Origin of the sequence: Streptomyces sp. NPDC091649 (genome assembly GCF_044756785.1) — a bacterium.
Taxonomy (GTDB): Bacteria; Actinomycetota; Actinomycetes; order Streptomycetales; family Streptomycetaceae; genus Streptomyces.
Map to the genome: position 1 here is coordinate 272,812 of NZ_JBIVTR010000003.1, position 54,891 is coordinate 327,702.

Genomic DNA, 54,891 nt, shown 5'->3' on the forward strand with positions numbered 1-54,891 from the left:
ACCACGGAGCCGATGGCCGCCGACGTCCCGGGCCTGTCGCGGAGCATCCCTCGAAGCCGTACGGCCCCGGTCTCGAACTGGACTCTCCGGCTACCCCGACGGGAAGCAAGAAGTGCGACACCCGCCGCGCTCGGTTGCGCAAGGGCGCCGAGCAGTCGGAGGTCAGCGATCGGGACGCCGACCGGGCCGCGCACGAGACGCTCCAGAGCGACCCCGACTGGCAGAGCCGGGGCCCGCCTACGGAACGCGGCCGGCGCCCAGGGGCGAACGCACCGAGGGCACCGACTGATCGGGGCGGGCCGTTCAGGGTGGGGCGAGGTCTTCCCGAAGGCATCGTACGAAGGGCGTCCCGATGACGGGGTGCCGCACGGCGATGGCTGCATTCGAGGTGGGGCGCCGGTCGTCGGCGCCGGATCGCAGACCATCGCCCCCGGTCGGTCCTGTGTGATGTGATCGGTCGTGACCCGTCAGCTGCAACCCCTGAGGAGGCGGACGAACTGTCGACCGTGGTGCTCGTTCACGGCCTGTACCACCGTCCCGAGCACTTCGGCGGAGTAGCTGAACGCCTGCGGGACGCGGGAATCGAGGTTGTCGCCCCGGAGCTCCACCGAGGCTCGCTGCCCGCTGACACGGCGGCGGTCCAGGCTGCCGTCGACTCGCTAGCCGAGCCTCCGCTCGTACTCGGCCACTCCTACGGCGGTTCGGTGATCACCGGAGTGCGCGGGGCGGCGCGGCTGGTCTATCTGGCGGCCTTCGTGCCCGACACGGGCGAAAGCGCGGTCACCCTGGGCGGAGCGTCTTCGCGGCTCCGGGGTGCGATCGACTCCGTGCCCGACGGGTCGACGCGTATGCGGCCCGACCGGGCTGCCGACCTCCTCTACCACGACTGTGCCGCGCCTCTCGCCGCCTGGGCGGTCGGCCTGCTCCGCCCGCAGGCTCCCGGGTGCGGGCGAGGCGTTCCGCGGCACCACAGCTGGAAGGACACGCCCTCCACCTATGTCGTCTGTGGCCGGGACCGGGTCATCGCCCCGGCTCTCCAGCGGAGGATGGCCTCGCGCTGCACCGAGATGCGTGAGTGGCGGACAGGCCACTCCCCGTTCGTGGGGCGCCCCGACCTCCTGGTGGAACTCCTGCGTGGGCTGCTCGCCGCCGACTCCCCTCAGGGGCGGGGCGAAGCGGCTACGCCTCCGGTCGTCGGCGCGGTCGATGCCGTACTCGATGCCGTACTCGATCGCGTGGAGTGCCCGGGCCCCAGCCGTAGTTCACGATGACCCCATGGTGCACAGTGGAGGGCATGCCCACATACGAGCCGATGGCGTGCCAGCTGGAGACCGAGCGCCTGATACTCCGCCCGTGGGCCGAGTCGGACGCCGCTGACTTCTGCGCTCTCCTCGCCGAACGCGGCAAGGGAACGCCCCCGGTCGAGCGCATCCGTACGTCCATCACGGAGCTGCTCGCCGCGACGGAGACCACGGGGATCGCGCTGTTGCCCGTTCAGCGCCGCGCCGAAGGCGACTTCATCGGCTACTGCGGCTTGATCATCGGCCGCGCCACCGTGGAGGAGCCCGAGATCGCGTACGAGCTGTTCCAGCGAGCGCACGGGCACGGTTACGCCACCGAGGCGGCGGGTGCGGTGCTGAAAGCCGCTGTGGCTACCGGGCGGAAGCGGCTCTGGTCGACCGTCGGGGTGTGGAACACACCGTCGTTCCGTGTTCTGGAGAAGCTCGGATTCGAGCGGGACCACGTTTCCACGGAGGAGAACGGTGAAGTGGTGTGGCTCACCCGCTCGTTGCGGTGAGGCCGGGGCCGGGGCCGGGCTGCCCCGAAACACTGGCCCGCAGAGCCGCAGAGCCGCAGAGCCGCAGAGCCGCAGAGCCGCAGAGCCGCAGAGCCGCAGAGCCGCACAGCCCGCACCGGCCCACCAGGTCGCACGCCACGCCGGCCCGCGCAGCCGCACCGGCCCACTGGTCCGTCGCGGTCGCGGACCGCAGCGGCGTCCACGGAGGCGTCAGTGCCGACCGCCACGCTGCCAGCGCTGGGATGTGAGCGGCACCGGCCCGTCGGCGAGTCGGTCCGCCAGCGGCCGGACCAGGCTCTGCGCCTCGTCCGGCCGTGCTCGCACCACCGCGACCAACCCCGTCATGCGGACGCGATCCCGGTCGTCGACCAGGGCCGCCGCGAAGGCCAGCCGGCCGTCCGGTTCCACGGCCGACAACCACTGCTCGGCATCGCCCGGCGGGCGGGTGTGCGGCGACCACTGGGCGGTAACAAGCGTGTACAAGACGTCCGCCGCCGGCTCGCGGTGCAGCAGTACGACGATCGGGGCGGCCATGAACTCCCGGTAGAGACCGGCGCTCCAGAAGGGCTCCTCGGTCGCGAAACGCTCTGCGGCCACGCGGTCGTCGAGGTCGACGACATGGACGCTTCCCGTGTGTTCTTCCCCGTCGTCGGACAGGGTGGGGCCACGGAGGATCAGCCCGTCGGCGAACCCGTCCATGTAGGACCAGTGTTCCTCGCAGAGCTCCGCCAACTGGTCCGCGACATCCGGCTTGTCCTGTGCGTGAACGTAGAACGGCATGCCGAAACGGTACGCCCCGAAGATCGCGGGCGGGAGCGGCGGGCCGGCCAGGTCCGGCCGACGCCCGAGCCTACGGCGGACGTTAACCGGTCCGCCATGGCCCCTTCCGTTCCCTTCCGTTCCCGTCGGTTCTCCTGGAACATCCTGTTCGCTTCCGTCCCCCACACCAAGAGGCCCCTCACCCATGGCTGATATGAATCGGCGCCGCTTCTTCCTGGCAGCCGGCGCGACGGCGGGTTTCGCCGCTCTGTCGGGCAGCATCGACCGTGCCGCCGCCATCCCCGCCCACCGTGCCTCCGGGACGATCCGAGATGTCGAGCACATCGTCGTTCTCATGCAGGAGAATCGTTCCTTCGACCACTATTTCGGCGCCTTGAAGGGGGTGCGCGGGTTCGGGGACCCGCGGCCCGTGACGCTGCCGAGCGGGAAATCCGTCTGGCACCAGGCCGATGCGTCGGGCAAGGAGACGCTGCCTTTCCACCCGGTCGCGGACGACTTGGGGATGCAATTCCTCCAGGGCCTGAACCACGACTGGGCGGGAGGCCACCAGGCGTACAACGACGGGCGATACGACCGTTGGATCCCGGCCAAGACGCCGACCACGATGGCCCATCTGACCCGGGACGACATCCCCTTCCACTACGCGCTCGCCGACCGGTTCACCGTGTGCGACGCCTACCACTGCTCGTTCATCGGGGCCACCGACCCCAACCGCTACTACCTCTGGTCGGGGCACACCGGCAACGACGGCCTGGGCGGCGGTCCCGTCCTCGGGAACGAGGAGCGGGGCTACGGCTGGACGACGTACCCCGAGCGGCTGGAAGAGGCCGGGGTCTCCTGGAAGATCTACCAGGACATCGGGGACGGCCTGGACGCCGCCGGCGGCTGGGGCTGGATCGACGACGCCTACCGGGGCAACTACGGGGACAACTCGCTGCTCTACTTCGACAGGTACCGCGACGCGGAGCCCGGGAGCCCGTTGTACGACAAGGCGCGCACCGGCACGAACGTGGCCGGCGGCGACGGCTACTTCGACGGCATCGCCGCCGACGTCCGGGCCGGAACGCTGCCGCGGATCTCCTGGGTCGCCGCGCCGGAGGCGTTCACCGAGCACTCCAACTTCCCTTCGAACTACGGTGCCTGGTACATCGCGCGGCTGCTGGACGCGTTGACGGCCGACCCCGGGGTGTGGAGCCGGACCGCCCTGTTCATCACCTATGACGAGAACGACGGCTTCTTCGACCACGTCGTACCGCCCTACCCGCCGACCTCCGCCGATCGGGGCCTGTCCACGGCCGACACCTCGACCGAGGTGTACGCGGGCGGCACCTCGTACGGCCCCGGCGTCTACGGGCTCGGGCCGCGCGTTCCCATGCTCGTCGTCTCGCCCTGGAGCACCGGCGGCTACGTCTGCTCCGAGGTCTTCGACCACACCTCGGTGCTCCGCTTCATGGAACAGCGCTTCGGTGTGCGCGAGCCGAACATCTCCCCGTGGAGGCGTGCGGTCTGCGGCGATCTGACCTCCGCCTTCGACTTCGCCCGCACCGAGCCCGCCCCCGGCGACCTGCCGGACACCTCGGCCTACGAGCCCCCGGACCGCGAGCGGCACCCCGACTACCGGCCCACCCCGCCCGCCGTCGGATCCCTGCCGAAGCAGGAGCCGGGCAGCCGCCCCGCCCGGCCGCTCCCGTACGCCCCGTACGTCGACGCCGCCGTCGACCCCGGCACCGGGAAGATCGCGCTCACCTTCAGTCCGGGTACGGAGGCCGGCGCGCAGTTCTACGTCACCTCCGCGAACCGGACCGACGCCCCGTGGACGTACACCGCCGGGGCGGGCAGGACGGTGTCGGACGCGTGGAACTCCGCCTACTCCGGGGGCGCCCACGACCTCACGGTCCACGGACCCAACGGTTTCCTGCGTACGTTCAGGAGCGCGGGGTCCACCGCGGGTCCCGAGGCGACCGCCCGCCACAACGACGGAAGCGGCCATCTCGACCTGACGCTCACCAACCCCGGTGCCGCCGAGGTGCGTCTCAGCCTGGCCAACGCCGAAGCCTACGGGGGAGCGGAGCAGACGGTCACCGTCCGCGCCGGTGCCACGGTGTCGCGCACCGTGGACCTGAGGGCGGGCAGGCGCTGGTACGACGTGTCCGTCACGGCCGAGGGGCACCCGGAGTTCCTGCGCCGCTTCGCCGGCCATGTCGAGACGGGAGCCTCCGGTGTCAGCGACCCGGCCACGGCCACCGGCTGATCACGGAGACCGACCGGCCACGTCACTGGCTGATCGTGGGCATCCGGTCGAGGCGGGGTCCGGGTCGAGTCCGAGGAGCCGGGCGGCGGGGCGGGCCGAGGAAGGCGCGGGCGGGCACGCCAGCCCGGCCGTCCGGCGAACCGGCGGGGGCCGAACCCTCTCCGGGCCTGCCCGCGCCGGTCACGAGGTGCCGGTCGGTGCGGTTCAGACAGCTCCGCCGGTGCCTCCTCCGGCACCGGACGCTGCCTTGATGCCGCGGGTGATCTCGTCCAGGACGGACAGCTTCGGCGCGTCGTCGTTGATGTCGAACCCGGACCGGACCACGACGAGCATGCCCTTGGAGGCGGGAGAAGGGAACACCAGCGATTCCACGTAGCCGTCGTCGCCCTTCTCCGTCACCACCTTCCAGCGCACGACATAGCCCTTGCCGCCCGCCACCGTGACAGCCTCGGACTTCAGTTCCTCGTGCGAGGTGATCTTCCCGTAGCTCTTTCCGCCGTAGGACTCCTTGGCGTTGAGGGCGATGTCCTTCTTGGCCGCCGCCTCCGGTGTCGCGGCGGTGAGCTTCATGGCGGCCGCCGGCGCCGAGAACACCCCGCCGCGCACGCACGTCTCTTCGGTGTCGCCCGGGCACGGGTGCTGCCCCGTCGTCAGCCCGGCGCCGACCGCCCCGGAGGTTCCCTTCCACCCCTCGGGCACCGGAAGGCTGATCCCGGCGGCCAGGTCCGTGGCGTAGCCGGGCTCGGTCGGGGGAAGCGGCCCACCGGGGCCGTCGCCGTTCCCGCCGTCCCCCTCGCCGTCCTTCTCGTCGCCGTCCGGAGAGCCGGGCCGATCAGCGGGCGCGGACGGCGAGGAGGCCGCGGTGTCCGGCCGCCCGCGGTCGTCCTCGCCCAACAGGTACACGCCGCCCCCGACGGCGGCGAGCACCACCGCGCCGACCGTCACGCCGACGCCGACGCGGATCCAGCGCCGACGCGCCGCGCCGGGCGACGCGCGTACATGGCCGGTCCACTGCGCTCCGTCCCACCAGCGTTCCTGAGCGGGGCCTTTGCCTGAGTGCCCGGGGTCTGGGTGCCAGCCGGGCGGGGTCATCTGGGTCACGGGGGAACCCTATGCGGGCCGGGTGAGAATCACATGAACTGCCCGCACGAGCCGAGCCCGCCCCCGGAAGGGTGCTGTCCCCGATAGCGCGCCGAGACCCTTCTCGATGACCCTGAGGTCCGGGGCGGCGCGGCCCTTCGACCCGCAGCTGGAGGCGCGCACGGACGGGACTTCCCCAGGGCCCGCTGATCCCGCCCCCTTCCGCCGGTGCGCGGGCCCCGCTCGCCCACTGCCTTCCGCCGCGCAAGCACCCGTCCGGATCTCCGGCCCGCGCTTGCGCGCGCCGGACCTCCGGCCGAGAACTTCGCACCCCGGGAAGGAAAGCCGACCGCTGTGTGGTCCGACCACATGCCCGGTGTGACATAGGCTGCGTCTCCCGATCCGACCGACGCAGGGAGTGACGGATGCCCGTCGAATGGCAGCCCGTGCGGCAGTCCCGTACTCATGAGCTCGTGCTTCGCAGCATCGAGGAACGGGTCGTCGCCGGAGAGCTCCGGGCCGGCGACCGGCTGCCGCCCGAACGGGAACTGGCTCCGGTGCTCGGCGTCAGCCGCTCCGCCCTGCGCGAGGCGCTGCGGGTGCTGGAGACCATCGGTGTCCTGGTGGCCCAGCCCGGCCGGGGACCCGATGCCGGAGCCCGGATCGTGCGCAACCCGGACGATGCCCTGGGCAGGCTGCTCCGGCTGCACTTCGCCCTCGGCAGCTACAGCCTCCAGGACGTGCTGGAGGCCCGGGTGGTTCTGGAGCGGTCGAGCTTCGAGGCCGCCGCCTGCCACGCCTCGCCCGAAGTGCTGGACGAGGCAGAGGCGTTGGTGGTGGGCATGGCGGAACCGGGTATCGAGGTGAGCGCCTTCAACGATCTGGACACCCGCTTCCACGTCCTCATCGCCCACAGCTCCGGCAACGCCCTGACGTCCACGCTCACCTCCGCCGTGCGTGAGTCCGTGCGGCCGCTGATCCTGCGCGCCCTGGAAGCCGCCGAGGACTGGCCGGCCACCGCCCGAGCCCTCGACACCGAGCACGGAATTCTCCTCACGCTGGTACGGGAGGGGCGAGGCGGGGAGGCCGCGGACCTCGTCGAGCGGCATATCCGTGCGCTGCACGGAACGCTGGTGGAGGGTCCCGTCGAGCAGTCGTAGGGTGCAGACCGGCATCCCGTCAGGCACACCGCCGGGCGCGTCCGCGCGCCCGCCGGTGCGTACCCGTACATGTTCCTTGCGCGTCCGCGCGCCACCGATGCGTGGACGTTCCTTTTGCGTGAAAGCCCCCTTGCGCGGTCGTGCGCGAGTAGGGCGTGGACGTCCCCTCGCAACCGCCCCTCTCCACACGCCACCCGTGCACGGACGTTCCCCGTAAAGGCCCGCGCCTAGTATGGTCCGACCATAAAGACCTCGTAGTGAAACGCGGCGGGCCCGACCCCCACGGAGAACCCGACCGGGGAGGCCCCATGCGCATCGGACTCTTCGCCACCTGTCTGGGAGACACGCTCTTCCCCGACGCGGTGAAGGCCACCGCGATCCTGCTCACGCGACTGGGTCACGAAGTGGTGTTCCCGCCGGGCCAGACCTGCTGCGGGCAGATGCACATCAACACCGGGTACCAGCGCGAACCCGTGCCTCTGGTACGCGACTTCGCGGACGGCTTCGGCGACGCCTCGATCGAAGCGGTCGTGATGCCGTCGGGCTCGTGCGCCGGTTCCGTCCGGCACCAGCACCGGATCGTCGCCGACCGCTACGGGGACGCCGCACTCCGCGCCGGAGTGGACGCCGTCGCCGCGAAGACGTACGAACTCTCCGAGCTCCTCGTGGACGTCCTCGGCGTCACCAGGACCGGCGCGTACTTCCCGCACCGGGTGACGTACCACCCCACCTGTCACTCGCTGCGGATGCTCCGTGTGGGGGACAAGCCACTCCGGCTCCTGCGCGAAGTCGAGGGAATCGACCTCGTCGAGCTGCCCGATGCCGAGTCCTGCTGCGGATTCGGCGGCACCTTCGCGCTCAAGAACGCCGAGACGTCCGCCGCGATGCTCCACGACAAGACGGACAGCATCACGGCCACCGGGGCCGAGGTGTGCACCGCCGGAGACTCCTCCTGCCTGATGCACATCGGCGGCGGGCTCTCCCGGATCAGGTCCGGGACCCGCACCGTGCACCTCGCCCGCATCCTCGCCGCGACCCGCACCACGCCCGACGTCCTGACGGAGACCTCCGCATGAGCACGTTCCTCGGCATGCCCGACCCGCCGCCCCGCTCCCCGTACGGCACCGGCAACCTCCGCGGCGACCGCACGTTTCCCCGCGCCGCCCACGGTGAACTGCGCAATGACCAGCTCCGGCGCAACCTCGGCCGCGCCACCGGCACCATCCGCGCCAAACGCCTCGACACCACCGGCGAACTGCCCGACTGGGAAGCCCTGCGGGACGCGGGCTCCGCCATCAAGACCGACGCCATGAACCGGCTGCCCGAACTGCTCGAACAGCTGGAACGCCGGGTCACCGAGCGCGGCGGCACCGTCCACTGGGCCCGCGACGCCGCGGAGGCCAACGAGACCGTCGCCCGGCTCGTGAAGGCCACCGGCAGCGACGAGGTCATCAAGGTCAAGTCGATGGCCACCCAGGAGACGGGTCTCAACGAGCACCTGGAGTCGGTCGGGATCACCCCGTACGAGACCGACCTCGCCGAACTCATCGTGCAGCTCGCCCACGACAAGCCCTCGCACATCCTGGTGCCCGCGATCCACCGGAACCGGGACGAGATCCGGCATATCTTCCTCGACCGGCTCCCCGGCGTCGACCCGGATCTGGACAACGTCCCCGCCCACCTCGCCGCCGCCGCGCGCGGCTACCTCCGCGAGAAGTTCCTCTCGGCGAAGGTCGCCGTCTCCGGTGCCAACTTCGGTGTCGCCGAGACCGGCACGCTGGCCGTCGTCGAGTCCGAGGGCAACGGACGCATGTGCCTGACCCTGCCGGAGACGCTCATCACCGTGATGGGCATCGAGAAGGTGATCCCGCGGTTCCAGGACCTGGAGGTCTTCCTCCAGCTCCTGCCGCGCTCCTCGACGGGGGAACGGATGAACCCCTACACCTCACTGTGGTCCGGTGTGACGCCCGGGGACGGTCCGCGGAACTTCCACCTCATCCTCCTCGACAACGGACGCACCGCCGCCCTCGCCGACGCGATCGGACGCGCGGCCCTCAACTGCATCCGCTGTTCCGCCTGCCTCAATGTCTGCCCGGTGTACGAGCGGACCGGCGGCCACGCCTACGGATCGACCTACCCCGGCCCCATCGGCGCCGTCCTCACTCCGCAACTCGCCGGGATGCACGCGGCGAAGGACGACCCGAACAGTTCCCTGCCGTACGCTTCCAGCCTCTGCGGGGCCTGCTTCGACGCCTGCCCCGTGAAGATCGACATTCCGTCGCTGCTGGTGGAGCTGCGCCACCAGCACACCGAACAGACCGGCGGAACACCGGAGAAGCTGGCCATGAAGGCGGCTGCCGCGGTGATGGGCCGCCCCGCCCTGTACGCCGCCGCGCAGAAGGCGTCGTCCGTCCTCGGCAGGGGGCTCGCGGGGCGCGACGGGACGATCTCGCGGCTGCCGCCACCGCTCAGCGGCTGGAGCGGCAGCCGTGACACCGCGGCCCCGCCCCGCGAGACCTTCCGCTCCTGGTTCGCTTCCGACGAGGGGGCGGCCGCCCTGCGTGCCGCGGCCACCGAACGCGGCACCGAACACGGAACCGCCCACAGCACCGAACACGGAACCGCCCACAGCACCGAACACGGCACCGCCCACAGCACCGAACACGGCACCGCCCACAGCACCGCCGACGGCGACGAGGATGCGACATGAACGGCATGAGCGAGAAGAACAGCGCCCGTGACATCGTGCTGAGCCGGATCCGGGACGCCCTCACGCAGGCCCCGACACCGACCGTCGTCGTCCCGCGCGACTACCGCACCGGCCGGGTTCTGCCGGACGACGAACGCCTCGCCCTGTTCACCGGCCGGCTCCTCGACTACAGGGCCCGGGTGGTCCCCTGCACGGCCGACCGCACCGCCGAAACCATCGCCCAGGCTCTGCGGGACCACGGCGCCCACCGCGTCGGCGTGCCGGCCGGGCTGGACGCGCGCTGGCTGGCCGGATACGTCGGCGAGGTGCGGCAGGACGGCCCGGACGTCCCGCCCGCACAACTCGACACCCTGGACGCGGTGGTGACGGCGTCCGCGGCCGGCTGCGCCGAGACCGGCACGATCTTCCTGGACGGCTCGCCCGGCCAGGGCCGCCGGGCACTGTCCCTCGTCCCCGATCTGCACCTCTGCGTGGTGGACCTCTCCACCGTCGGGGCGGGCGTGCCCGAGGCGATGGCGCGGCTGGTCCCCGAACGGCCGACGACGCTGATCAGCGGACCGTCCGCCACCTCCGACATCGAGTTGGAGCGGGTGGAGGGCGTGCACGGTCCGCGGACGCTGGTCGTGGTGATCCGTACGGACGTATAGGTCAGCCTTACGGATGCGCAGGCGATCCGTAAGGCTGTAGGGATGTCCGGAATGCTCCAGCCGTCCATGCACTTACCATCTTTTCCGACATGGACACCATCACCCTCTGGCAACTGGCCGCGCTCGCGGCGGCATCCACTCTGGTCGGCTTCTCCAAGACGGCCGTCAGCGGTGCCAATACGATCAGCCTCGCGGTGTTCGCGGCCGTTCTTCCGGCCCGTGAATCGACCGGGGTACTGCTCCCGATCCTGATCGCCGGCGACCTCCTCGCCGTACATGTCTACCGCCGTCACGCCCACTGGCCGACACTGCTCCGGTTGTTCCCCGCGGTGGCGGTGGGCGTTGTGGCCGGCACCCTGTTCATGGTGTGGGCCGACGACGCGGCGGTCCGCATCTCCATCGGCGCGATTCTGCTGTTCATGACGGGCGTCACCCTGTGGCGTCGCCGGATCGCGGAGAACGGAATCGGAACCGAGAACGGAATCGGAACCGAGAGCGGGAGCGGAACCGAGAGCAGGAGCGGAACCGAGAACGGGAGCGAGACCGGGAGCGGAGCCGAGACCGGGACGGGGAGCGGTGGCGAGGCCGCCTCGGCCGCCTCCGGACGGACCGCCGCTCGCGGTTACGGCGTTCTCGGCGGGTTCACCACGATGGTCGCCAACGCCGGCGGGCCGGTGATGTCGCTCTACCTGCTCTCCGCCGGCTTCCGCAAGCTCGGCTTCCTCGGCACCTCGGCCTGGTTCTTCCTGATCGTGAACGTGTCCAAGGTGCCCTTCAGCGTGAGCCTCGGCCTGATCGACGCCCGTTCCCTGCTGCTCGACGCCTGTCTGCTGCTGTTCGTCCTGCCCGGCGCCTACCTGGGACGCGCATGCGTCGACCGCATCAATCAGAAGGTCTTCGACCGGATCGTCATCGGAGCGACGGTGGTCGGCGGACTCCAACTGCTGTTGTTCTGAATAGCGCCCGGCCGACGGCCCGCCGCTTCACGGAAGCAGCAGCCAGTCCGCTCCCACGGCTGCCAGCAGCCCCGCGCCCAGCAGCCAGCTGGCCAGCCGGGTGCGGCCGTTCCTGCTGAGCTCGATCACCACGCCGCACAGGATGAGCGCGAGCCCGTAGACGCCGACGACGAGCACCGACGAGCGGCTCGCGATACGCAGCGCCAGCACGACGGCCATCCCCGCCATGCCCACCGAGGAGAGCACGATGCGCAGGCGCCGAGCCTGGCGCGGGGTCAGCCTCTTCCCGTCCCGGCCATCAGGCGAATCCTGATCGTCCTGAGAATCCTGATGGCCCCGGCCGTCCTGATCGCCCCGATCGCCCCGGACGCCCTGGCCGGTCTTCGCGTTCCGGCCGTCCTCTTCGGCCTCGTCGTCCGGGGCCTCCGGTCTGCCCAAAGCTTCGTGCCTGCTCGGGGTTTCCCGCCCGTCCCGCCCGTCCCGCCCGTCCCGCCCGTCCCGCCCGTCCTGCGCTTCCGGTTCCTTCCGGCCGCCCGGGACGCTCTGCGCGCTCGGCGTACCAAGAGCCCCCGCTTCCGCCCGGCCCGCCGTTGTCGTGCTCTCCGTCGTGTCGTTAGCCTTGCTCTCCGCCTCCGCGGCGCCGGCTATCGGAGTGCCGGCGCCCCGGCCCCGGCCGGACGGCTCGCCCTGCTCTTCGTTCAACCCGCCCTCGCGCTGGTCCCGGTGCTGGTCCTGGTCAGAAGTGGTCATGGAGCCGGATCGTAGTAGCTGTGCGCAGCCTCGGTCCGCACAGCCCGGCCTTCGGGCCCGTGACCGGCTGGGAGGGCGCCTACGATCGCCGGCCGGATGCGGGGGTGCTGCCCGGTCGGACAATGCGAGTGCGGTCTTGTCGCCCCGGGTGCTACTCCTACCGACTATGGGCGATCTTGTGACAGCGCGGCTTGTGCTCCATCCGATGACCGTCAGCGAGGCTGAGCGAGTGGTGACGGGAGAATCGGACAGCGGTGCCCGCTGGGGCCCCGGATACCCCACCGATGGGGACGTGTCCGCCGCCAGGCGCTTCCTGGCCACCTGCGCGAACACCGGTGACCCCCAGCCGTTCGGTGACTATGAGATCCGTCGCCGCGAGGACGGTCAGGCGATCGGCGGCGTGGGTTTCCACGGACCTGCCGACGAGAACGGGAGCGTCACGATCGGCTACGGCATCGTCCCGTCGGCGCGAGGCAGGGGATACGCCTCCGAAGCCCTTCGCGGACTGCTCCTGTTCGCGCGGGCACACGGCGTCACCCGCGTGAAAGGCGACGCCGACCACGACAACATCGCGTCCCAGCACGTCATGACGGCAGCCGGCATGCGACCGACCGGAGAAGACGAACGCGTCAGGTACTTCGAGACCGCCTGGACCGACACCGCGGCGGATACCGACCACGCTCCTAGCCCAGCAGACGTGGTGCTTCGGCCGCCGCGTCCACCGTCGGGCCCGACTCGACCCGATCCGCCAACGCCCTTGCCCAGTCGGACAGTCCGTGGACCGAGATCCCGTGAGGCCCCGACCTCGAGAAGGGGGCGAGCGCCCCCGCCCCCCGGCGCAGCAGCCGCGCCCCGCCGGCGGTGTTGCCCCGGGCGGAGTGGGTCAGTCCCACCGCGAGCTGGGCCAGCCCCCGCCAGAGCTCGCGTTCCTCCTCCGGCCCCGACTTCCAGGCGTCCTCGAACACCTCGTGCGCGTGGAACGGCATTCCCGCATCCAGCAGCCGCTGCGCCTCCCGGAGCGTCTCCGCAGGGGTGCGGACGACTCCCTCCGGCTGTCGTTCGACACCGGGTGTCCCGTACGGCAGGGGGCGTCCCAGCCCGTCACGGGGGCGCGCGTTGCGCGCCCGGCCCTCGGCATCACGGTCTCTGCGCGTCTCGTTCACTCCTCGATTGTGCCCCGCACCTGCGGCGAATCACGCGAATCCTCTCGATGAGCACCCGCGCACGACTAGGCTCGACCGTCGAGAAGACTGCCTCTGTGGGAAGGGTGGGCATGAAGCCGTCCCGGCCGTTGTACGAGCGTGAACCGGAACTCGCCGCCGCTGCCGAGGCGGTGGACGCCCTGTGCGGTGCGCAAGCCGTGGGAGGGCTCCTGGTGTTCAGCGGAGAAGCGGGGATCGGCAAGACCGCGCTGCTCGCGGAGATCCGGGCGATGGCAGCCGACCGCTGCACCGTGTGGTCCGCCCGGGGAGGCGAGACCGTGACCTCCGTACCGTTCCATGTCGTACGGCAGTTGCTCCAGCCCGCCCTCGACCAGTTCCCGCCCGACGAGACCCGGGCCCTGTTCGGCGACTGGTACGAGACCACCGCCCCCGCTCTGGGGCTGGCCGAGCCGAGCGGCCCGCAGCCCGACCCGCAGGGTGTGCGCGACGGGCTGGACTTCGTCGTCGGCCGGCTCTCGTCCCGGCTCAGCCACCGGCCGTTGCTGCTCATCGTGGACGACGCCCACTGGGCGGACGGCGAATCCCTCGCCTGGCTGGCTTCGTTCACCGCCCGCCTCGGCGAGCTGCCGGTCCTGGTGGTGCAGGCGCACCGCCCGCAGGAATTGGCCGAACGCGACGCCAACTACGCGGCCGACCGCGAGGCCGAGCGCGGCCCCAACAACCAGGGCACGGTGAACCGCGTCGCCCTGCGGGCCCTGACCCCGGACGCCACCGCCGTACTGGTCCGCGCGGGCCTCGGCGATCACGCCGACGACCCGTTCTGCCGCGAGGTCTGGGCCGTCACCGGAGGCAACCCGTACGAGGCGGTCGAACTGGTCGCCAAGGTCCAGGACCGCGAACTGCCGCCGGTGGAGGAATCGGCGGGCGAACTGCGTGAGCTGGGCGCCTCCGCCCGGGGCAGCGGGCTCGTCGCCCGGCTGGAGCGGCTCGGCACGAACGCCAACCGGTTCGCCTGGGCCGCCGCGGTCCTCGGCACCGACATCTCCCAGGAACTGGCCGCCACCCTCGCCGGAATGAGCTCGGCTGAGGCCGCCGACTGCACGGCCCGGCTGCGCGACGCCCGTATCGTCAGCGGCTTCGATCCGCTGGAGTTCGTCCACCCGCTGATCGCGACCGCCGTCTACCGCTCGATCCCGCCGGCCACCCGCACCGCCATGCACGGGCGCGCCGCCTGGGCGATCACCCGGGCCGGCCTCGGTGCCGCGGCGGCCTCCCGCCACCTGCTGGAGGTCCACCCGGACGACGACCAGGAACTGGTCGCCCAGCTGAGGGAAGCCGCCGGCCAGCACCTCGCCGTCGGTGCGCCCGAAGCGGCCCGGCGCTGCCTGGAGCGGGCACTGGAGGAGCCGCCACGCCCCAAGGACCGGGCGGTCCTGCTGTACGAACTGGGCTGCGCGACCCTTCTGAGCTCCCCGCCCACCACGGTCCAGCACCTGCGTGCCGCCCTCGACATGCCGGGACTCGACGACGGGCTGCGGGTCGACGCGACCTTCCGGCTCGCCGCCGCGCTGGCCCACAACAACCAACTCAAGGACGCGGCTCTGGCGCTGGCCGCCGAGGCCGCGCGGACCGCGCCCGGCCCCGGGTTGATGCGCCTGCAGGCCGCGCACTTCATGTGGGAGGGCATGCAGGCCGTCGAGGACGACGGACCGACCCGCTCCCGGCGGCTCACCCGCAACGCCGATCACCTCAAGGGCCGCGACAACGCGGAGCGGGCGCTGCTCACGCTGCGCGCCTTCGACGCCATGCTGCGCGGTGAGAACGCCCAGCTCATCGTCGACCTCTGCGAACGTGCCCTGATCGACGGCAGCCCCGCCAGGGGCCTCGGCTGGACCGACGCCGAGTGGGGCTTCGAACTCCCCACCATGGTCGGCATCACCTACACCTTCGTCGACCAGCTGGACCGTGCCGAGAGTCTCTTCGGCGAAGCGGTCAGGGCCTTCGAGATCTCCGGCTGGAGCGGGGCCCACCTGGCGTTCGCCCACACCCTGCTCGGCATGGTCCACCGCCGTCGCGGCCGACTCGCCGAGGCGGAGGGCTTCCTGCGCGAAGGACTCCGCCTCGCCGACCGCGTCGGCTCCGGACTGCCCGTGCACTGGGACGCGGCCTGCCTGCTCATCGACACCCTGCTGGCCCGGGGACGTATCGACGAGGCCCGCCGCATCGCCGACCGCTACGACTTCGGCGCGCCCTACCCCAGCGCCATGGTGCTGCCCGACGCTCCGTGCGTGCGGGGCCGCCTGCTGCTGGCGGAGGGCCGCAAGGAGGAAGGGATCGCCGAGCTCGAAGCGGCGGGCGCCGCTCTGGAGCCGCGCGAGCGGTTCAACGGCATCTGGGCTCCGTGGGCCGGCGACCTGGCGCGGGCCCTGGCCGAGACCGACCCGGCCCGCGCGGCCCATCTCGCCGCCCGGAACCGGGTGCACGCCGAACGGTTCGGCACGCCCACCGCCATGGGCGAGGCCCTGCGCTGCGTAGCCCTCTTCGCACCCCCGGAACGGGCCACGCACCTGCTCGCCGAGGCGGTGGGGCACCTGGAGAAGTCCTCGTCCGCCTACGAGCACGCTCTCGCCCGGGTCGACTACGGCGTCGCGATCGGTTCGCACCGGGAGCTGGCCCGTGCCCAGAAGCAGGCCATGGCCTGCGGAGCCGAGGGGCTGGCCGCTCGCGCCCAACAGGCACGGGCGTCGATCCGGTCCGCCGAGTGAGGTAATGTTTGTCCTGCGCGGCCACCCGGGACAACCGGGAGGAAACGCGACGGGACGTGGCGCAGCTTGGTAGCGCACTTGACTGGGGGTCAAGGGGTCGCAGGTTCAAATCCTGTCGTCCCGACTGGAGGCAGTCGCAGATCAGGGTCGGTATCGGAGCAATCCGAAACCGGCCCTTGATCATTTTTGGGGACCGGTTGGGGACCAGCCGGAGGTCCGGCGTCCCTGACAGGGTCAGCGGGCCATGACGGCTGGGCCCGGCACTGAGCGTGGTGCGCGCAGCGCGCTGAAGTGGGCCGAGAGCGCCGCCCCGGCGGCCGTGATCTTGCGGACGTCCGGGTGCAGGTAGCGCTGGGTGGTGGTCAGTTCACACCGAACAGGTGCAAGCGGCGGGGTGCAGGAGGGCGCGGGTTACCCGTGTCCACTTTCGTGGGAAGTTGCCCCGGAACGGGAAATGATGTTTGTGCCGGGCGCTGGCCTGGTGTCGGTGAGCCGAGGTTCGCATGGTGTGGCGTACATGATCAGGCCCTTGGGCGTCGGTGTGAGTTCCAGGTTCACGCCGATCTTGCGGCCCGGCCGCGCCGGGCGCAGGGTGCGCGTGCTGGCCAGGGTCGCCAGGGCGACGGGCAGCATGGCATCGGCCGCGGCCGCGCCGGGGCAGTACCGGGGGCCGAGGCCGTAGGCGAGCAGCGCGGTGGGGGCCGCTGGCGGCTCGGCGTGGGGGAGCCAGCGCTGCGGGTCGAACACGTCCGGGTCGGGGTAGCGGTTCTTGTCGCGGCGCAGGGCCCCGAGGGGCAGGGTGACCACGGCTCCGGCCGGGATGTGTACACCGCCCTGGCAGGTCTGGTGGCGGGTGCGGCGGACCAGGAACGGGATGCCGTGGAGGCGGGTGACCTCGTGAACGAAGGCGGTCGCGAGCGGGAGCTGGTGTGCTTGGAGGCGGCTCGAATCGGGTGCGGCGTCGGCTTCGTTCTGGAGAGCCTGCTGGTAGTGGGGGTTGCGGCCGAGTTCGTAGCAGGCCCAGGCAAGGGTGGAGGCGCTGGTCTCCATGCCGGCGATCAGCAGAGCGCGAACGTCGCGCTGCACCACGTGGGGGTCCCCGGGAGCGGCAGCTTCGAGCAAGGACACCAGATCCTGGCCGTCGGGGTCCGGCCGGTGGCCGGCTCGCACCTGGCGGACGGCCTCGTCGAGTTCGGCGAGCGCACGGCGGCTGGCGCGGCGCCGGGGTACGGGCACCCAGGGCCAGGGTGCGAGGGCGTAGCTCCAGAAGAAGCCGCTGGACAGGGTGGAGCGGGCGGCTGCGATCTTGGACAGGGTGTCGGCAGTGAGCTCGCTGTTGAAGACACAGCTGACGAGGAGGCCGCAGGCGAGGCGGCTCATCTCCTCCCGCATGTCGAGCGGTCGGTCCGCGGGCAGGTCGGCGAGAAGCTCCCGGGTACGGGCCTGGGCACTGGGCCCGAGAGCGGTGAGCCGGGACGCGGTGAATGCGGGCCTCATCACGGCGCGTCGCTCCCGGTGGGCGGCGCCTTCGAGGCCGACCACCCCGTCCTCGGCGAAGTCGCGCAGGCTCGGGTCCGGGCCCCAGAACCGGAAGGTGTCCTCATCACTGCCGACCTTGCGCAGCAGTGCCGGGTCGTTGACCTGGAAGGCGGTCGCCGGGCCAGTCCTGGTGGGGACGACCGGGCCCGCCTGCTCGGGACGGGCCGCGAGGTTGGCCGGATCCAGCCAGAAACGCAGGGCGCGGGAGTGGGCGAGCACTCCCGCGCCGGGCGGCACGAACGGTTGTCCGGGGCAGGCTGTCCTGTCCACACTCATCAGCTCCGCTGTCCTGTCCACGTTGGTCGGCCTCCGCGGCTCCGGCCGCCAGTACCGGATGGGCAACGAGCGACAGCGGGTGCGGTCACGGGTAGGCCGGTCCTGTGGGAACCCTCGAGCGTCCGACTGGACCTGCCTGGTACCAGACACACGCCGTCGCCTACGCCCAGGAGGTAGGCCGCAACGGAGAGATCCTGGGCGTACCTGTGCCGCGAGACCGGGGCGTACCTGACCCCGTGGCACGGCCCGCTCAAGGCCGCCTACGTCGACACCCTCGCCGACATGGGTGCCACCAAGGGTTGCCGGCCTGCTGGCTGTTGAGGCGTACGTGTGTGACCCTTCAGGAGAGTGTGCTGCGCCGGGTGACGGGCGAGGGCCTGGACGCCGCCCGGATCACCTCGTTCTTCGTCAGCTGCTCGGGGGAGAGGAACAGGAACTCGGCGGCACCGTGCTGAACCTCCGACCAAGCGGCCTCCCTCTCCCTGGTCGACTGGGCGGAGTTGACGGCGACGGCGTCCGGAGCGTCGTGGCTCAGCAGTCCGGCGATCTGATCCCGTTGCAGGGCGATGAGCGGGGGACACCACGACGGCGGGTCCGGGCAGCGACAGCCCCGTCACCTGGTACGCCGCCGACTTGCCCGCACCCGTCGGCATGACCACCAGGGTGTCCCGGCCCGCCATGACCGCTTCCATCGCGGCCGACTGTCCCGGCCACAGCTCTCGCCGGCCGAACACGTCGGCGGCCGTCCGCTCCAGGCGGTCACGGACGCCGGGCTCCCGTTCCTTCGGCATGTTCGGCCTCACTCCTCGGCGTCGGTTCGCCCCGTCGACGTTCACGGCCGGGGGTTGGTGCGGTGCCATTGCGGGCGCGCGTCGCCGCCACGGCGTCCGGCGACCGAGGCGCAGCGCGGGCACACCCGCTGTACCCGGTCGGACGCGCCCCCGGACTCCGGGAAGGTGGCGGGCCAGGTGACGTGCGCGAAGCGGATCAGCTGAGAGCGGCTGAGGGACAGCCCGCAGACGGTCTGGTTCAGGCCCGGCTCCCAGGCGTGTACCTCACCGGCCGGCAGGCGGCGGCCCTCCTCCTCGTCCGTCCACGGCCCCGAGGCGGCCACGGCGTACTGCTTGGCGCGTGCCATGACGGGCTCAGACGGCGGATCAGCCGGTTGTGCTGGCGACGCACCGGATACGGGGGCGTGGGGGTGTTCTTGCGCACCGCCTCCCAGCCCGTGTGCGGGCGCCGCAGCTGAGCGGTGTCCACGGAGTCCTGCAACCGGGGCAGCGGCAGGTCCTCCTCGTCCCGGATGCCCTCCCGTATCAGGGCGAAGGCACGGCGCACCGCCAGTACGGTCGCAAGGTTCGGGCGATCGACGCAGGTGCGCGGCCGTGACCGGCAGGATGTTGTGTCCCGTGGGCCTGACGGCTGTGCGGCGAGTGGACTCAGCCCGGTGTTGCAACGCACGAAGTCCGCAGCTACCTCCGCCTCGGCGGACGCGCCGACAAGCGTCTGCACGAGGGTAGCCATTACACCGGCCCGGTCCCTTCCGATGCGCGGTGGACGCGCACTGACCCGCTACCTCGGCCCCCTCGGCGCGCAGGCGTCGTACCACCGCCGGCACAGCTCGCACGGATTGCTCGACCATCGACGGGTAGAGCTCCATCTACTCCTGCGGCCATCGCTGCTCGCTTGAACACCGGAACATGCGGGCATAACCGCCCGGCCGGAAGCCGTGCAGGGGGCGGCTGGTGTGAACGAATCGCTCGCCGAGCGAACATGCGAGGCGCATACGAATGAATGCCCGATTGTCCTACGAATTGCCCTGTGGTGGTCGGGGGCGCAGCATGTAAATCACCTCGGCGGGAGGGGGCCGGCCCAGCCGCTCGTGGGCCTCGACGACGGAGGACCTGGATGGCATCGTATTTCGAGAACGGTGAGGACACTCTGGTGCCGGGCGCCCTGCGGGGTTTCGCCCGCGCCCACGCGGATCTGCTCACGCTCGACGTCGGCCACGGGTTCCTCCGTGCCCGCGATTCGGCACCCACACGGAGGGTCGGTCTCCTCTCGGGTGGAGGATCGGGGCACGAACCCCTGCACGCCGGATACGTCGGGCGGGGCATGCTGGACGTTGCCTGCCCGGGGCTTGTCTTCGCCTCACCTCACAACCGGCAGGTGTACGAGGGATCCCTTGCCGCCGCCCGATCCCAGGGCGTGCTCCACATAGTGAAGAACTACACCGGCGACCGGATCAACTTCGGCATCGCCGCCGAACGGCTCGCCCACCGCGATGTCCCCTGTGCCCGGGTGCTGGTCGACGACGACCTCGCCACCGACTCCGAGGACATCGCTGCGGGCCGCCGGGGTACGGGAGGCACGGTCCTGATCGAGAAGATACTCGGGGCGGCGGCCGACACCGGCCTCGGCCTCCAGGAACTCCAGGAATTCGGCACCCGCCTGGCAGGGGGCTGTCGCACCCTGGCCGTCGCCTCGGCGGCCCACACCGCGCCCACGACCGGCAGGCCCGCCTTCCTCCTCGATCCGGACGAACTGGAGTACGGCATCGGTATCCACGGCGAGCGCGCCCCGAAGACCATCCCCCGGGGGCCCCTCGGCCCTCTCGTCGAGCGCATGGCCCTGGCGATCCTGGAAGCACTCTCCCCGGCCCGGGATTCCTCCGTTATCGCCCTGGTCAACGGTCTCGGGGCCGTCACCCCGCTGGAGCTGTACGCAGTCCACGCCGAGCTCGGCGACCTGCTCGACGACCAAGGCATCGAACTTGCCCGTTCCCTCGTCGGCGAGTACATCACTTCTCTGGACATGCGCGGTTTCTCCATCACGCTGCTCGTCGCCGACCCCCAGGTCCTGCGCCTGTACGACGCGCCCGTGCGGACCGCCGCCCTGCACTGGTGAGGCGGCGGCGGGCATGCGGCCGTACCCAAAGAGTTCCCCCGAGCACGGGAGGCCCACATGACGACCAGCACCTCCCCCGATGCGTTCTCCACCGACGCCTGGATGCGCAGGTTCGTGCAGTCCGCCCAAGCCGCGAAAGACCGCCTCACCGCATTGGACCAGGAGGTGGGAGACGGTGACTTCGGCATAAACCTCAGCACCGGAGCCCACTCCACCCTTCGACGTCTCGACGCGAACCCCACCTCCCGCAGCGAACCCGCCGCCCCCTTCCACGCCGCGGCCACCGCCTTCCTGGACGAGGTCGGTGGCACCAGCGGGCCGCTGTTCGGCCTGTTGTTCCAGTCACTCGCCGTCGCCGTGGCCGGTGCCGAGGCCGCCAGCACGCCGGCTCTCGCAGCCGGAGCGACCGAGGGGCTTGAGGCCATCCGCCGGGTGGGTGGCGCGGCGCCCGGCGACAAGACCCTCGTCGACGCACTGGGCCCGGCGGCCGAGGCCCTCCGGGCCGCCCCGACGGACACCTCGCAGGCAGAAGCCCTGGCCCGGGCCGCCGACGCCGCCTGGGCCGGCGTGAACGAGACAGCGCGCCTGCGCGCCCGGATGGGACGCTCCAGCTACCTCGGGGGACGCGCCGAAGGCGTTCCCGATCCGGGCGCGGTGGGCATCGGGCTGTTCTTCGCCTCCGCCCGAGCAGTGGACGATCTCAGCACGCGGCTGGACTGAAGGGCTGCCTGCCTACTCCCGGGTCCCGCAGGTCGGCCAGGACTCCACCCAGGCCGACAGAACGGAAGCGTTCAGGGCCGGCACCCACAGGTCGGCCCGGGCCGCGTCCTCGGGCCGCGGGCGGGGGCCCACCCCGAGCACGCGCAGCCCGGCCCGCAGGGCCGACTCGATTCCCGTCATCGAGTCCTCGACCGCGAGGGCCCGCTCAGGTGCCGCACCGCAGAGGCGGGCGGCTGTCGCATAGACGTCCGGCCAGGGCTTCGGGCGTACGCTTCCGGCTCCGGGGCCCTCGTCGCTCGGGACCACAACGTGCTCGAAGTGGCCGAGCAGACCGGCTCGGTCGAGGCTCGACTGAACGACCGCCAGAGGGCAGTTGCTCGCCACGGCGAGTGGCAGGTGGCCGCAGAGCCGGCGTACGAAGTCGGCGGATCCGGGCATCGTGACCGGATCCTTGGCGACCTGCTCCATGAAGTGGCGCAGCAGCGAGTCGGTCATTTCCGCTGCCAGCTTGGGCTTGTCCGCCTCCTGGGCCATCAGCCGGCCGCAGTCGATGTAGTGGACGCCCTTGGCCCGCTCGGCGAAACCCGGAGCGGGGTGGATACCGAAGTCCCGGAAGACCCGGTTGCGTGCGTCCTGCCAGTGGCGTTCGGTGTCCATCAAGGTGCCGTCGCAGTCGAAGACGACAGCCTCGGGAGACCAGTCGGTCAGGGCGTTGATTGTTTCGGTCATGGTGTGCCGCTCCTGAAGGAGGGAGGCGGTCAGGCTCGTGGCGGGACCGCGGATTGGTGGTTGTGCGTTTCCCCGAGGCGGCTCGGACGGCTTGTTGCGTCCGCCGGCCCAATCGACGTCCGGGGGCGCGTAGGCGTCTTCCCGTCCGCATCGTGAAACGTCACCCCGGCCACGCTAGGGAGGTGTTGTTGCGTAATGCAATCACTGCTTTGCGTGCTCGACCGCACCGGATTCGAGGTGTAAGGACCCTTTCGAATACTTTTCGCTAAAGGCTCTGATATTTGTGCCAACGCCGCCCCGTAGAAGGTAAGTTGCTGAGTGAGCGCGCGGGAAACATCGCTCAGGGTGTGGGGGAAATCGGTTCACCCATATGGCAAGCCGATCGCCAAAGATTCGTCGAATTCACTCTTGGGTGTACACGCTCGAAAGTAGATAACAATAAAGTGAGGGAACCGGCTATTTGCCACCGGCGTACGCGGGCGCACGAAATTCTCGCGTCAAACACGGAAATGCGCGGGCGCAGTGATCCGGTGTGCCGGGTCTGGTGCGCGTCCGGGAGTTGACCGTCGCGCCTTTCGAAGAGCAATAAACGGAGCGCGCTTACGCCGCCTCACTGCGGCCGCGCCAGCCGCTCGCGGACCGCGAGTCGAGCGTCGCCGGCACAGCTGTTCCCGCCCCTCGCCCACGCCCACGCCCCGCGATCATGGCGGGTCGCTGCTGCACTCGGCAGGATGGACCGGTGCCGAAGAATCCCCGGAATCGATGCAGCACCACCTGCGCCAGCGTCTGAACCGCCACGCCCGCGCACGCCTGCCCCACGCGGGTACCATCGCGGTCCGCTTCCGCGCAGGATTCGCCCACGTGGCCGCCGAGTTGTCCGGCGGGGGAGCCTGCCTCTGTGCCGCCTGTGCTTCCCCGGCGTGTGCCGGGTCCGGCTGCCTGGTTCTTCAGGCCGATGCGCTGCTCGGGGGCGGGGCGGATGCCACGGACAAGCCACGAGCGGCAGCCAGGGCTCTTGACTCGTCGCGAATGCCGGTGAGCACGCAGAGCGTGTAGAGCGTGCCCTCGATCCCGGGCTTGGCCGTGCTGTCCCAGTAGGACTCGTCGAGACTCTGCAGTTCGTCATAACGGTTGACCAGCTCGCGCAGGATTTCGGGATCGGCCTGCAGCACCATAGGTCCTCCTCTGTCCGGATCTTCTCTGGCTTCTCCCCTCTACGATGGTGCAGTGCACTACGCTGCGCCGCCACTGTGGGCGGTCGGCCGAGACCGACCGTCACGATCAGTTCGTTTGCTATGAGCCTGTAACACGATCATGTGCGGGTCTTCTTGAGGCGTCGCCAGCAGATCAGGCTGCGGCCCAGGGAGACGAAGGCGTCGTGGAGTTCGGTGCGGCGCTCCCAGCGGACGGCGAGACGCTTGAAGTGGTGGAGGAGCGCGAAGGTCTGCTCGACGACGTAGCGGAGCTTGCCCATCCCTTTGATGTTCGGCCAGCCCCGCACGACCAGGCGTTCCGCCTTTCACCGCAACGCCTCCACCTTCGCCGGCACCACGTCATGCCGAAGGCGGCGGTCATCTTCTGGCAGGTCAACGGGCCCTGGCCGAGACGGACCCGGTCCGCGAGCGCGGCCAGGACGCGCTGCTAGTCCGCCGACAGTGCCGTCCGGGGCAGCCCCTCGTGCCACACCGGGACCTGCGACTTCACCCTCGCCGCCGCGGGCGGTGGCGCCCGCACTCCGGCTTTCGTCTCGGCACCGCCCGGTCGTTCGGCGGCCACCGCGCGGGCTGAATCGCCGCCCGGCGCGGACAGCACCGCACCCACACGCTCGCGGGCAATCGTCCACTCCAGCGACTCCTGCTCGGCCGCCGCGAGCTCGGCCTGGAAGCGGTCGGCTTCCTCGTGCAGCCCATCCACTCGATTGACGGGCGGCAAGCTCGTGCTGTTCCAGCAGTCCGACAACCGACGGCATCCGCGACCTCGACGGTAGCGACGATCCATCACTCCCGAGCGACACCCGCCCTATCCCTGACCAGGGGAAACGCAGTATCAGACTCAGAAAGACCACAGGCTCCGAGCTTGGCCAGAGGGTGATCATTCCCGTCCGGCACCGCCCGGGCCGGGGCAAGAACGGTTTCCGTCGCCGCCCCATGCGGCACGGCACCAACGCTAATCGCTTCTGGACACCGCAACACCCTCGGTGTCATCTTCCACAACGCCCGCCGAGTCGGCGTCCGGCCGTATGACAGCATCCGAGGGCTGAAGACCTCGAACGCACCCAACTCCGTCTCCTTACAGGGAGCGGAGCGGCTCCTTCGCTCGGTCTCGACCCGTGGGACTGGTCAGGATCGCTCCGCAGCGGCGAGGAGAGCCAGGGCGGCCTGGCAAGCCAGCTCACCCACCCGCGCAGAGCTGTGATGATCGGCCACGACGGTGGCACCCTCCGCGAGAATGAGCAGTTGCAGCGCGAGGCGGTGCGGATCGTCGGCGCCGGCCCTCTCGGCGATGCCGATGAGCAGTTCGAGGTAACGCTCGACATGGCGCGCGGCGATGGCGCGGACGGCGTCAGTGTGGTGTTGCGTGGCGGCGTTGATCAACGCACAGCCGCGGAACTCAGGACCGTCGTACCAGCCCTGGAGAGCCCGGAAAAGAGCCGTGAGCTGGTCGGCAGGACGGTCTCCGCTCGATGAGACCGTATCCGTCAGCCAGTGGATGACCCGGTCGCTTCGCGTGTCGAGCACGGCGTGCACCAGCCCGCCCTTGGTGCCGAAGTGCCGGTAGAGCGTCTCCTTGGACACGCCAAGACGTGCGCAGAGTTCCGCCACCCCGATGCCGTCCAGCCCCCGCTCGTACAGCACCTGGGCAGCCGCGTGCACGATCGTGGCGCGGGTTCGCTCGGGGTCGATGGTCGAACCTTTGGCAACGGGCATGAGGTGATGGTACCAACCGGTTCGATCAAGGTGCTAGCCTCAGATGGTAATGGTCGGTTCGATCCTGGGAGTGGGTATGGCCACCGCCGTGCGGCTGGCGCTGGGGGCCGCGTCAGTGCTGGTTCTCGCCCGCTTCGCCTACGGACTGCTCGTGCCGGCGATGCAGGGTGATCTGGGGCGGACCCTGGTCGACGCGGGCGCATTGAGCACCGCGAAGGGAGTCGGTTACGTGGTGGGTGTGGTGCTGACTGCTGCCTTGGTGCGCCGGTGGGGCGCCGCCTCGGTCTTCCGTTGGGGAATGGCCACCACCGCGGTGACGATGGCGGGCACGGCGGCGAGTACGAGTTCGTGGTGCTGGTGGCGACGCGCGCCCTGGCCGGAGCGGCGGGGGCTGCGGTGTTCATCGCGGGTGGCGTGATTGCGGCCCGGCTGGCCGCTCGTGCCGGCTCCAGCGCCCCCGCCTACTTCGCTGGCACGGGCGCAGGAATCGTCCTGAGCGGTGCGGCGATCCCGGCCCTGGGTGATCACTGGCGGGCTGCATGGATTGGCTTGGTCATCGCGGCGGGGGTTGCAACGCTGATCAGCCGGTCGGCGACGGGCTCGGATGGGGAGAAAGCCACCGATGGAGCGGGGCGGACGCTACGCCCACTGCGGCGCGTGGCGCTGGCCTACCTCCATTTCGCGGTCGGCTGCATCACCTACATCACCTTCCTGTCCGTCTACCTCGCTGATCGACACGCCTCGGTCCTTCAGGAGATCCTGACCTGGACGGTGCGGGGAGCCGGACTCATGGCAACCCCGTGCCTGTGGCGCCGCGCGATGACCCGCTGGCCCGGCACACGTGTCCCGGCTGCCGTACTGGGCGGGCTCGCCGGTGGCGCGGCCCTGCCTCTGCCGTCACCTTCGGTCATTGCGGTGGTCGCCTGGGCGGCGGCTTACGGCGTGACGTTCATGGCAGTTCCGGCGGCTGTCACCGCCTGCATCCGTACCGTGCTCCAGCCTGTCGACTGGACCGCGACATCGGCAGCGTTCACGACCTTGTTCGCCGCGGGACAGACCGGGGGGCCGTGGCTGGCAGGCGTTCTCGCCGAACACACCACCACGCCGCGCCACTGGCGTGGACCGCCCTCCTGGGTGCCGGCGCGGCTGTGCTTTCGGCAATCCCGAGCAGGCCGGAACCCCGCACCGAGGGCGCCTTTTGGGACCAACGTCCAGAACATGGGTTCTCGACGATGAACAGCTCAGCGGTTCTCGCAGAACCACCGTAGGAGGAGAAGAGCCTATGACGACGAATCTCTCGCACTCGCGGCCCCAGTGGCACGAGGGTGAAGAAGCCGTGCACCGGCTTCTCAAGGTGCCGTACGGATTCAATCTCACGGCTCCCGGGCTGCCCATGGAGTACGTGCCCTGGATGACGCAGAGCCCTCTCATCGCACTGGGGGCGGTCGACAGAAACGGCCGCGTATGGACAACGGTGCTCGGCGGGCAACCAGGTACCACGCTTCCCTTGGCCAGAGGCGTGTTGAAGGTGACTTCGCTGGCTCACGTCGCGCACCAGCCCGGGGGACGAAGTGAGGGCACGCTCGGATATGACCCGGCACTGGAGGCGCTGTTCTCCGACGAGGACGGCCACATGCACCGAGCAAGCAGCGAGGAGCAGGAGAAGGATGAGGAAGGACGCGACCGCGACGGGATCCTCGTCAGGCACGAGGACGGGGGAAGGCCGGCCGCCGGCCTGGTGATCGACCTGGAAACCAGGACGCGAGTCAAAATTGCCGGGAGAGTGCTCGGCGGAGCGGTTCTGGCCAGCCCGTTGGAGATGAATACGGTGGCCGGGAGGGCTGGGGGGCCTGCGGAAGTGCAGGTGGCCCTCGCTGTGGACGAGACACTGGGGAACTGCCCGAAGTACCTGAACAGGAAAACCGTCCAGCCTCATGAAGCATCTCCTCACCTGGTCGGCGACCGGCTTCCGCTGCCGCCCGAGGCGGTGCAACTCATCGCCGAGTCCGACCTCTTTTTCATCTCGAGCAGGCACGGCGCTGAGAGCATGGACACCAACAACCGGGGTGGGGCTCCCGGGTTCGTGCGAGTACACACGAACTCCGATGCAGACGGTGTCGTTCTGGTGTATCCCGAGTATTCGGGGAATCGCTTGTTCCAGACATTGGGAAACATTAAGTCCGACCCTGCTGTGGGAATTACTTTTCCCGACTTCGAAACCGGCGACGTCCTCTACCTGACAGGACGGGCAGAGATCTTGGCCGGCGCCGACGCCGCATCCATGATCCCGCACAGCAAACTCGCTGTCCGAGTGCGGGTGGAGGCGGCTCGATTCGTGAAGGACGGACTGCCGTTCCGTGGACGACTGCTGGACCAGTCGCCCTACAACCCGCCGGTACGCAGGTTGGCTCACGAAATCAGCGGAGCGGAGTCCCGCTCAGCCGACAGCGTCGACGCGGACGGCCGACCGGTGGGGAAGGCTACGGCGACATTGATCCACGCACACCATCTGACGCCGACGATCTCGCGATACACCTTCCGGCTCGCCCCCGATCTGTCCACCCCACGGTCGAGTGCAGAGTTCCAGCAGCTCGAACCATGGCGCGCGGGGCAGCACGTCACCCTTGATTTTTCCGCCACGCTCGATCGCGGATGGTCACACATGCGCGACCACGACCCCCGCTCACTCAACGACGATTACATCCGGGCCTTCACCATCTCGAGCCCAACGCTTCCCACACCTGAAGAACGCACCGCAGGAACGGAACACCGCGGACGGCTGAATGGGGCCGAATTCGAGGTCACTGTCCGGAGGAACGGGCCAGTCACGTCACTCCTGGCCAAGTGGAAGCCCGGTGCGCCGCTTTCCGCCACCGTTTTGGACTTCGGCGGCGAAGAGGAGGTGAGGTACGCCGACGTAGCCAAGGGGTCGCGCACCGATGACGACATCATCGTGGTGGCTGCCGGAGTAGGAATCACACCTCTCATGGCGCAGGCGCAGCCCGTGCTGGAATCCGGCCGGAGGATGAGAATCCTCTGGAGCCTGAAAACGGATGACCTGCCGCTGGCGGTCGACGTCCTGGAAAAAGTCGACGGCCTCGGAGCGGTAACGGAGCTGTTCGTGACCCGATCGGTCGACGGAAAACAAAACGCAGAAATCGACAGGATCCGCCGGCTCGGCACAGTAGTACGCACCCGACGGATCCAGAAGAACGACGTTCTGACCAAGGGCACAGCGGCTCGGCGGCGATTCTATGTGTGTACAGGCCCCGGCCTGAGGGCGTCGGTCCTGCAATGGGCGGCAGGGGAATACGTGCAGTTCGAGAAGTTCGACTACTGACGTAGGCCCGGTCAACCTCCCCCGGAACCCGTCCACTGGGGGGTGAGGCCAGTTGGCGCCTCGCCCTGACCCATCCCGGGGACACCGCAGGTCCCATTCTCGAAACAGCAGAAGGGCAGAGGTGAAATGACTATGTCGTCGCCGCAGCCGGGAGCCCGAATCATGGGCGTAGGCCACTACCAGCCTCCGCGGGTGGTGAGCAACGACGAGATCGCGCGCATGGTCGATACCAATGACGAATGGATCAGACAGCGCGTCGGGATCGTCAGTCGGCGCTTCGCGGACACTGAGTCCGTCGCCGACATGGCGTCCGAGGCAGCCCGCGCTGCTCTCGCTGATGCCCGTGTCCACGGTGAAGAAGTCGACCTGGTGAATCGCGAGTCGAGGACATGTCGGCAGGCTACGCGCGGGCACTGACAGTCCGCCGGTCAATCTGCCCTCTCCACCCTGCGGTGACCAGAGACGCCAGAGCGATCCTCACCGCCAGGACAGCGATCCTGGGGACCGATGAGGACCGGTTGGGGCGGGCAGGGCCGGCGGCGCGTGCGTACCTTTCGTACGCGACCGTGCGAGGTGTTCGCAGGGCCATGTCGACCAGGCCGACGCGGCGTCCGCGCCGGTGGGACTGACGCCGTGGGGGCAGGGACGTGGCGGGGCACAAGGGCGACGCCGGGGCCGCAGCCGAAGAGGACGCAGCCGGGCAGGACGCCGGAGACATGGGCGCACGGCTCCATGAAGGTGAGCAGTACCGTGCCGGCGCTCGCCAGGACCGGCCCGGGGACCATCACTGTGCGGAGTCGCAAGCGGGCCGACGCCCAAGAGCGCGCAGGCGAGGCCGGTCTGGAGGGCGGAGCAACCGCAGGACCGTCCGGAAGTGGTAGGACGAGAAGAGGAAGTCACAGTCCGTCGGCTGCCTATTGTTGTCGACATGACTTCTCAGCTTCCGGAGCCTTCTCGGCGCTCCGCCCCATCAGGAGGGCTCCGCGCCTCTCACGACGACCGCGAAGCAGTGGTGGAGCAACTGCGAGATGCGGCAGCCGAGGGGCGAATAGACCTCGATGAGCTGGACTCGCGCCTGGAGCAGGCGCTGACATCCAAGACCTACGCCGAGTTGGCCGTCCTGACCGCCGACCTGCCGGGACCGAAGGCCCTTGAGGACCAGCGGCCGCTCGTCCTCAAGGGCGGCATGTACGGCGCGTCCCGCGGCCCCGGGCGCTGGGAGGTTCCCGGGCATGTGATCGCTCGCGGAGGCGTGGGGGGTGTGAAGGTCGACTTCACCCGGGTCGAGTGCCGCCTCTCGGAGGTCACGGTAGAGGCGTACGGCGAGGCAGCCGGCGTCACGATCGTCGTTCCCGGCTCCTGGGCCGTGGACACCAGCGGCATGGACCCCGGCATCGGCGGCCTGACGGACAAAACCACGCCCGACCGGCTCCCGGGAACTCCGCTGATCCGCCTCACAGGGTCCGGAGGCATGGCGGGAGTGGTCATCCGCCACCCCAACCGTCGAGAGCTGCGCAAGCTGGACAGCAACCCGAAGCGAGACTGAGGGCCGCATGTAGTGCGCGACGTGGTGGTGGCCGACGACGGCATCGAGGAGCCGGTCCGCGCCGAGATCAGCGACCTGCCGCGGAAGCTCTTTCCCCGTCGGCCGGGGTGAGCGCCGCACCGACGGAAAACGCCTCGACAGACGCGGGGCGCGGCTCCCTTCACCGGGAGTGGCCCCGGACCAGGCTCTGCGGGCAGCCACGCCGAGGCACCGGTCGGGCTCGCGGGTGGTCCACCCCGCTGGTGCCGCCGGTCATGAGGATGGCCCTGCCGGGGAGGCGTTTCATGCCGGCGTTCCCGTCAACGTGCGGGTGAGGTGGTCGCCGAGGTGGGGCAGCCAGTCGGGCCGCGCGTTGCCGAGGAGGTGGTCGCCGTGCGGGACGGACAGGTAGCGGCCGCGCGGTGCCAGGCGGGCCAGGGGCTCGCCGTTCGTCACGCCGGGGATGATGTCCCGGCCTCCGTCCACGACCAGCAGCGGGGCTGCGATACGGGATGCCAGGGCGGCGAGGTCCACGTGACGTGCGAATGCGTGGGCCGCGTCGGCGCCCCCCGCGCGTTGCGCCATCAACTCTTGTACGGGAGGGGGCAGTTCCTCCCAGTCGAGGCGGAAAGGGCCGCTGACGGTGGCGACGCCCGCCACACGCGGCTCCAGCGCCGCGGCCCGGCCCGCGAAGTAGCCGCCCAGACTCAGGCCGACGAGCCCGACCCGTGCGACGCCGAGGGCGTCGATGACCCGGCCCACGACCCGCTCGTAGTCCGGCACGAAGGCCGTGGTGGCCGCGAGCACGCCCTGTCCGGGGCCGTCCATCGCGAACACGGCCAGCCCTCTGGCCAGCAGCGCGGACGCCAGATCGAGGAACTCCTCCTTGGCCGAGTTCAGGCCGGGAACGACGATCACCGTCCCCGGCGCATCGGACGGGCCACGCAGCCACCCGGTGAACCCCTCGCCGCTCACCCGCCGCGCACCGGGCTCCAGCAGCGTGAGCCCCCTGCCCAGAGCGTGGTCCGCCGCGAAGGCGGCACGAGGCGCCTCCGCGTAGGGCGCCAGGGTGGCCAGGTGGAACCACCGGGCCGCGGTCAGCAGGTACTCACCCGCCGAGCGGGGCGACCCCGCGTCCTTGGCGCGCTGGAGGTAGCCATGTCCGGTGCGCACGAAGGACGGGCCCCAGTCGGCGACGGAGGTGAGGCCCTCGGTGACGCACCGGTACTCGTTAGGGTCCACGCCTGTGCCGATGGCGCGTGTCCACTGGCCGGCTGTGAAGTGGGTGACGCTCATCGCGCTCCTCCGGTCAGCGGGACGGCCGTGCCGCGTACCCGGCGCTCCCGGAGGCCGACGAGGGTGTCCGCGAACTCCGCCCGGTCGGTGACGCGGCCGATCTCCGGGTGCGGGCGGCCGTGCTCCACGAGGCTCGCCCATACGGAGAGTTCGGAGCCGTACGGGGCTCCGGCGTAGGGGAAGCCCTGGATTCCGGCATGCTCGGGCCCGCCGAGGAGGTGGAGGGCTTCCCCCGTGGGAATCAGTCTGTGCATGGAGAGGATGCAACCCCCGCGGCCACCCCGCGATCCAACAACGAACAGGCAAGGCCGACAACTTTCCGTTGTCGCCTATGGTGGGAGCCATGGACCTCGACGTGGCGCAGTTACGTGCCTTTGTGCGCACCGCCGAGGAACTGCACTTCGGGCGGGCGGCCGGGACTCTCGCCGTCTCCCAGCAGGCGCTGTCCAAGAGGATCGCGCGGCTGGAATTCCTGCTCGGCACCGAACTGTTCCAGCGCGACGGCAAGGGCGTACGCCTCACCGAGGACGGCCGGCGGTTCCTCCTGCCGGCCCGGCAGACCGTGGCCGCCGCCGACGCCGCCGTCGCGGCCGTGCTCGGCAGGGAACGTCCGCTGCGCGTAGACGTCTGGGGGCACCTGTACGCGCCGACGCGGACGCTGGCCCGGGTCGCCGGGCCGGCCGGAGAGCTGGCGCTGGGGCACGGGCGCGATCTGCCGTCCGTGACGACGGCACTGCTGCATGGCGACATCGACGCCGCTTTCGGCCGGGTCCACCCTCCACTGCCCGCCGGGCTGGCACATCGCCTCGTCCGCCTCGAACCGATGGACGCCGTGCTGTGCGCGGACCATCCGCTCGCCGCCGAACCGGCGCTGCGGCCGGACCAGTTGCGCGACAGCGTGCTGTGGGCGCCCGGTGCGCTGGACCGGCTCGACTTCCTCCGTCGGTTCGCCGACCGGTTCGGCATCCAGAACACGGCCACGCGCCTCAACCTGGGGCTAGCCCATTTCCTCGGCGGAGTGGCGCAGGAGCCGCGAGGCTTCTCGTTGCTGCCTGCCGATGTGCCGCTGCCGGAGGTCCCCGGATTGCGCTCGGTCCCCCTGGTCGACCCCACGCCGCTGTACGCCTGGTCGCTGCTCTGGCGCACGGGCAACGGGCGCGCGGGGCTGCACGACCTCGCCACCGCCTGTGCCGAGGAAGCGGGGCGAAGCCGATGGCTGGAGTACGACCCGGCCCGTGACTGGCTGCCTGAGCCGCCCGCGGGCCGCCCCGGCCCCCCACCGGGTTGACCCCGCCGAGCCGGGCGGAGCCGGCCCGGACGCAGCGCCGTCGTATGTCATGGGCGGTCTCGCGACGAGGGTGCTGAGGGGCGGTGGAAGGGAGAACGGTGCTGCAGGAGTGTCGTATGTGGGTGCAGCGAGTGATCGAACTGACCGGGTGGGAGCCACTCGGGGTCTCCGTCGACTGGGCGGCGATCGAGGCCGAGCTGGGCGTTCCGCTGCCGGCGGACTACAAGCAGCTCTACGAGACGTTCGGCGGCGTCTTCAGCGACTCCGGCTACTTCCTGGGGCGCGACGAGGCCGTCGTGTTCGACTTCCTGGCACAGTGGCGGGTCGCGCTGTCGGTGGACGGGGGCAGCGGCCTCGGAGGCACCTCCGCCGTCGCCTCCTACGCGATCTACGCACCGGGCGGCAAGGGGCTGGTCGGGTGGGGCTCCACCGAAAGGGCCGACGAGTACTTCTGGCTGGTCGATGCCGAGCGGCCGGGCGATCACCCCATCCTCGCCCGGTCCCAATCCGGCGGCGCAGGGGACCGGTACGACATGTCCACCTCTGAGTTCCTCCACCGCGTCCTGGCCGATGCCGATTTCCTGCCGTTCGGGATCGCGCGGTACAACCTCGGCACGCTGTTCGAGGCGGGCTCCGGCGGCCGTCCGCTCTGACCGGGAGGCCGGGCGTCCTGCGTTCGTGGACACGACCATGCCGTCGCTTCTCACCGGCAAGGGCGAGCCGGGCAGTCACCCACTGCCCCCGCCCCCCGTCGTCGAACGCTCCTCCCGGAGATCACCGAGGCCAGGGTGCGTCAGCTGCTCCGGTAGTTCATGAACCAGTGCGTGTCGAAATAGCGGGCCATCGTGAACGGGTGGTGCGGGTCGACAAGGACGCGGCAGACGAACTGCGCGGCCCGGTAGTCGAAGGGGATGTCCCCGTTGTCGCAGGACCGGACGACGACGGGCCATTGGTCGGGGTCGCCGCCGTCGACGCTCCAGCAGTACAGGTCCTGGTGTTCCGTGCCCGCCCAGATGAGCAGCCCGTCCTTTCGGAGATGCGTCCACGGTTCCCGGTTCAGGCTCAGATACGCGTCGAAGGCGCCCTCGCCGAACGTTTCGACCATGCGCTTGTAGTCGGTCGGCAGCGTGGTGCCCAGGCGTGCCTCCACCTCCGCCCAACGCGCGTCCGGCTGCTGGGCAGGCTGTGTCCAGCCGGTGATCCGTATGAGTCGAGCCACCCAGTCGACGTCCTCGTCCGGAGCGATGGCCGAAGGTTCCGGCACCCGCCTGTGAGCGACCGCCAACACCGGCCGCTCGACGCCGTCGCCGTCCCGCGCGGTGCCCGTCCCGACCCACTGGTCCCCATGGGCCCATGCCCGGATCGTCACGGCCCGGTCCCCGAGAGGGGCGAGGAGGGCCGCGCCCCTGAGCTCGTCCACCGTCGGATCGGTGAAGCCGTCGAGGACGAGGGTGCGTGGAGCTCCGTACCTGTCGGCGAGCAGGTCGGTCAGGGCCCGGGCTTCCCAGCCGCTGGGCAGGTACATGAAGCCGTCCGACGGGCCGAGCCGGGCCAGAAGATCGTTGACGGTCGTCTGCGTGAGGTTCATGGCGGACAGTGAAGCGCACCGCACCGACAACGAGGGGACCCCGGGGGGAGCCCGCACCGTCCCCCTCGGACGGCCTACGCCCACTCGTGAGGGTGGAGACGCCGGGTGAGGGTGGCACTGGCCGTGTTCTGCGGACCGGGCCTTCATCCGTCGCCTCGAGGGAGTTCGAGATGTCTCAGAAGACCGATGCCAAGCCCGCCGAGCAGGCTGTCGCGCAGGCCAACGAGACGGTCCGGCGGAACTACCCCTTCGGTGACGAACGGGATCTGCGGGACGCGCGGCGCGGCTTCATGGGCACGCCGAAGGACCATGTGATCCGTGATGCCGAGGGGAGCGCGGTGTGGGACCTGGACGCCTACGGGTTCCTCGACCAGGAGTGCCCGGACACGGCCAACCCGAGCCTGTGGCGGCAGAGCCGGCTCTGCTCCGACCACGGCCTCTTCGAGGTGACCGAGGGCGTCTACCAGGTGCGCGGCTTCGACCTGTCGAACATGACGGTCGTCGAGGGCGAGCGCGGGGTCCTGGTCGTCGACCCGCTGCTGTGCGCGGAGACGGCCGCCGCCGGCCTGGCCCTGTACCGAAGCCACCGCGGCGACCGGCCGGTCACCGGGGTCCTCTACACCCACAGTCACGCCGACCACTTCGGCGGAGTGAGAGGCGTCATCGGAGACGAGGACGTCGCCGACGGCGTACCGGTGATCGCCCCGCACGGCTTCCTGGAGCACGCCGTCAGCGAGAACGTCTACGCGGGTACGGCCATGAACCGTCGCGCCGCCTACATGTACGGCGCCGCCCTGCCCAAGGGGGTCCGCGGGCAGATCGGGGCCGGTCTCGGACAGACCCTCTCCACCGGCGCGGTCGGACTGATCCCCCCGACGGTGGACATCACCCGTTCCGGGCAGACGGAGACGGTCGACGGCATCCGGATGGTCTTCCAGCTCACCCCCGGCACGGAGGCTCCGGCGGAGCTGAACATCCACTTCCCCGACCTCGCGGCGCTCTGCATGGCCGAGAACGCCACCCACAATCTGCACAATCTGCTGACCCTGCGGGGCGCGGAGGTGCGTGACCCCAGGGTCTGGGCCCGCTACCTGACCGAAGCGGTCGACCTCTTCGTCGACTCCACCGACGTCGCGTTCGCCTCCCACCACTGGCCGGTCTGGGGCCGCGACCGCGTCCTGACGTTCCTGTCCGAACAGCGGGATCTGTACGCCTACCTGCACGACCAGACGCTTCGCATGCTCAACCAGGGCCTGACGGGAGCGGAGATCGCCGAGGAGATCGCGATGCCTCCGGCTCTGGAGCGGGCATGGCACACCCACGGCTACTACGGCTCCGTCAGCCACAACACCAAGGCGATCTACCAGCGCTACCTGGGCTGGTTCGACGGCAACCCGGCGCACCTGTGGGAGCACCCGCCCGCCGAGGCCGCCCGGCGGTACGTGGAGTTCATGGGCGGCGCCGACGAGGTGCTGAGGCGTGCGCGCCGGTCCTACGCCGAGGGTGACCTCCGCTGGGTGGTCCAGGTCGTCAACCACGTGGTCTTCGCCGACCCGGACAACGCCGAGGCACGGAATCTTCAGGCCGACGCGTTGGAACAGCTCGGATACGGCAGTGAGAACGGGACCTGGCGCAACTTCTACCTCATGGGCGCGCTGGAGTTGCGCCACGGATCGGTCGGCACCCCCACCTCCACCGTCGCACCCGACCTGCTGGCCGTCCTGACACTGGAGCAGCTGTGTGACGCCCTCGCCATCCGGGTGCACGGGCCGAGGAGTTGGGAGGCGGACATCACCGCGCGCTGGACGCTCTCCGAGGGTGGCGAGCCCCTGACGATGCGGCTGCGCAACGGCGTCCTCACCCACGTCAGGGGAACCGGGCCGACGGCGGCGGCCCCGGACGTCGAGATCCTGCTCAAGGAGGCCGAGGTGCGGGCCGTGCTTCTCGGCGCCCTGGCGCCGGCCGACCTCACGGCCCGCCCGGGAGTCGAGATCACCGGGGACGTCGGCAAGCTGACCGAACTCCTCGGGCACCTCACCGACCCGGACCCGGACTTCGCGATCGTCACCCCCTGACGCGGAGGCCCCGCTTCGGCGGGCACGCGGTGCCGGGCGTCAGGACCTGGGGGCGGTGGACCTCCCCGCGCGGTCTCGGCGTCGCGCCGGGTCGTCCGGAGCGCCGGCCGGGCGGGATGCGTACGAGGGCGCGTGGCGCCTGTTGAGGACCTCGGGACGCGGGCCCTCTCCGTGGCGAACCCCTCGTCGGTGAGCAGCCCTTGAACCTTCGGACCGGCGAGCCGGGTCAGTCGGGAGACCTGGCCGGCGCCCGTCGGGGCCGGAGCCGGGGGAGCGGGCCGGGCAGGGGCGCCGGCGTGCGGGGTCCGGGCGGCGGCCCGGCGCCGCGGATCACGCCGCTCCACGCGGTTGGAGACCGCGGTGGCGGTGCCCGAGATGACCGCGGTGCGGGCGACGGCGCCCAGCAGGCCGGGCCGTCCGAATCGTTGAGGCATGGCCGGCCGTCTCCTTCGTCTGCGTCAGTTGCCGTCGAGTGCCGCGATCGCTTCGACGGCGGCGTCCCGCGCGATGCGTTCCAGCGTCGCCGGCTCGCCCTCGGCTGCCCGTACCGCCGCCGGCCGTGCCGCCCAGGTGTTCTCCCGGGCGACGACGCGTGCGCAGGACCCATCGCCGGGGGAGTCGGACACCGTCCGCAGGCCCTCGTCGCCGAGCGGGTCGAACCGGACGTCCGTGACCGCACTCTGCTGTAGCTCCCGCAGGGCGACGGGGACGACCCGGCCCGGGCATGGGCCGGCGGCCCGTAAGCACCCCGAAAAATACCCCCGGGGGTAACCGTGTACGGTGGTTTGTATACCCCGGGGGGTAATTTTCGAAAGGAGAGTCCACGTGTTCTTCATCGACACCATCACGGTGGAGGGTCTCGGGAACCGCGGCTATCTGGCCGGCGGCGAGCATGCGGCCGTCGCGGTGGATCCGCCGCGCGACCTTGACGTCGTCCTCGCCGCCGCCGCACGGCGCGGGGTCCGCGTCACGCATGTGGTCGAGACGCATCTGCACAACGACTACGTCTCCGGCGGGCTTCAGCTGGCTCGGGCCACCGGCGCGGAGTACCTGGTCCCGGCCGGGGCCGGCGTCTCGTTCCCCCGTACGCCGGTCGCGGACGGCGACACCGTGGGGATCGACGCGCGCCTGACCCTGGCGGCGGTGGCGACTCCCGGGCACACGCCCCACCACACCGCCTACGTCCTGCGCGACGGCGAGCGGCCGGTCGCCGTGTTCACGGGCGGATCGCTGCTGATCGGCACGGTGGGCCGGCCGGATCTGGTCGAGCCCCGGCTCACCGAGGGGCTGGCCCGTGCCCAGCACGCCGCGGCCAACCGCCTCGCGGCCCGGCTGCCGGACGAGACCGCGGTACTGCCCACGCACGGTTTCGGCAGCTTCTGCTCCTCGGCCCCGTCGGACGGCGATGCCTCCACCATCGGCAGGGAGAAGGCCGTGAACCCGGCGCTCACCGTGGATGTGGACACGTTCGTCGCCGGCCTGCTGGCCGGGCTGGACGACGTGCCCGCGTATTACGCGCACATGGGTCCCGTCAACGCCGCCGGCCCCGCGCCCGTCGATCTGACGCCGCCCGCGGTCGCGGACGCGGAGGGGATCGCGGAGCGGCTCGCGGCGGGCGAGTGGGTGGTGGACCTGCGCAGCCGGGTCGCTTTCGCCGAGGGGCATGTGGCCGGCACGTTCAATTTCGAGGGAGAGGGGCAGCCGGCCACCTATCTGGCCTGGATGATCCCGTGGGGCAAGCCGGTCACCCTGCTCGCCGCGTCGGCGGAGCAGCTCGCCGCCGCCCAGCGCGAGCTGGTCCGCGTGGGAATCGACCGGCCCGCGGCCGCCGCCACCGGCGGGCCCTCCGCATGGGTGCGCGAGGGGGACGCCCCCGCGACGTTCCCCCGCTCGACCTTCGCCGGCCTCGCGGAAGAGGACCGGAAGCGGATCGTCGTCCTGGACGTGCGACGGGACTCCGAACGCGTGGACGGCTGGGTCGAGGGGTCGGTGCACATTCCGGTCCACCAGCTGCACCACCGCATCGGCGAGGTGCCCGAGGGTGTCGTCTGGGTCCACTGCGCGGGTGGCATGCGTGCCGCGATCGCCGCTTCCGTGCTGGACGCGGCCGGACGCGAGGTGGTCGCCGTCGACGACGGGTTCGACGCCGCCGTGGACGCGGGCCTCACCGTCCACCCCTGAACCGTCCGCAGAGCAAGAACCACCGAGCGAAAGGCGCAGTGCCCCCATGTTCCCGTTCCGGAACGCCCTCCGACGCATGCCCGACGAGGGCCCCGACCGTACCGGCGCCGGATCACGCGCGTGGGCGGGCGCCGCGCGTCCCGTCACCGGTGAACGCGGGAACGACGGCTCGACGCCGTGAGCGCCCTAGTCCTGGCCCTGCTCGCCGGGGCCGTGATCGGCCTGGCTCTCGGCGCCCTCGGCGGCGGGGGCAGCGTCCTCGCCGTTCCGGCGCTGATCTACCTGCTCGGCTTCAATCCGGCGGCGGCCACCTCGGCCGCCCTCGTCATCGTGGCCGTCACCTCGGCCACCGCCCTCTACGCCCATGCGCGCGACGGGGCCGTCGCCTGGAGATCGGGCGCGCTGTTCGCCGCGGCGGGCATCGTGCCCGCCCTCCTCGCCGGAAGCGCCGCCGGACGCCTTTCCGACGCCGTGCTCACCGTGGCGTTCGCGGCCGTCGCGGCGCTGGCGGCACTGCGGATGCTGCGGCCCTCCGAGGCCGGGCCGCCGGACCGGATCAGCCCGGCGAGAGCGGCCGGAGCCGGCGCCGGGCTGGGGGCGGTCACCGGGCTCCTGGGAGTGGGCGGCGGATTCCTGGCCGTGCCGGCCCTGGTGAGCGTCCTGGGCCTGCGGATGGAGCGAGCGGTGGGGACCAGCCTGCTGGTCATCACCGTCAACTCGCTGGTCGCCCTCACCGCTCGTACGGGAACCGGCGAGGAGCTGCGGTGGGAGGTGATCGCGCCCTTCGCCGGAGCGGCGGTCCTCGCCGCCTGGGACGGCAAACGCCTCGCGGCGAAGATCACCGGAGGCACGCTGCGGCGGATCTTCGCCGCTCTGCTGCTGGTGGTGGCGGCGCTCATGCTCGCCGACGCCCTCCTCCGGGCGTGAGCGCCGCACCGGGTCAGGCCAGCGAGAGGAACAGCTTCTCCAGCCGGGCGCGCATCCGGTCCCGGTCCTCGCCGGAACGGCGCCCGTCCTCCGTCTCGGTCATGCACTGCTGCAGCCCGGTCGCGATGACCGCGAAGCCGGCCCGGTCCAGCGCACGCGACGCGGCGGCCAGTTGCGTGACGACCTCCTCGCAGTCCCGCCCCTCCTCGATCATCCGGATCACCCCGGAGATCTGGCCCTGCGCCCGGCGCAGCCGGTTGAGGACGGCCTTCAGTTCGGCACCCGCCAGTTCCAGTTCCATCACCGCTCCTCATCGCATACCCCCAGGGGTAAATGTACTCCCCTCGGTGAGGGCGCCATCGACGCGTAAGGATGACATCCGCCATGACCACGCCCACGCCTCTCGGAGCGGCAGAGGCCCGCACCCGGCTGCACGAACTGACCGTCATCGACGTACGCACGCCCGGTGAGTACGCGAGCGGTCACCTCCCCGGAGCCCTCAACATCCCGCTCGACCACCTCCGGCGCGTCCTGCCCGGCCTCCGTCACGCCGCGGACCGCGGGGACATCCTGGTCGTCTGTGCCTCCGGCGCGCGCTCCGCCAACGCCTGCGAGCTGCTCGCCGGGAACGGCATCCCCGCCCGCGGCCTCGACGGCGGCACGGGAGCATGGGCGGCCGCCGGCCACGAGCTGGAGCACCCCACGCACCGGAGCCGTTCCGGCTGGGCCATGGAGCGCCAGGTGCGCCTGACGGCGGGCACTCTCGTCCTGTGGGGTCTGCTTCTCGGGGGCCTGGTGCACCCCGCCGTGCGACTGCTGTCCGCCGGCGTCGCCGCCGGCCTGGTCGTCTCCGCGCTCACCGGCACCTGCGGCATGGCCGCCCTCCTGGCCAAGCTCCCCCACAACCGCCCCCGCGCCGACGCGCTGGAGCACACCCTGGCCGCCCTGCGGGACCGTTGACGCGGCGGAAGGGTCGGGGGAGGTGCCGACCTGGCCCCTCCCCCGACCCTTCCGCCGCCCGCCGTCCGGGTCCGCTCACGCGCCACCCGCCCCCGGGGCCCGCCCAGGCTCCCGCCGAGGCGGCCTCAGGCCAGCAGCTTCGCTTTCGCCCGCTCGTACTCCTCGGCGTTGAGCGCGCCCTTGTCCTTGAGCTCGGCGAGCTTCGCCAGGTCCTTCACGTGGTCGCTGCCTCCGGTGCCGCCCTGGCCGGCCGCCGCGTCGCGTACGTAGCTGCGGAACGCCGCCTCCGAGTCCCTGGCCAGCTTCTCGTCGCGTTCGTGCATGCTGCGTCCCCGGACGACGAGGTAGACCAGTACGCCCAGGTACGGCAGGAGGATGACGAGGACCAGCCAGCCCGCCTTGGCCCAGCCGTTCAGCGAGTGGTCCCGGAAGAGGTCGGTGATGACCTTGAACAGCAGGAAGAACCACATGACCCACAGGAACAGGTACAGCATGGTCAGGAAGACGTTCAGGAGCGGGTAATCGTCCATGGGTCTCCTTCGATCGCACGAATAGTCCCTCATTCATACAGCTGGTCCGATTGGTCCGCATCTGTACGCGTAAGGGCTATGTGCGGGCGGAGGGGACCGTGCGCCAGGCGCTGTTCCCGGCCCGGGTGGTCCGCGGCACGTGCGCCCGGGGCCGGCGGGTGTCGGCCTGCGGTGGTTTCCGGACTGCCGGCCTCTGTGCCGGCGGACCGATCGGCGGGTCCGGCAGCTCGCGCCTTCGCGCGGTCTCGCCGGGGCCGCCCTCATGTCACCAGGCGCAGCGACGTCTCCGCGATGCCGAGTCGTACGCTCTGGCCCCAGGTCAGCTCCAGGGCGTCGGACTCCATCCCGTCCCCGAAGACCACGAGCCGGTCCGACTCCAAGGTCAGGCGCAGCCGCCGGCCCCGCTCCAGTTCGCCCGCCACCCTGGACGTCCCGGTCGCCGGGGAGGGCCACGCCTCCCGAACGAACCACAGGAGCCGTGCGTCGCACGGCGTGGGGAGCGGTACGGTGCCGCCGCGCTCCTGCCACAGCGAGCGGAGCCAGCCGGTGGCGCCGGTGCCCGTGCCGACCAGTACGCCGGATGACGCCTGGGCTTCCCCGGGGTCCGCCTCGCCGTCGTCGCCCAGGCGGTAGCGGGCCGTCTGGTGGCCGGGCGGCCCGCAGTAGATCTCGTTCAGCGCGAGGAGGCGCTGCGTGTCGTCGGCGACGGCCTCGACCATGGTCAGCTCCTCCGCCCCGCCGCCCGCGGCCGTCGCGGCGCGCAGCAGGGCCGCCGCGTCGGCGTGCCGGTGACGGACCAGGACGCCGGGGTTGCGGCCCGGGTCGGTGTCGATGCCCACCACCGGCTGCCCGGTCAGGTACTTCGCGGTGTTGGCGACCAGCCCGTCCTGACCGACCACGACCACCACGTCCTGGGGAGCGAACAGGAAGCGGTCCAGGTCCGCCCGCTCGACGCGGGAGCTGCGCCAGGTGAGCGGCACCGCCGCCGCCACCTCGCGCAGCGCCCGCCGGGTGTCCTCGTGGCGGCGGGCCACCGCGTCGATCGAGCGGCCCCGGCTGGACAGGAAGAACGCGGCCTGCCCGTGCGTCCCGTGCCGGGCGAGCAGCTCCTCGTACTCGGTCCGCCGGTGGACGAGCACGGCCCGGGGGGCCAGGCTCACGCGCCCGCACCGCCCGCCGGGCCCCCGAGCCTGGCGAGCAGCCCGGTGAGGACGTCGGGGGACAGGGTGACGCTCTCGATCCGCGGCAGGTTCTCCGCCAGCCGGGTCGCCGCCAGGGCGTGCAGTGTGGCCGGTTCGACCTCGCCGTGCACCGCCAGCCACGCGGCCTGGGCCTCGGCCCGCGCCGCGCCCGTCTCGCGCGCCGCCTCGGCCTCCGCGCGGGCGATGCGCACCGTGCGGGCCGCCTCCGCCTCGGCCCGTACGCCGTCGGACACGGCCTTCTCCTCGGCCTCCCGGCGGGCGTTGGTGCCGCGCTGGTCGACCAACTGCTCCTCCCGTCGGGCCAGTTCGATCTGGCTGGCCAGCTCGTTCTCGGCGATGGCGCGCTCGCGCTCGACGGCCACGGCCCGCCGTTCGTAGGTGGCCCGGTCCGCTTCCTGCTGGATCTGCTCGCGGGCCGGGGTGCGCAGGGCGCGCTCCACCTCGGCCTCGGGGCGGATCGCGACGACGCGCACGGCCACCACGTCGATGCCGGTGGCCGGGAGCCGGGGCTCCGCGGTGAGACCGGTGGCGACCCGTTCCCGTACGGAGGCCACGCCGTCGACCAGGGCCGTCGCGAGCGGGGTGCGGGCCAGCACGTCCAGCGTGTGCTGCTGCGCGGTCTCCGTGAGGAGGGTCGCGATCTGTTCCAGCGGTGCGCCGCGCCAGCTGCCGGTGTCGGGGTCCACGGAGAAGTCGAGCCGGTTCGCCGCCTCGGCCGGATCGCTGATCCGGTAGGTGACGGTGGCCTGCACGGTGACGTCCTGGAAGTCGGCGGTACGGGCGTGGAACGCCATGGCCAGCTCCCGGTCGTCGACCGGCACTTCGGAGAGGGCGGCCGACAGCGACCGGTACCAGAAGCTGAGCCCCTGCCCGTCGTGGGCGAGCCGGCCCCGGTGGTGGTGGCGGATGTGGGCGGTGGGCGCTGAGCGCAGGTGGCGCCAGCCGAAGCGCCGGGTGATGTCGGCCATGATGGTGACCCCCTCCATGTCGTCACTAGGACGATAAGGGGCGGTGTCGGGTATCGTCAAGTTGACGAAAAGGGGGGTCGTCCGGTCGGCGGGCCGCGTGCCTGGCCGGGATCTCGCCGCCCCCGTGCACGGCGAGATCGGCGCCGTTGACGTACGAGGAGAGGTCGCAGGCCAGCCAGAGGCAGGCCCGCGCCACCTCGCCCGGTTCCGCCAGCCGCCCCATCGGAACGATCCCCGCCACCGCCGCCCCGTCGTCCTCGCCGTACCGCCCGGTGGCGTTCTCGGTGCGGATGAGGCCCGCGGTGATGTGGTTGACGCGGACCCGTGGCGCCCATTCGAGGGCGAGTGCCCGGGCCAGTCCGAGCAGTCCCGCCTTGGCGGCGGAGTAGGCGGCGGTGCCCGGCTGAGGGTCGTGGGCGGAGACGGACGGACGCTGCCGATGTTGATCACGCCCCCGCCGTCCGGCTGCTCCCGCATCACCAGGTTCGCCGCCTGGGCGGTGTGCAAGGGGGCGAGGAGGTTGAGGGCCACCACCTTCTCGACGAAGCGCGGCGAGACGGTCGCCGCGTCGGCGTCCGGGGAGCCGCCGGCGTTGTTCATCAGTACATCCAGTCGCCCGAATCGCTCGGCGGTCGCGGTGACGAGGTCCGCCGCGGCTGCCGGGTCCCGCAGGTCGGCGGCCCGGAACGACGCCGTGCGCCCGCCCGCCGACGGCGCTGCGACCGGTGTGCCCCGCCCGCACACCATGACGTGCGCGCCGCTCGCCAGGAAGGCTTTCGCTATCGCGGCGCCCAGGCCCCTGGTGCCGCCGGTGACGAGTACCGCTCGCCCGGTGAAGTCCATCGCGTGGGACAGGTCCATGGTTCGCCTTCGCTCGTGGTTCTCGGAGCGCCCCGCGGCCCGGCCTCGCCTCGGCCCGCCCCTCGAAGCTACCAAGCGCTTGTTAGGTGCGATGGGGGTGGCCCGTGCGCAGGACTGGTCCGTGCCGGGAAGGTGCGGACACACGGGCGGCCGGCGGCCTCCACGGAGGTCGCCGGCCGGCCAGGTGGTGCGCCGCCCCCGTCCCCACGGTGCGGCGCGGGTGGACCGTCCCATCCGCCGGGGCGGGCGGTCCACGTCTGTCAGGACTGCGGCGTGCCCGCCGCGAGTCCGAGGCCCGGGAGGATCGCCTTCTCCACGAACCGGGTCAGATAGGCCGCGTCGGCGTAGCGGCCCTCCAGCAGCGGCCGGGCGCGCATCACACCGAGCAGCTGGGCCGCCACGAACTCGGCCGCCGGGAGGTCCGCCGCGATCTCGCCGCGCTCCTGGCCCCGCCGGACCATCGAGTCGATCGCCGCGATCTCGGGCATGATCAGTGCCTCGCGCAGAGCGGACAGCAGCTCCGGGCTCTGGAGCGCGGCATGGCTGAGGGCGTGCATCAGCGGGGTGTCGCGCCCCGACGCCTCGCCGATGGCCCGCGCGGCCGCCAGGAGGTCCCCTGCCAGCGTCCCGGTGTCGATGTTCGGCAGCCGCATCCGCCGGGTGCCGCGCAGGGCGGCCACGACCAGTTCCGGTTTGGAGCCCCACTGCCGGTACAGCGTCGACTTCCCGCACCGGGTGCGGGAGGCGACCCCCTCCATCGTCAACGACTCGTAACCGCTCTCGCGCAACAGCTCCAGCACAGCCGCGTAGAGCTCCTGTGCCCGCTCCGGGGTGATCTTCGACCGGCGGGACGCGGGGGCCGGTTCCGGTGCGGAATCGGGCGACGGCATGGGCTGTACCTCCAGCGGCGGTGCGGTGAGGTTCTCGATACGCCAGTGTACCGATACGCACGTGTACCGATACGCCGCCGTATCGGTACACTGGCGTATCGATACGGCGTGGAAACTGACCGGGCCGTCCTGACACCGCTTCGCATCCAAGGGGGCACCGGGTGACACCCGCCCGCACCGAGCCCACGGACCAGGAGCCGGACATACGTGCCCGACCGCCCCTCGTCCGCGAGTTCCTTCTCGTGGCCGGACTCTTCCTGGCCTACAAACTCGGCCGCCAGGCCGCCAACGGCCATGTCGAGGAAGCGTTCCGCAACGCGGGGCACGTATGGGACCTCGAACGCGCGCTGCGCCTCCCCGGCGAGGGCGCCGTCCAGGGGCTGCTGCTGCACAGCCAGACCCTGATCCAGGCGACGAACACCTACTACGCCGCCGTGCATTTCCCGGCGACCGCCCTCTTCCTGGTCTGGCTCTACTGGCGCCGCCCCCGCCACTACCTCTGGTCGCGCCGCGTTCTCGCCGCGCTCACCGCCGCCGCCCTGGTGTTGCACCTGCTGTTCCCGCTGGCCCCGCCCCGGATGCTCCCGGCCGCCGGGCTCGTCGACACCGGTCAGGTCTACGGGCCGACGGTGTACGGACAGACGCCCGCGACCGACACGATGGCGAACCAGTTCGCCGCGATGCCGTCGCTGCACGTCGGCTGGGCCGTGATGATCGCCGTCGGGCTGATCGTCGCCACCCGCTCCCGGTGGCGCTGGCTGTGGCTGCTCCACCCGGCGATCACCCTGCTCGTCGTCGTGGGGACCGCGAACCACTACTGGCTCGACGCGATCGTCGTCGCGGCACTGCTGGCCGTCGCCCTGGCGGCGGTACGGCTGCCGATGTCCGCGCGGACCGTGCCCGCGCACCGGCCCCCGCCCGGCCCGCGGGGGAGCGGAGCAGGATCTCCCGTACCGGCGCACGCGGCGGCCGCCGTACCGGAGTCCGCGGGCGACGGGGGAGCCGCGGTCTTCGCGTACGCCGGTCCCGCGCAGTCCTCCGGCGGTTCCGCCACCGGAGCGACGGGCGACCCGTCAGGGTCGGCCGCGTCCGTCCCCGGGGCGGAGACCGGATCGCGGGTGCGCACCCGGGCCGGGGTCCCGCGATGAACGCCACCCTGCTCGCGGTCGGGCTCTCCCTCGTCTCCGCGGCCGCCTACGCTGCCGCCGCCGTGGCCCAGTCCCGGCTCGCCGGCCGCACCGAGCCCTCCACCGGAGTCCTGCGGCTGCTCGGCCGGGGCGCCTGGTGGTCGGCGGTCGGCCTCAACGCCGCGGGCGCGCTGCTGCATGTCGCCGCGCTCAACTACGGCCCGCTCACCCTGGTCCAGCCGCTGGGCGCGCTCACCCTCGTCGTCGCGGTCCCGCTCGGGGCGCGCGCCGCCGGACGCCGGGTCGGCCGCGTCGAGTGGCGGGGTACGGCCCTGACCCTGCTCGGCCTCGGCGCACTGCTCCTGACCGCGGGCGGCTCCGCCCCGCACGAGACCCTCAGCCTCCCCGAGGCGCTCGGCGTCGGCGCGGCCACCATGGCGGTCGTCGCCGGGCTCAGCAGGCCGGGGGCCCGCCCGGGGCTGCGGCACGCGGCGGCCTCCGGGATCACCTCCGGCGTCGCCTCCGCGCTGACCCAGACCCTCACCGTCGCCGTCACCGACCACTCCGGCGGCCCGCTGTTCAGCTGGCGGCTGCTGACGGTGGCGCTGCTCGTCTCCGCCTTCGCCATGGGCGGCCTCCTGCTGTCCCAGACGGCCTACCGGGGCGGCCTCGGCGCGCCGCTCGCCGTGGTCACCCTCGCCAATCCGGTCGCCGCCGCCGCGATCGGCCTGGCCCTGCTCGGCGAGCGCCTCCAGGGCGGGCCGGTCAGCCTGGTCGCCGCGCTCCTCGGCGCGGCGGCGGCCGTGCGCGGGGTGATCCTCCTCAGCCGGGCCCAGGCGAGGAACCCGGGCCCGGGTGACGCGCCCCAGGGCCCCGCTCCGAAGGGCCCGGCCCCCTCCAGGGTCGTCATAGGCGGCCCCCGGCGCACCGGCACCGCGTCCCCGGGGGACGAGCCGGCGGTCGGGGCGGAACCCCTCACCGCGCACGCGCGCGGCTGACCCGTCCGGGGCCGACCGCCGGGCGACCCCGTCCGGAGGGGCGAGCCAGGCTGTACCCGGCCCCGGACCGCGCCCTTGTCGTCGGTGGTCGTCGGTGAACGACAGGACCGTCCCCCCTATGCCTGTCTGACAAATGATCACCCGTGGACTCGCGGAGCCAGAGGATCAAGGAAGCCAGGACAACTCCGGCACGGTAGCGGTCGCCGAGCTTGTCGAACCGGGTCGCGATCGCGCGGAACTGCTTGAGGCGGGCGAAGCATCGTTCGACGACGTTGCGGTCGCGATAGGTGACCTTGTCGAAGGCCGGCGGCCGGCCGCCGAGGGCTCCGCGTCGGCGGCGGTTCGCCGCCTGGTCGCGGCGCTCGGGGATCGTGGCAGCGATGCCCCGGCGCCTCAGCAGATGACGGATGGACCTGCTGGAATACGCCTTGTCACCCAGCACACGATCCGGTGTCGTGCGCGGGCGGCCCGTGCCGAGGCGCGGGGCGCGGATGCCGTCGAGGACCTGGCCGAACGCCGTAGCGTCGTTGACGTTGCCGGGCGTGAGCACAATCGACAGGGGCAGGCCCCGGCCATCGACGGCGAGATGGACTTTGGTGGTCAGTCCGCCTCGGGAGCGGCCGAGGGCCTGGCGCGCTTGCGAGCGGCCCGGATCTTCCAGTTCGTCCCCGTTCGCATCCCCTTTTTGCGGGAGCCGACTGCGTGCTGGTGGGCTCGGTTGATGGTGGAGTCGACGGAGACCGTCCATTCCACCCGGCCCACCGCGTCATCGCGGACCTGAACATGCTCCAGCAACCGTGCCCAGGTGCCGTCCGCCTCCCAGCGGGCGAACCGCTCGTAGACGTTCTGCCACGGCCCGAACCGGTCGGGAAGATCCCGCCACGGAGCCCCGGTCCGCAGCCGCCACAGCACCCCGTTGACCACCTGCCGGTGATCACGCCACGGCCGGCCCCGTCCGTCCACCTGAGGCAAAAGGGGCTCTATCCGCCTCCATTCCGCGTCCGTCAGCTCACCTCGACCTGCCACAAGATCAATTATCAGACCGGCTATAGAGTCCTGCCCGTGGCGAATCATCAGGACGAGACCAGGACGGCCTACGACGGTGTCGTTGAGCTGTACGCATCGCTGTTCGCAAACCGGCTGGAGACACAACCTTTCTCCCGGGCCATGATCGGCACCTTCGCCGAGCTGGTGCGCGCGACGGGCAACCCGCGGGCAGCGGACGTCGGGTGCGGGCCCGGACATCTGACAGCCATGCTGCACGAACTCGGCCTGGACGCCTTCGGACTCGACCTTGCCCCCGGCATGGTCGACCACGCCCGGCAGGCCCATCCGGCGCTGCGCTTCCAAGAGGCGCGGATGGAATCCCTGCCGATCGAGGACGCCGCGCTCGGCGGCGTACTGGCCCACTACTCGATGATCCACACCCCTCCTGGAGAACTACCGGAACTGCTCACCGAACAGGTGCGCGTCCTGGCGCCGGACGGTCTGCTCCTGGTCTCCTTCTTCGGGACCGACGGACAAGAACCGGTCCGGTTCGACCACAAGGTGGCGCCCGCCTACAGCTGGCCGGTGGATTGCTTCGCCGAACTGCTGGGCGATGCTGGGCTCGACCCCTTCGCCCGGCTGCTCCACGATCCAGCCTCTGATCGGGGCTTCCTCGACGCCCATCTACTGGCCCGCCGTTCGTAGCCACTGCCCAGTCCCCGGCCGCTCGGCGCACCTCCAGATTGCCAGCTCAGCCGAATCTCGCTGATCAGACTGGAATTGTCAGACAGGCCCCAGCACTGCCGTCCCACGCGGCGCGGACGGCCGCCTCCTCGCCGTCCTCCACGGGTGGGCTCCAGCAGCGGACGGCGGCCTCCGACCACATCAACATCACGAAGCTCACGGTAGGCACCGCGGCGTCGACGAACCCGGGGCGTGCACGGCGGGCACGGCCGCGTCGACGGCCGTCGCCTTCCGACTCCGGTCGCGCTCGTCCGTGGCGCGCCTTCCCCGCCGCGGATCACGGCCGCCCAACGCAGCGGCGAGGTGCCCCGGTCGCCGACGGGACGCCGGATTCAGGCCGAGCCGGGCCCCGCTCCGGCGGGCCCGCCCACCACGGTGAGCAGATCCACGACGAAGACCAGCGTCGAGCCCGCCGGGACCAGCGGAGAGGGCGACTGCCTGCCGTAACCGAGACGCGGGGGGACGATGATCTCGCGCCGCCCGCCGGCCTTCATGCCCCTCACCCCCCGGTCCCAGCCCTTGATGGCCCTTCCCCCGCCCACGGCGAACTTGAACGGCCTGCCACCCTCCCAGGAGGAGTCGAACTCCCTCCCGGACGCGAACGTCACCCCTACGTAGTGAACCCGGACGACCCTGCCGGGCCGCGCCTCGGGTCCGTCCCCGACCACGATGTCCCGGATCGTCAGTTCGGTGGGCGCCTCGCCCTCCGGAACCTCCACGCCGGGTTTCGTCCGTTCGCTCATCGCGGTCCCTTCGCTCGCCACCGCAGTCCCTTCGCTCGGGCCGGCCGGGCAGCACCCGGCACTCCGTACGGCAGGCGATCACGCTACCGGTTACGCGCATTCCCGAGGTACGCCCCCGCACCGGGAGCAGGGCGTTCGCGTCCGGGGTTCGCCGCGTACCGGGAGCAGGGCGTTCGCGTCCGGGGTGCGCCGCCTGGCGGACGGGTCCTGCCGGGCTCAGTCCGCGGTGCTCCCGCCGCCCGGGGACCGTTTTCCCAGCCGGCGGTAGAGCGCCAGCCCCGGCGCGGTGGTGACGCCGTGGGCGACGGTACTGGCCACGACGACCAGGGTCCCCGCGGCCAGTACCGTCGGGTCGACCCCGAGCCGGTGGGCCTCCATGGTGAGGTAGAACAGCGCCGAGACGCCGATGGGCCCGAACCAGCCCAGGAAGAGAGCGTCCCGCCAGGTCAGCGACAGGGGGCGTTTGAGGGCGAGCAGGACCGGCAGACGGCGCAGCACCAGCGCCCCCAGGACCAGGAGCGCCCCACGCCACCACCCCAGCTCCTCCCAGGCGCGCCAGGGGAGCATGGCGCCGAGTACGACGAACAACGGCAGGACGACGAACCGGTTGACGGCCTCGTCGATCCTGTTCTCGTCCCTCCGTTCCTTCCACGAACTGGTCGCGTTGAAGGCCAGACCGGCGACGAAGACCGCCAGCACGCCGTCGACGCGCAGCAGCCCGGAGACTCCCAGCACCAGCAGGGCCAGCAGCAGCGTGTAGACCAGCAGCGGGCCCGACTGCATGATCCTGTGCCTCTCGGCGCCCGAGAGCACCCTGCCGCCCAGCCACCCGGCCACGACCCCCAGGAGAGCGGCGCCCAGTACCTGCCGGAGCGATTCCAGCAGCGCTTCGCCACCGCCCGGCGGCCCGGCGATCGCGATGGCGACGAGCACCAGGGGCAGGGCGAGACCGTCGTTGGCTCCCGACTCCAGGGAGGCCAGCCGCCGGGTACGGGCGGCGACGGTCCTCTCGGCCGGCTCGCCGGAGACCACGCTGGAGGCGAGCACCGGATCGGTCGGGCACAAGGCCGCGCCCAGGAGCGCCGCCGCGCCCAGGCCGATGCCCAGCGTGGCCGCCGACACCGCCGTCGTGACCACCGCCATGGCGGCCATGGCCCCGATCAGCAGCACGGCCGCCGGCCGAGTCAGCGCCCGCACGTCACGGAACCCGTAACGCAGGGCCACGGCCATGACCGAGACGGCCAGGAGCAGACGGGAGAACTCGTGCAGTTCCTTGTGCCCCTCCATCACGGTGGGCAGATCGATGACGCCCAGCACCTCGGGGCCGAAGACGACCCCCGTCACCAGAGCAAGGAGCGGCGCGCTCAGCGGCGCACGCTGGACCCATCGGGAGAGGGCCGCGACGACGAGGGCCAGTGAGCCGACCACGGTCAGCAGAACATCGAGCATGACGGAGCGGCTACCCGGTCCGGAGTCATGGGATGTCCTCCTCGTGGCCGGGTACCTCCAACAGCCCAGTCCGGCCCGGCTCGGTCCGGCCCGGCCGGAACCCCGTCCGGCAGGCGTTGCGGTATTCGGGGGCCCGTCCCGGCGCGGCTCACCACGGCGACGGCGCGGAGCGGCTGATCACCGGGCGCGTCCCCCTCGAACGTGCCGCCGAGGCGTTCGAGTCCCGGCCGGACGACGTCGAGGTGTTCATCGGCCCGGAGCGTTAGCCTGATGCGATGGCGCAGGACGAGAAGGCTCCGCTGGTCGTGGTGATGGGTGTGTCGGGTTCCGGCAAGACGACGGTGGGCCAGTATCTGGCGGGATCGCTGGGCGTGGTGTTCGCCGAGGCCGACGATTTCCACCCTCCGGAGAACGTCGCCAAGATGCGTGGGGGGACTGCCCTCGGTGACGAGGACCGGCACCCCTGGCTCGACGTCGTCGCCGAGTGGCTCCGGGAGCACACCTCCGACGGCGGCGTCATCACCTGCTCGGCTCTGAAGCGGTCCTACCGCGACCGCCTCGTCTCGGCGGCTCCCCAGATGTTCTTCGTCCACCTCGACGGACCCGCCGAGCTCATCGCCGAGCGGATGGCCGCCCGGCGAGGACATTTCATGCCCGTCGAGCTGCTCCGGTCCCAAGTGGACGCGCTCGAGCCACTGACCGTCGACGAGCGCGGAGCGGTCGTTCCCATCACCGGCACGGTGGAGGAGACGACCCACTCCGCGCTCGCCGCCGTCCGCGACCGCTGACGCCCCGCCGGGCCTTTTCCTGCGCGGCGGTCGCCCCGGCTGGTCCGGACCCTGGCGGGCAGCCCACCGGCCCCGGCCTCGGCCCGTGGATCACCGATGGCAGGATGTGCGGGACATCCACGCGGGGCCGTACGAGTGACCTGCGTTCCGGCGGGCAGACGTTCCGGGTTGAGTTTTCTCGGACGGGGCAGAGTGACCGGCCGGCACCGACGCCGGTTCGGTCGATCGACAGCGGGGAGCGCGTCAGGTGGTCTTGGTCATCGTCTTCGGTGTGGCGTTGTTGGTGGCCGTGCTGCTGTCCGGGCTGGCCGCCCGGTCGGTGCTCTCCACATCGCTGCTGTTCCTCGTGGGCGGCGCGCTCGTCAGCGACGGCTTCCTCGGGCTGATCCACATCACCCCGGGCAGCGACATCGTCAGGGTCACGGCCGACCTGGCGCTCTTCGCGGTGCTGTTCACCGACGGCATGCACGTCTCCTTCCCCGCGCTGCGGCAGGCGTGGCGCAACCCCGCCCGTGCCCTCGGTCTCGGTATGCCCCTGGCCTTCATCGGCGTCGCCCTGCTGGCCCACTTCCTGGTGGGCCTCGACTGGACGACCTCCTTCCTCGTCGGCGCGGTGCTGGCCCCGACCGACCCGGTGTTCGCCTCGGCCATCGTGGGCCGCCAAGAGGTCCCCGCCCGGCTACGGCAACTGCTCAACATCGAGAGCGGCGTCAACGACGGACTGGCCCTGCCGTTCGTCCTCGTCTTCATCGCGGCCGCCGCTCCGACCGGCCACGCCGAGGACGTCGGCTTCGCCTCGATCGGCGGTGAACTCCTGCTCGGGCTGGTCTTCGGTGTGACCCTGCCGCTGCTCGTGCACTGGCTCGTCCGCTTCCGGCTGCTGGGCGCGGAACCCCGGCTCCAGCCACTGCTGCCGCTCGCGGTCGCGGTCATCCTGTACGCGGCCTGCCACCTCACCCACGCCAACCCGTATCTGGCCGCCTTCTCCGCCGGTGCGGTGATCGTAGCGGTCGCGCCCGAGGCCAAGACCGCCTTCGAGCCGCTGGGCGAAGCCCTCGCCGAACTCGCGAAGTTCGCGGCACTCCTGGTCTTCGGAGCCCTGCTGACCCCGCACCTCTTCGGCGAGCTGCCGATCGGCGGCTACGCGGTGGCGGTCCTGGCCATCTTCCTCATCCGTCCGGCCTCGCTGCTGCTGTCCCTGGTGGGCACCGACTTCGACCGCAAGGAGAAACTCACGGCGGCCTGGTTCGGCCCCAAGGGCTTCGCCTCCGTGGTCTACGGATTGCTGGTGCTCCAGGCCGGCATCCCCCAGGGCGAGGAGGCGTTCACCCTGATCGCCGTCACCATCGCCTTCTCCATCGTGGCCCACAGCAGCACGGACGTCCCGATCGCCCGGCTCTTCGACGTGGAGAGGCTGGTGGGCATTCCCGACGACGACAAGAAGGCGCGCGCGGGGACGCCGTCCCGCGGCGCGGAGAGCGCAACGGGCGGCGACGGCGACGGGGGGAGCGGCGGCCGCCCCGGCTGAGGTCCGGCCGCGCTGCGCTCCCGTGCCGTTCAGAGGTCCGCGGCCAGCTCCGTGCCCTGCCGGATGGCCCGCTTCGCGTCCAGCTCGGCCGCCACGTCCGCGCCGCCGATCAGGTGGACCGGGCCGCCCGCCGCGCGCAGCTCCTCGTACAGCTCCCGGCGCGGTTCCTGGCCCGCGCAGAGCACCACGGTGTCCACCGGGAGCACCCGCCGCTCGCCGTCGACGGTGAGGTGGAGGCCGTCGTCGTCGATCAGGTCGTAGGAGGCGCCCGCGATCATCTCGACGCCCCGGTGGCGCAGTTCGGTGCGGTGGATCCAGCCCGTCGTCTTGCCGAGGCCCGCGCCGACCTTGGTGGTCTTGCGCTGGACCAGGTGGACGGTGCGAGGCGCCTTCGGACGCTCGGGGGCGCGCAGACCGCCGCGGTCCGCGTAGGAGGTGTCCACCCCCCACTGCCGGAAGAACGTCTCCGCGTCCAGGCTCGCCGCGTCGCCTCCGTCGGTGAGGAACTCCGCGACGTCGAAACCGATGCCTCCGGCGCCCACGATCGCGACCCGGTCGCCCACCGGCGCCCCGTCACGCAGGACGTCCAGATAGCTGACGACGTTCGGGCGGTCCGTGCCGGGGATCGCGGGGGCACGCGGCTCGACGCCGGTGGCGAGCACGATCTCGTCGAACCCGTCCAGCGTCCCGGCGTCCGCCCGGGTGGACAGGCGCAGCTCGACGCCCAGCTCGGCCAGCCGCGTACGGAAGTAGCGCAGCGTCTCGTCGAACTCCTCCTTGCCCGGCACCCGGCGCGCCACGTTCAGCTGCCCGCCGATCTCGTCCGCCGTGTCGAACAGCGTCACCGCGTGGCCCCGCTCGGCCGCCGTCACCGCGCAGGCGAGGCCCGCCGGACCGGCCCCGACCACGGCGACGCGCTTGACGGCCCTGGTGGGGCTCAGGACCAGCTCGGTCTCGTGGCAGGCGCGCGGATTGACCAGGCAGGAGGTGATCCGGAGGCTGAAGATGTGGTCCAGGCACGCCTGGTTGCACCCGATGCAGGTGTTGATCGCGTCCGCACGGCCCGCCGCCGCCTTCGCGACGAACTCCGGGTCGGCCAGGAAGGGCCTTGCCATGGAGACCAGGTCCGCCCGGCCGGAGGCGAGGACCTCCTCGGCGACCTCGGGGGTGTTGATGCGGTTGCTCGTCACCAGGGGTACGGAGACGGCGCCGCGCACCCGCTCGGTCACCCAGGTGAAGGCGGCGCGCGGCACGGACGTGGCGATAGTGGGGATGCGCGCCTCGTGCCAGCCGATGCCGGTGTTGATGATCGTCGCGCCCGCCGCCTCGATCTCCTTCGCCAGCGTCACGACCTCCTCCAGGGTGGAGCCGCCCGGCACGAGGTCCAGCATGGAGAGGCGGTAGATCAGGATGAAGTCGCTGCCGACCCGCTCGCGGACCCGGCGCACGATCTCGACGGGGAACCGGACGCGGTTCTCGTACGAGCCGCCCCAGCGGTCGGTGCGGTGGTTGGTGGCGGAGACGATGAACTCGTTGATCAGGTAGCCCTCGGAGCCCATGATCTCGACGCCGTCGTAGCCCGCGAGGCGTGCCAGCTCGGCCGCCCGCACGAACTCCTCGATCGTCTCCTCGACCTCGTCCCCGGTCAGGGCCTTCGGAGTGAACCCGCTGATGGGGGCCTTGAGCGCGCTCGGTGCCACCAGGTCCGGGTGGTGCGCGTACCGTCCGAAGTGCAGGA

Annotated in this window: 51 protein-coding genes, 1 tRNA gene and 8 pseudogenes (1 of these 60 only partly in view); 32 read left to right on the forward strand and 28 right to left on the reverse strand. The window is 71.5% G+C overall.

All coding sequences use genetic code 11. The features are described from left to right. Positions 1-497 precede the first annotated feature (497 nt). Together ACIQMU_RS08720 and ACIQMU_RS08725 are read left to right on the forward strand one after the other, a co-directional pair. Positions 498-1,160, forward strand: a pseudogene (locus ACIQMU_RS08720) (alpha/beta hydrolase); the annotation flags it as partial. 134 nt (positions 1,161-1,294) lie between these two features. Further along, positions 1,295-1,798, forward strand: coding sequence for a GNAT family N-acetyltransferase (locus tag ACIQMU_RS08725; protein WP_352238768.1), 504 nt, complete (start codon positions 1,295-1,297; stop codon positions 1,796-1,798). Between the two features lie 210 nt (positions 1,799-2,008). Here the strand turns inward: ACIQMU_RS08725 and ACIQMU_RS08730 are convergent, their stop codons facing one another. After that, the gene (locus ACIQMU_RS08730; RefSeq protein WP_352238767.1) at positions 2,009-2,578 is read right to left on the reverse strand and encodes a YciI family protein; all 570 of its coding nucleotides are present in this window, start codon (positions 2,576-2,578) and stop codon (positions 2,009-2,011) included. 184 nt (positions 2,579-2,762) lie between these two features. On the opposite strand from ACIQMU_RS08730, the gene ACIQMU_RS08735 reads away from it, so the two are divergent. After that, positions 2,763-4,829, forward strand: coding sequence for a phosphocholine-specific phospholipase C (locus ACIQMU_RS08735; protein ID WP_352238766.1), 2,067 nt, complete (start codon positions 2,763-2,765; stop codon positions 4,827-4,829). 204 nt (positions 4,830-5,033) lie between these two features. Here the strand turns inward: ACIQMU_RS08735 and ACIQMU_RS08740 are convergent, their stop codons facing one another. Continuing rightward, positions 5,034-5,921 (reverse strand): DUF2510 domain-containing protein, encoded by an 888-nt coding sequence (locus ACIQMU_RS08740; RefSeq protein ID WP_402688584.1) that lies wholly within the window; start codon positions 5,919-5,921, stop codon positions 5,034-5,036. A gap of 413 nt (positions 5,922-6,334) precedes the next feature. Here ACIQMU_RS08740 and ACIQMU_RS08745 point away from each other — a divergent pair, with 413 nt between their 5' ends. From ACIQMU_RS08745 to ACIQMU_RS08765, 5 genes are all read left to right on the forward strand, one after another. Beyond that, positions 6,335-7,069 (forward strand): FadR/GntR family transcriptional regulator, encoded by a 735-nt coding sequence (locus ACIQMU_RS08745; RefSeq protein ID WP_402688513.1) that lies wholly within the window; start codon positions 6,335-6,337, stop codon positions 7,067-7,069. Positions 7,070-7,377: 308 nt separating this feature from the next. After that, positions 7,378-8,145: a (Fe-S)-binding protein gene (locus ACIQMU_RS08750; protein WP_352238764.1), complete on the forward strand. Its 768-nt coding sequence runs from the start codon at positions 7,378-7,380 to the stop codon at positions 8,143-8,145. Further along, positions 8,142-9,779: an LUD domain-containing protein gene (locus ACIQMU_RS08755; protein ID WP_402688514.1), complete on the forward strand. Its 1,638-nt coding sequence runs from the start codon at positions 8,142-8,144 to the stop codon at positions 9,777-9,779. Before ACIQMU_RS08750 ends, ACIQMU_RS08755 begins: the two co-directional genes overlap by 4 nt. Beyond that, a complete protein-coding gene (locus ACIQMU_RS08760; RefSeq protein ID WP_352238762.1) occupies positions 9,776-10,426 on the forward strand; it encodes an LUD domain-containing protein in 651 nt (216 codons plus the stop codon). The genes ACIQMU_RS08755 and ACIQMU_RS08760 overlap by 4 nt, the downstream gene beginning before the upstream one ends. A gap of 89 nt (positions 10,427-10,515) precedes the next feature. Next, on the forward strand, positions 10,516-11,382 hold the full coding sequence (locus ACIQMU_RS08765; protein ID WP_402688515.1) for a sulfite exporter TauE/SafE family protein: 867 nt from the start codon (positions 10,516-10,518) through the stop codon (positions 11,380-11,382). Positions 11,383-11,409: 27 nt separating this feature from the next. Here ACIQMU_RS08765 and ACIQMU_RS08770 read toward each other — a convergent pair whose 3' ends face one another. After that, positions 11,410-11,820: a hypothetical protein gene (locus ACIQMU_RS08770; RefSeq protein ID WP_352239004.1), complete on the reverse strand. Its 411-nt coding sequence runs from the start codon at positions 11,818-11,820 to the stop codon at positions 11,410-11,412. Between the two features lie 478 nt (positions 11,821-12,298). Here ACIQMU_RS08770 and ACIQMU_RS08775 point away from each other — a divergent pair. Further along, a pseudogene (locus ACIQMU_RS08775) lies at positions 12,299-12,727 on the forward strand (GNAT family N-acetyltransferase); the annotation flags it as partial. A gap of 88 nt (positions 12,728-12,815) precedes the next feature. Here the strand turns inward: ACIQMU_RS08775 and ACIQMU_RS08780 are convergent. Further along, positions 12,816-13,295 (reverse strand): DUF309 domain-containing protein, encoded by a 480-nt coding sequence (locus ACIQMU_RS08780; protein ID WP_402688585.1) that lies wholly within the window; start codon positions 13,293-13,295, stop codon positions 12,816-12,818. Positions 13,296-13,405: 110 nt separating this feature from the next. Between ACIQMU_RS08780 and ACIQMU_RS08785 the strand changes: the two genes are divergently transcribed. Then, positions 13,406-16,060, forward strand: coding sequence for an AAA family ATPase (locus ACIQMU_RS08785; protein WP_356733238.1), 2,655 nt, complete (start codon positions 13,406-13,408; stop codon positions 16,058-16,060). Between the two features lie 50 nt (positions 16,061-16,110). Further along, positions 16,111-16,184: transfer RNA gene (locus ACIQMU_RS08790), tRNA-Pro, on the forward strand. Between the two features lie 110 nt (positions 16,185-16,294). Here the strand turns inward: ACIQMU_RS08790 and ACIQMU_RS08795 are convergent. Together ACIQMU_RS08795 and ACIQMU_RS08800 are read right to left on the reverse strand one after the other, a co-directional pair. Then, positions 16,295-16,426: pseudogene (locus ACIQMU_RS08795) on the reverse strand (site-specific integrase); the annotation flags it as partial. A 45-nt stretch (positions 16,427-16,471) separates the two neighbouring features. Continuing rightward, positions 16,472-17,875, reverse strand: coding sequence for a cytochrome P450 (locus ACIQMU_RS08800; RefSeq protein ID WP_402688516.1), 1,404 nt, complete (start codon positions 17,873-17,875; stop codon positions 16,472-16,474). A 116-nt stretch (positions 17,876-17,991) separates the two neighbouring features. On the opposite strand from ACIQMU_RS08800, the pseudogene ACIQMU_RS08805 reads away from it, so the two are divergent. Together ACIQMU_RS08805 and ACIQMU_RS08810 are read left to right on the forward strand one after the other, a co-directional pair. Beyond that, positions 17,992-18,172: pseudogene (locus ACIQMU_RS08805) on the forward strand (hypothetical protein); the annotation flags it as partial. Positions 18,173-18,207: 35 nt separating this feature from the next. Further along, on the forward strand, positions 18,208-18,330 hold the full coding sequence (locus ACIQMU_RS08810; RefSeq protein ID WP_352239022.1) for a hypothetical protein: 123 nt from the start codon (positions 18,208-18,210) through the stop codon (positions 18,328-18,330). A gap of 177 nt (positions 18,331-18,507) precedes the next feature. On the opposite strand, the pseudogene ACIQMU_RS08815 reads toward ACIQMU_RS08810, so the two are convergent. The 3 genes and pseudogenes from ACIQMU_RS08815 to ACIQMU_RS08825 all read right to left on the reverse strand — a co-directional run. Further along, a pseudogene (locus tag ACIQMU_RS08815) lies at positions 18,508-18,735 on the reverse strand (hypothetical protein); the annotation flags it as partial. Further along, positions 18,708-19,013, reverse strand: coding sequence for a hypothetical protein (locus ACIQMU_RS08820; RefSeq protein WP_402688517.1), 306 nt, complete (start codon positions 19,011-19,013; stop codon positions 18,708-18,710). The pseudogene ACIQMU_RS08815 and the gene ACIQMU_RS08820, both read right to left, overlap by 28 nt. Further along, on the reverse strand, positions 18,905-19,399 hold the full coding sequence (locus ACIQMU_RS08825) for a hypothetical protein (RefSeq protein ID WP_352238759.1): 495 nt from the start codon (positions 19,397-19,399) through the stop codon (positions 18,905-18,907). Before ACIQMU_RS08825 ends, ACIQMU_RS08820 begins: the two co-directional genes overlap by 109 nt. A gap of 384 nt (positions 19,400-19,783) precedes the next feature. Here ACIQMU_RS08825 and ACIQMU_RS08830 point away from each other — a divergent pair, with 384 nt between their 5' ends. Next, positions 19,784-20,782: a dihydroxyacetone kinase subunit DhaK gene (locus ACIQMU_RS08830; protein ID WP_402688518.1), complete on the forward strand. Its 999-nt coding sequence runs from the start codon at positions 19,784-19,786 to the stop codon at positions 20,780-20,782. Between the two features lie 57 nt (positions 20,783-20,839). Further along, entirely contained in the window at positions 20,840-21,502 is a 663-nt protein-coding gene (gene dhaL, locus ACIQMU_RS08835; protein WP_352238757.1) for a dihydroxyacetone kinase subunit DhaL, read from the forward strand. Between the two features lie 12 nt (positions 21,503-21,514). On the opposite strand, the gene ACIQMU_RS08840 is transcribed toward dhaL, so the two are convergent. From ACIQMU_RS08840 to ACIQMU_RS08860, 5 genes and pseudogenes are all read right to left on the reverse strand, one after another. Continuing rightward, entirely contained in the window at positions 21,515-22,231 is a 717-nt protein-coding gene (locus ACIQMU_RS08840; RefSeq protein WP_352238756.1) for an HAD family phosphatase, read from the reverse strand. Positions 22,232-23,178: 947 nt separating this feature from the next. After that, positions 23,179-23,406 (reverse strand): DUF5133 domain-containing protein, encoded by a 228-nt coding sequence (locus tag ACIQMU_RS08845; protein WP_352238755.1) that lies wholly within the window; start codon positions 23,404-23,406, stop codon positions 23,179-23,181. A 137-nt stretch (positions 23,407-23,543) separates the two neighbouring features. Beyond that, a complete protein-coding gene (locus ACIQMU_RS08850) occupies positions 23,544-23,705 on the reverse strand; it encodes a hypothetical protein (protein WP_352238754.1) in 162 nt (53 codons plus the stop codon). Positions 23,706-23,753: 48 nt separating this feature from the next. Next, a pseudogene (locus tag ACIQMU_RS08855) lies at positions 23,754-24,200 on the reverse strand (hypothetical protein); the annotation flags it as partial. A gap of 370 nt (positions 24,201-24,570) precedes the next feature. Further along, the gene (locus ACIQMU_RS08860; RefSeq protein WP_352238752.1) at positions 24,571-25,158 is read right to left on the reverse strand and encodes a TetR/AcrR family transcriptional regulator; all 588 of its coding nucleotides are present in this window, start codon (positions 25,156-25,158) and stop codon (positions 24,571-24,573) included. A gap of 49 nt (positions 25,159-25,207) precedes the next feature. Between ACIQMU_RS08860 and ACIQMU_RS08865 the strand changes: the two genes are divergently transcribed. The 5 genes from ACIQMU_RS08865 to ACIQMU_RS08885 all read left to right on the forward strand — a co-directional run bounded on the left by ACIQMU_RS08865 (position 25,208) and on the right by ACIQMU_RS08885 (position 30,044). Continuing rightward, positions 25,208-25,576: a hypothetical protein gene (locus tag ACIQMU_RS08865; RefSeq protein WP_402688519.1), complete on the forward strand. Its 369-nt coding sequence runs from the start codon at positions 25,208-25,210 to the stop codon at positions 25,574-25,576. Next, complete coding sequence (locus tag ACIQMU_RS08870; RefSeq protein WP_402688520.1) at positions 25,510-26,394, forward strand: YbfB/YjiJ family MFS transporter; 885 nt, start codon at positions 25,510-25,512, stop codon at positions 26,392-26,394. The genes ACIQMU_RS08865 and ACIQMU_RS08870 overlap by 67 nt, the downstream gene beginning before the upstream one ends. A gap of 46 nt (positions 26,395-26,440) precedes the next feature. Continuing rightward, positions 26,441-28,498 carry a pyridoxamine 5'-phosphate oxidase family protein gene (locus tag ACIQMU_RS08875; RefSeq protein WP_402688521.1) on the forward strand — a complete coding sequence of 686 codons (2,058 nt, stop codon included), beginning with the start codon at positions 26,441-26,443 and terminating at the stop codon, positions 28,496-28,498. Positions 28,499-28,690: 192 nt separating this feature from the next. Continuing rightward, positions 28,691-28,915: a hypothetical protein gene (locus ACIQMU_RS08880; protein WP_352238750.1), complete on the forward strand. Its 225-nt coding sequence runs from the start codon at positions 28,691-28,693 to the stop codon at positions 28,913-28,915. A gap of 511 nt (positions 28,916-29,426) precedes the next feature. Continuing rightward, positions 29,427-30,044 (forward strand): DUF1707 domain-containing protein, encoded by a 618-nt coding sequence (locus ACIQMU_RS08885; RefSeq protein ID WP_402688522.1) that lies wholly within the window; start codon positions 29,427-29,429, stop codon positions 30,042-30,044. Positions 30,045-30,326: 282 nt separating this feature from the next. On the opposite strand, the gene ACIQMU_RS08890 is transcribed toward ACIQMU_RS08885, so the two are convergent. Then, a complete protein-coding gene (locus tag ACIQMU_RS08890; RefSeq protein ID WP_402688523.1) occupies positions 30,327-31,319 on the reverse strand; it encodes an alpha/beta hydrolase family protein in 993 nt (330 codons plus the stop codon). Next, entirely contained in the window at positions 31,316-31,573 is a 258-nt protein-coding gene (locus tag ACIQMU_RS08895; RefSeq protein WP_352238747.1) for a hypothetical protein, read from the reverse strand. The genes ACIQMU_RS08890 and ACIQMU_RS08895 overlap by 4 nt, the downstream gene beginning before the upstream one ends. 89 nt (positions 31,574-31,662) lie before the next feature. On the opposite strand from ACIQMU_RS08895, the gene ACIQMU_RS08900 reads away from it, so the two are divergent. Together ACIQMU_RS08900 and ACIQMU_RS08905 are read left to right on the forward strand one after the other, a co-directional pair. Next, entirely contained in the window at positions 31,663-32,607 is a 945-nt protein-coding gene (locus ACIQMU_RS08900; RefSeq protein WP_352238746.1) for a LysR family transcriptional regulator, read from the forward strand. Between the two features lie 116 nt (positions 32,608-32,723). Next, the gene (locus ACIQMU_RS08905) at positions 32,724-33,260 is read left to right on the forward strand and encodes an SMI1/KNR4 family protein (protein WP_402688524.1); all 537 of its coding nucleotides are present in this window, start codon (positions 32,724-32,726) and stop codon (positions 33,258-33,260) included. Positions 33,261-33,400: 140 nt separating this feature from the next. On the opposite strand, the gene ACIQMU_RS08910 is transcribed toward ACIQMU_RS08905, so the two are convergent. Next, complete coding sequence (locus ACIQMU_RS08910; RefSeq protein WP_352238744.1) at positions 33,401-34,195, reverse strand: hypothetical protein; 795 nt, start codon at positions 34,193-34,195, stop codon at positions 33,401-33,403. A gap of 170 nt (positions 34,196-34,365) precedes the next feature. On the opposite strand from ACIQMU_RS08910, the gene ACIQMU_RS08915 reads away from it, so the two are divergent. Further along, complete coding sequence (locus ACIQMU_RS08915; RefSeq protein WP_402688525.1) at positions 34,366-36,270, forward strand: alkyl/aryl-sulfatase; 1,905 nt, start codon at positions 34,366-34,368, stop codon at positions 36,268-36,270. A 458-nt stretch (positions 36,271-36,728) separates the two neighbouring features. On the opposite strand, the gene ACIQMU_RS08920 is transcribed toward ACIQMU_RS08915, so the two are convergent. Beyond that, a complete protein-coding gene (locus ACIQMU_RS08920) occupies positions 36,729-36,896 on the reverse strand; it encodes a hypothetical protein (protein WP_352238742.1) in 168 nt (55 codons plus the stop codon). Positions 36,897-37,095: 199 nt separating this feature from the next. On the opposite strand from ACIQMU_RS08920, the gene ACIQMU_RS08925 reads away from it, so the two are divergent. Both ACIQMU_RS08925 and ACIQMU_RS08930 read left to right on the forward strand, forming a co-directional pair. Beyond that, complete coding sequence (locus ACIQMU_RS08925; protein ID WP_352238741.1) at positions 37,096-38,451, forward strand: MBL fold metallo-hydrolase; 1,356 nt, start codon at positions 37,096-37,098, stop codon at positions 38,449-38,451. A 177-nt stretch (positions 38,452-38,628) separates the two neighbouring features. Further along, a complete protein-coding gene (locus tag ACIQMU_RS08930; RefSeq protein WP_352238740.1) occupies positions 38,629-39,378 on the forward strand; it encodes a sulfite exporter TauE/SafE family protein in 750 nt (249 codons plus the stop codon). A 13-nt stretch (positions 39,379-39,391) separates the two neighbouring features. On the opposite strand, the gene ACIQMU_RS08935 is transcribed toward ACIQMU_RS08930, so the two are convergent. Then, on the reverse strand, positions 39,392-39,679 hold the full coding sequence (locus ACIQMU_RS08935; RefSeq protein ID WP_352238739.1) for a metal-sensitive transcriptional regulator: 288 nt from the start codon (positions 39,677-39,679) through the stop codon (positions 39,392-39,394). Positions 39,680-39,762: 83 nt separating this feature from the next. On the opposite strand from ACIQMU_RS08935, the gene ACIQMU_RS08940 reads away from it, so the two are divergent. Further along, a complete protein-coding gene (locus ACIQMU_RS08940) occupies positions 39,763-40,338 on the forward strand; it encodes a rhodanese-like domain-containing protein (RefSeq protein ID WP_352238738.1) in 576 nt (191 codons plus the stop codon). A gap of 125 nt (positions 40,339-40,463) precedes the next feature. Here the strand turns inward: ACIQMU_RS08940 and ACIQMU_RS08945 are convergent, their stop codons facing one another. The 5 genes and pseudogenes from ACIQMU_RS08945 to ACIQMU_RS08965 form a co-directional block, all read right to left on the reverse strand. Then, the gene (locus tag ACIQMU_RS08945; protein WP_352238737.1) at positions 40,464-40,868 is read right to left on the reverse strand and encodes an SHOCT domain-containing protein; all 405 of its coding nucleotides are present in this window, start codon (positions 40,866-40,868) and stop codon (positions 40,464-40,466) included. A gap of 260 nt (positions 40,869-41,128) precedes the next feature. Further along, the gene (locus tag ACIQMU_RS08950) at positions 41,129-42,028 is read right to left on the reverse strand and encodes a hypothetical protein (RefSeq protein ID WP_402688526.1); all 900 of its coding nucleotides are present in this window, start codon (positions 42,026-42,028) and stop codon (positions 41,129-41,131) included. Further along, positions 42,025-43,038, reverse strand: a complete 1,014-nt coding sequence (locus ACIQMU_RS08955; RefSeq protein WP_352238735.1) for an SPFH domain-containing protein — start codon at positions 43,036-43,038, stop codon at positions 42,025-42,027. Before ACIQMU_RS08955 ends, ACIQMU_RS08950 begins: the two co-directional genes overlap by 4 nt. A 25-nt stretch (positions 43,039-43,063) precedes the next feature. Further along, positions 43,064-43,899 (reverse strand): annotated as a pseudogene (locus ACIQMU_RS08960) (SDR family oxidoreductase). Between the two features lie 260 nt (positions 43,900-44,159). After that, positions 44,160-44,789, reverse strand: a complete 630-nt coding sequence (locus ACIQMU_RS08965) for a TetR/AcrR family transcriptional regulator (protein ID WP_402688527.1) — start codon at positions 44,787-44,789, stop codon at positions 44,160-44,162. A 161-nt stretch (positions 44,790-44,950) separates the two neighbouring features. On the opposite strand from ACIQMU_RS08965, the gene ACIQMU_RS08970 reads away from it, so the two are divergent. After that, positions 44,951-45,937 carry a phosphatase PAP2 family protein gene (locus ACIQMU_RS08970; RefSeq protein ID WP_352238733.1) on the forward strand — a complete coding sequence of 329 codons (987 nt, stop codon included), beginning with the start codon at positions 44,951-44,953 and terminating at the stop codon, positions 45,935-45,937. After that, the gene (locus ACIQMU_RS08975) at positions 45,934-46,914 is read left to right on the forward strand and encodes a hypothetical protein (protein ID WP_352238732.1); all 981 of its coding nucleotides are present in this window, start codon (positions 45,934-45,936) and stop codon (positions 46,912-46,914) included. The genes ACIQMU_RS08970 and ACIQMU_RS08975 overlap by 4 nt, the downstream gene beginning before the upstream one ends. Before the next feature lie 124 nt (positions 46,915-47,038). Here ACIQMU_RS08975 and ACIQMU_RS08980 read toward each other — a convergent pair. Beyond that, positions 47,039-47,940, reverse strand: a pseudogene (locus ACIQMU_RS08980) (IS5 family transposase); the annotation flags it as partial. A gap of 36 nt (positions 47,941-47,976) precedes the next feature. Here ACIQMU_RS08980 and ACIQMU_RS08985 point away from each other — a divergent pair. After that, a complete protein-coding gene (locus ACIQMU_RS08985; RefSeq protein WP_402688528.1) occupies positions 47,977-48,606 on the forward strand; it encodes a class I SAM-dependent methyltransferase in 630 nt (209 codons plus the stop codon). A 371-nt stretch (positions 48,607-48,977) separates the two neighbouring features. Here the strand turns inward: ACIQMU_RS08985 and ACIQMU_RS08990 are convergent, their stop codons facing one another. Both ACIQMU_RS08990 and ACIQMU_RS08995 read right to left on the reverse strand, forming a co-directional pair. Then, positions 48,978-49,388, reverse strand: coding sequence for an FKBP-type peptidyl-prolyl cis-trans isomerase (locus ACIQMU_RS08990; protein WP_352238730.1), 411 nt, complete (start codon positions 49,386-49,388; stop codon positions 48,978-48,980). A gap of 216 nt (positions 49,389-49,604) precedes the next feature. Beyond that, on the reverse strand, positions 49,605-50,837 hold the full coding sequence (locus ACIQMU_RS08995) for a cation:proton antiporter (RefSeq protein WP_402688529.1): 1,233 nt from the start codon (positions 50,835-50,837) through the stop codon (positions 49,605-49,607). Between the two features lie 32 nt (positions 50,838-50,869). Here ACIQMU_RS08995 and ACIQMU_RS09000 point away from each other — a divergent pair, with 32 nt between their 5' ends. The 3 genes from ACIQMU_RS09000 (at position 50,870) to ACIQMU_RS09010 (ending at position 53,153) form a co-directional block, all read left to right on the forward strand. Next, positions 50,870-51,103 carry a hypothetical protein gene (locus ACIQMU_RS09000; protein ID WP_352238728.1) on the forward strand — a complete coding sequence of 78 codons (234 nt, stop codon included), beginning with the start codon at positions 50,870-50,872 and terminating at the stop codon, positions 51,101-51,103. A 9-nt stretch (positions 51,104-51,112) separates the two neighbouring features. After that, positions 51,113-51,625 (forward strand): gluconokinase, encoded by a 513-nt coding sequence (locus ACIQMU_RS09005; RefSeq protein ID WP_352238727.1) that lies wholly within the window; start codon positions 51,113-51,115, stop codon positions 51,623-51,625. A gap of 247 nt (positions 51,626-51,872) precedes the next feature. Continuing rightward, a complete protein-coding gene (locus tag ACIQMU_RS09010) occupies positions 51,873-53,153 on the forward strand; it encodes a cation:proton antiporter (protein ID WP_352238726.1) in 1,281 nt (426 codons plus the stop codon). Positions 53,154-53,182: 29 nt separating this feature from the next. On the opposite strand, the gene ACIQMU_RS09015 is transcribed toward ACIQMU_RS09010, so the two are convergent. Further along, positions 53,183-54,891 carry the 3' portion of an NADPH-dependent 2,4-dienoyl-CoA reductase gene (locus ACIQMU_RS09015; protein ID WP_352238725.1) on the reverse strand. Its footprint extends 307 nt past the window's final position, so 1,709 of the gene's 2,016 nt are visible here — the last part of the coding sequence; its start codon lies beyond the right edge, outside the window; its stop codon occupies positions 53,183-53,185.

Bases quoted from the DNA above. Each gene is read 5' to 3' on its own strand.
- ACIQMU_RS08725 (WP_352238768.1), top strand. From the start codon at position 1,295: ATGCCCACATACGAGCCGATGGCGTGCCAGCTGGAGACCGAGCGCCTG.
- ACIQMU_RS08730 (WP_352238767.1), bottom strand. From the start codon at position 2,578: ATGCCGTTCTACGTTCACGCACAGGACAAGCCGGATGTCGCGGACCAG.
- ACIQMU_RS08735 (WP_352238766.1), top strand. From the start codon at position 2,763: ATGGCTGATATGAATCGGCGCCGCTTCTTCCTGGCAGCCGGCGCGACG.
- ACIQMU_RS08740 (WP_402688584.1), bottom strand. From the start codon at position 5,921: ATGACCCCGCCCGGCTGGCACCCAGACCCCGGGCACTCAGGCAAAGGC.
- ACIQMU_RS08745 (WP_402688513.1), top strand. From the start codon at position 6,335: ATGCCCGTCGAATGGCAGCCCGTGCGGCAGTCCCGTACTCATGAGCTC.
- ACIQMU_RS08750 (WP_352238764.1), top strand. From the start codon at position 7,378: ATGCGCATCGGACTCTTCGCCACCTGTCTGGGAGACACGCTCTTCCCC.
- ACIQMU_RS08755 (WP_402688514.1), top strand. From the start codon at position 8,142: ATGAGCACGTTCCTCGGCATGCCCGACCCGCCGCCCCGCTCCCCGTAC.
- ACIQMU_RS08760 (WP_352238762.1), top strand. From the start codon at position 9,776: ATGAACGGCATGAGCGAGAAGAACAGCGCCCGTGACATCGTGCTGAGC.
- ACIQMU_RS08765 (WP_402688515.1), top strand. From the start codon at position 10,516: ATGGACACCATCACCCTCTGGCAACTGGCCGCGCTCGCGGCGGCATCC.
- ACIQMU_RS08785 (WP_356733238.1), top strand. From the start codon at position 13,406: ATGAAGCCGTCCCGGCCGTTGTACGAGCGTGAACCGGAACTCGCCGCC.
- ACIQMU_RS08800 (WP_402688516.1), bottom strand. From the start codon at position 17,875: ATGAGTGTGGACAGGACAGCCTGCCCCGGACAACCGTTCGTGCCGCCC.
- ACIQMU_RS08820 (WP_402688517.1), bottom strand. From the start codon at position 19,013: ATGGCACGCGCCAAGCAGTACGCCGTGGCCGCCTCGGGGCCGTGGACG.
- ACIQMU_RS08825 (WP_352238759.1), bottom strand. From the start codon at position 19,399: ATGGCTACCCTCGTGCAGACGCTTGTCGGCGCGTCCGCCGAGGCGGAG.
- ACIQMU_RS08830 (WP_402688518.1), top strand. From the start codon at position 19,784: ATGGCATCGTATTTCGAGAACGGTGAGGACACTCTGGTGCCGGGCGCC.
- dhaL (WP_352238757.1), top strand. From the start codon at position 20,840: ATGACGACCAGCACCTCCCCCGATGCGTTCTCCACCGACGCCTGGATG.
- ACIQMU_RS08840 (WP_352238756.1), bottom strand. From the start codon at position 22,231: ATGACCGAAACAATCAACGCCCTGACCGACTGGTCTCCCGAGGCTGTC.
- ACIQMU_RS08845 (WP_352238755.1), bottom strand. From the start codon at position 23,406: ATGGTGCTGCAGGCCGATCCCGAAATCCTGCGCGAGCTGGTCAACCGT.
- ACIQMU_RS08850 (WP_352238754.1), bottom strand. From the start codon at position 23,705: ATGGGCAAGCTCCGCTACGTCGTCGAGCAGACCTTCGCGCTCCTCCAC.
- ACIQMU_RS08860 (WP_352238752.1), bottom strand. From the start codon at position 25,158: ATGCCCGTTGCCAAAGGTTCGACCATCGACCCCGAGCGAACCCGCGCC.
- ACIQMU_RS08865 (WP_402688519.1), top strand. From the start codon at position 25,208: ATGGTCGGTTCGATCCTGGGAGTGGGTATGGCCACCGCCGTGCGGCTG.
- ACIQMU_RS08875 (WP_402688521.1), top strand. From the start codon at position 26,441: ATGACGACGAATCTCTCGCACTCGCGGCCCCAGTGGCACGAGGGTGAA.
- ACIQMU_RS08885 (WP_402688522.1), top strand. From the start codon at position 29,427: ATGACTTCTCAGCTTCCGGAGCCTTCTCGGCGCTCCGCCCCATCAGGA.
- ACIQMU_RS08890 (WP_402688523.1), bottom strand. From the start codon at position 31,319: ATGAGCGTCACCCACTTCACAGCCGGCCAGTGGACACGCGCCATCGGC.
- ACIQMU_RS08895 (WP_352238747.1), bottom strand. From the start codon at position 31,573: ATGCACAGACTGATTCCCACGGGGGAAGCCCTCCACCTCCTCGGCGGG.
- ACIQMU_RS08900 (WP_352238746.1), top strand. From the start codon at position 31,663: ATGGACCTCGACGTGGCGCAGTTACGTGCCTTTGTGCGCACCGCCGAG.
- ACIQMU_RS08905 (WP_402688524.1), top strand. From the start codon at position 32,724: ATGTGGGTGCAGCGAGTGATCGAACTGACCGGGTGGGAGCCACTCGGG.
- ACIQMU_RS08910 (WP_352238744.1), bottom strand. From the start codon at position 34,195: ATGAACCTCACGCAGACGACCGTCAACGATCTTCTGGCCCGGCTCGGC.
- ACIQMU_RS08915 (WP_402688525.1), top strand. From the start codon at position 34,366: ATGTCTCAGAAGACCGATGCCAAGCCCGCCGAGCAGGCTGTCGCGCAG.
- ACIQMU_RS08935 (WP_352238739.1), bottom strand. From the start codon at position 39,679: ATGGAACTGGAACTGGCGGGTGCCGAACTGAAGGCCGTCCTCAACCGG.
- ACIQMU_RS08940 (WP_352238738.1), top strand. From the start codon at position 39,763: ATGACCACGCCCACGCCTCTCGGAGCGGCAGAGGCCCGCACCCGGCTG.
- ACIQMU_RS08945 (WP_352238737.1), bottom strand. From the start codon at position 40,868: ATGGACGATTACCCGCTCCTGAACGTCTTCCTGACCATGCTGTACCTG.
- ACIQMU_RS08955 (WP_352238735.1), bottom strand. From the start codon at position 43,038: ATGGCCGACATCACCCGGCGCTTCGGCTGGCGCCACCTGCGCTCAGCG.
- ACIQMU_RS08965 (WP_402688527.1), bottom strand. From the start codon at position 44,789: ATGCCGTCGCCCGATTCCGCACCGGAACCGGCCCCCGCGTCCCGCCGG.
- ACIQMU_RS08975 (WP_352238732.1), top strand. From the start codon at position 45,934: ATGAACGCCACCCTGCTCGCGGTCGGGCTCTCCCTCGTCTCCGCGGCC.
- ACIQMU_RS08990 (WP_352238730.1), bottom strand. From the start codon at position 49,388: ATGAGCGAACGGACGAAACCCGGCGTGGAGGTTCCGGAGGGCGAGGCG.
- ACIQMU_RS08995 (WP_402688529.1), bottom strand. From the start codon at position 50,837: ATGCTCGATGTTCTGCTGACCGTGGTCGGCTCACTGGCCCTCGTCGTC.
- ACIQMU_RS09000 (WP_352238728.1), top strand. From the start codon at position 50,870: ATGTCCTCCTCGTGGCCGGGTACCTCCAACAGCCCAGTCCGGCCCGGC.
- ACIQMU_RS09005 (WP_352238727.1), top strand. From the start codon at position 51,113: ATGGCGCAGGACGAGAAGGCTCCGCTGGTCGTGGTGATGGGTGTGTCG.